The organism is Streptomyces sp. NPDC101160, assembly GCF_044768205.1.
Taxonomy (GTDB): Bacteria; Actinomycetota; Actinomycetes; order Streptomycetales; family Streptomycetaceae; genus Streptomyces.
The window spans coordinates 56,334-110,341 of sequence record NZ_JBIWPJ010000015.1 but is presented as its reverse complement, the minus strand read 5'-3'; the positions used below and the strand labels follow the sequence as shown (position 1 = coordinate 110,341).

Genomic DNA, 54,008 nt, shown 5'->3' with positions numbered 1-54,008 from the left:
GCCCCACACCCCGGCGGGGCCCCCCGCCGTGTGGTGGCCCTCCCCCGCCCCCACCGGGGGGCGGGGGGGGGCGGGGCGGGGGGGGGGGGGGGCCCGGGGGGGGGGGGGCCCCCCGCGCCCCCCCGCCCCCGGTTCCCGGATGCTCGGTCCCTCAGCTCTTGCGGTGCCCTATCAGGCGCGGCTTCTGCTCCAGGCCGTCCAGGCCGTGCCAGGCCAGGTTCACCAGGTGCGCGGCGACCTCCGCCTTCTTCGGCTTGCGGACGTCCAGCCACCACTGCCCGGTCAGCGCCACGCTGCCGACCAGCGCCTGCGCGTAGAGCGGCGCCAGCTTCGGGTCGAAGCCCCGGGCCTTGAACTCCAGGCCCAGGATGTCCTCCACCTGCGTGGCGATGTCGCTGATCAGCGACGCGAACGTGCCCGTCGACTGGGCGACCGGCGAGTCCCGGACCAGGATCCGGAAGCCGTCCGTATAGCGCTCGATGTAGTCGAGGAGCGCGAAGGCCGCCTGCTCCAGGAGCTCGCGCGGATGGCCCGCGGTCAGCGCGCCCGTCACCATGTCGAGCAGCTGGCGCATCTCCCGGTCGACCACGACCGCGTACAGGCCCTCCTTGCCGCCGAAGTGCTCGTACACCACCGGCTTGGACACCCCGGCCTTGGCCGCGATCTCCTCCACGGACGTGCCCTCGAAGCCCTTCTCCGCGAAGAGCGTGCGACCGATGTCGAGGAGCTGTTCGCGGCGCTCGGCGCCCGTCATCCTCACCCGGCGGCCACGCCGGGGCTTCTGCTCGCTGCTGATGGAACTGCCGTCGATCGCCACGCCTTCCATCATGCCGCGTCGGCGGACACGTTCCGGCGCCGGGCGTCGATCCGCTCCTTGGCCGGCCAGCGCACGTCCGTCGCCCAGCCCAGCTGCTCGAACCAGCGGATCAGGCGGGCGCTGGAGTCGACCTGGCCGCGCAGCACACCGTGCCGGGCCGAGGTCGGATCCGCGTGGTGCAGGTTGTGCCAGGACTCGCCACAGGACAGCACCGCCAGCCACCAGACGTTGCCGGAGCGGTCACGCGACTTGAAGGGACGCTTGCCGACCGCGTGACAGATCGAGTTGATCGACCACGTCACGTGGTGCAGCAGCGCCACCCGCACCAGCGAGCCCCAGAAGAAGGCCGTGAACGCGCCCCACCAGGACATCGTCACCAGACCGCCCACCAGCGGCGGAATCGCGAGGGAGACGATCGTCCACACGACGAACTGGCGGGAGATCGCGCGGATCGCCGAGTCCTTGATCAGATCGGGCGCGTACTTGTGCTGCGGCGTCTGCTCCTCGTCGAACATCCAGCCGATGTGCGCCCACCACAGCCCCTTCATCAGGGCCGGCACCGTCTCGCCGAACCGCCACGGAGAGTGCGGATCCCCCTCGGCGTCCGAGAACCTGTGGTGCTTGCGGTGGTCCGCCACCCAGCGCACCAGCGGACCTTCGACCGCCAGCGACCCCATGACGGCGAGCGCGATCCGCAGCGGCCGCTTCGCCTTGAACGAGCCGTGCGTGAAGTAGCGGTGGAAGCCGATCGTGATGCCGTGGCAGCCGATGTAGTACATCGCCGTCATCAGCCCCAGATCCAGCCAGCTCACCCCCCAGCCCCAGGCCAGCGGCACCGCCGCCACCAGGGCCAGGAAGGGCACCGTGATGAACAGCAGCAGCGTGATCTGCTCGATCGAACGCTTGTTGTCCCCGCCGAGGGTGGCGGAGGGCAGGTGCTGAGCGGCGTCGAGCACCTCGGATCGCGAGGACTCCGAGGTCACCTCGGGGCTTGTGGTCATAGGTGTCCCTGGGGGGTGAGGGGGAGGGTACGCAACAGAAATGGAGCCTCTGGCTACGCTTCCGTAACCTACGGCGACGTAAGTATGGCAGCGCCTCGGCTTCCGGCAAGAGCGCCAAAGCCGGGGCGTGGCCCGTGCCGCGAACACGGACACCTATCCTGGGTGCGTCGGACAGCGCGGTCCGCAAGCCTCCAGTACCCCTCCAGACGTGCTCAAACACTGCAAGGAGCCGCACCTGTGAGCAGTGCCGACCAGACCTCCACCGCCAGCGCCGAGCTGCGCTCCGACATCCGCCGACTGGGCGATCTCCTCGGCGAGACGCTCGTCCGCCAGGAGGGCCCCGAGCTCCTCGAGCTCGTCGAGAAGGTCCGCCGCCTCACCCGCGAGGACGGCGAGGCCGCGGCCGAGCTGCTGCGCGGCGTCGAGCTGGACACCGCCGCCCGGCTCGTACGCGCGTTCTCCACGTACTTCCACCTCGCGAACGTCACCGAGCAGGTCCACCGCGGCCGCGAGATGCGCGAGAAGCGCGCCGCCGAGGGCGGCCTGCTCGCCCGCACCGCCGACATGCTCAAGGACGGCGACCCGGACCACGTACGCGCGACGATCAAGAACCTCAACGTACGGCCCGTCTTCACCGCCCACCCGACCGAGGCCGCCCGGCGCTCCGTCCTCAACAAGCTGCGCCGGATCGCCGCGCTGCTGGAGACCCCGGTCGGCGTGGCCGACCGGCGCCGCACCGACCTGCGGCTCGCCGAGAACATCGACCTGATCTGGCAGACCGACGAGCTCCGCGTCGTCCGGCCCGAGCCCGCCGACGAGGCCCGCAACGCCATCTACTACCTCGACGAGCTGCACGCCAACGCCGTCGGCGACGTCCTCGAAGACCTCGCCGCCGAGCTGGAGCGCGTCGGCTACGAGCTGCCCGCCGGCACCCGCCCGCTCACCTTCGGCACCTGGATCGGCGGCGACCGCGACGGCAACCCCAACGTCACCCCGCAGGTCACCTGGGACGTCCTGATCCTCCAGCACGAGCACGGCATCACCGACGCCCTCGAACTCGTCGACTTCCTCCGCGGGCTCCTCTCCAACTCCATCCGCTACGCGGGCGCGACCGAGGAACTCCTCGACTCGCTCAACGCCGACCTGGAGCGGCTGCCCGAGATCAGCCCCCGCTACAAGCGCCTCAACGCCGAGGAGCCCTACCGGCTCAAGGTCACCTGCATCCGCCAGAAGCTCCTCAACACCCGCGAGCGCCTCGCCAACGGCACCCCCCACCAGGAAGGCCGCGACTACCTCGGCACCGCCGAGCTGCTCCGCGACCTCACCCTCGTCCAGACCTCGCTGCGCGCCCACCGCGGCGGCCTCTTCGCCGACGGCCGGATGGACCGCACCATCCGCACCCTGGCCGCCTTCGGCCTCCAGCTCGCCACCATGGACGTCCGCGAACACGCCGACGCCCACCACCACGCCCTCGGCCAGCTCTTCGACCGGCTCGGCGAGGAGTCCTGGCGGTACGCCGACATGCCGCGCGAATACCGGCAGAAGCTGCTCGCCAAGGAACTCCGCTCGCGCCGCCCGCTCGCCCCCACCCCGGCACCGCTCGACGCCGCCGGCCAGAAGACCCTCGGCGTCTTCCACACCATCAAGGAAGCCTTCGAGCGCTTCGGCCCCGAGGTCATCGAGTCCTACATCATCTCGATGTGCCAGGGCGCCGACGACGTCTTCGCCGCCACCGTCCTCGCGCGCGAAGCCGGCCTCATCGACCTGCACGCCGGCTGGGCCAAGATCGGCATCGTGCCGCTCCTGGAGACCACCGACGAGCTCAAGGCCGCCGACGTCATCCTCAACGACATGCTCGCCGACCCCTCCTACCGGCGCCTCGTCTCCCTGCGCGGCGACGTCCAGGAGGTCATGCTCGGCTACTCCGACTCCTCCAAGTTCGGCGGCATCACCACGTCCCAGTGGGAGATCCACCGCGCACAGCGGCGGCTGCGCGACGTCGCCCACCGCCACGGCGTACGCCTGCGCCTCTTCCACGGCCGCGGCGGCACCGTCGGCCGCGGCGGCGGCCCCTCGCACGACGCCATCCTCGCCCAGCCCTGGGGCACCCTGGAGGGCGAGATCAAGGTGACCGAGCAGGGCGAGGTCATCTCCGACAAGTACCTCATCCCGTCGCTCGCCCGGGAGAACCTCGAACTGACGGTCGCCGCCACCCTCCAGGCGTCCGCCCTGCACACCGCGCCCCGCCAGTCCGACGAGGCCCTGGCCCGCTGGGACGCGGCCATGGACACCGTCTCCGACGCCGCCCACTCCGCGTACCGGCGCCTCGTCGAGGACCCCGACCTGCCCGCGTACTTCTTCGCGTCCACCCCGGTCGACCAGCTCGCCGACCTGCACCTCGGCTCCCGGCCGTCGCGCCGCCCCGACTCCGGCGCCGGACTCGACGGACTGCGCGCCATCCCGTGGGTGTTCGGCTGGACCCAGTCCCGCCAGATCGTCCCCGGCTGGTTCGGCGTGGGCTCCGGCCTCAAGGCGCTGCGCGAGGCCGGCCTCGACGCCGTCCTCGGCGAGATGTACGAGCGGTGGGGCTTCTTCCGCAACTTCCTCTCCAACGTCGAGATGACGCTGGCCAAGACGGACCTGCGGATCGCCGGCCACTACGTCGACACCCTCGTGCCCGACGAGCTCAAGCACGTCTTCGACACCATCCAGGCCGAGCACGCGCTCACCGTGGCCGAGGTCCTCAAGGTCACCGGCGGCGAGCGACTGCTCGACTCCAACCCGGTCCTCCAGCAGACCTTCGCCATCCGCGACGCCTACCTGGACCCGATCTCCTACCTCCAGGTCGCCCTGCTCGCCCGCCAGCGCTCCGCCGCCGACCGCGGCGAGGAGCCCGACCCGCTGCTCGCGCGGGCGCTGCTGCTCACGGTCAACGGCGTGGCGGCCGGCCTGCGCAACACCGGCTGACCGCTGCCCGCACACGACGGTGCCCCCACGGGAACTCCCGTGGGGGCACCGTCATGTGCTCAGGCGCCGCGTCAGTGCTGCTGCGCCTTGCGGCGACGCGTCACCAGGAACGCACCGGCGGCCGCGAGGGCCACGGCGACACCGGCGAGGATGCCGACGGGAGCGCTGGAACCGGTCTCGGCCAGGTTGCCGTTCGAACCGCCGGTGTTGCCACCGTTGTCACCGCCGTTGGTGCCGGGGGCCGTGGTGGCGCCCGGGGTGGTGGCGGACGGCGACCCGGGGGTCCCCGGGGTGCCGGTGGTCGGCGTGCCGGACGGGGTGTCCGACGGCGTACCGCTCGGGGTGCCGGAGGGGGTGTCCGACGGCGTGCCGGACGGCGTACCGCTCGGGGTGCCGGACGGGGTCCCGGTGGGCTCGCCCTTGCAGTCGACCCAGAAGACCTTGTGCTTGGCCTTGCCGTTCTCGTTGTCGAAGTTCCAGAACAGCTTGTAGTGGCCCTCGGGCAGCACGATGTCGGCCGTGCGCTCGTGACCCGAACCGTCGAGCTCCAGCGAGCCCTTGGTGCCCTCGAGGTCCTTGGTCGGGGCCCAGCCCTTGATGGTCCAGTCGACCTTCTGGGCGCCGTCGAACTTGAAACCGTCGAGGTAGAAGATGCAGACGTGCGGCTCGTTCTTCATGAGCTCTTCGCCCGTCTTGGCATCGTGGATCTTCACGGTGCCGTTGTCGCCGTTCCGGTTCGGCTTGCCGTTGGCAGAGGCGACCGGGGCGAGCAGAAGGGAGGCCGCGGTGACGGTGCTGACGACCGTGGCGGCGGATATGAGGGTACGACGCATATGGCTGCTGTCCATCTGAGAGATGAGAGGGATGCCGTGGGAGGTGGCGGGGGCAGCCTATCCACCGCTTTAAGTCCCCCTTAACCCAAGGGGTGATAACGATTCGGCGGTATCGGGCCACCGTGTCCGAAAAAAACCAGACTGCGACGTCAGAGCGCGGCCGAGGAGCGCAGCCGAGGAGCGCGGCCGAGGAGCGTGGCTGAGGAGCGCGGCCGAGGAGCGCGACGTCAGAGTGCGAAGAACGCGGCCAGCAGCACCGCCGCCCCCACCCCCGCGAACCACCACGCCGTCCGCACCATCCGCATCCCGCCCCCGACCAGCGGCGCGGCCAGCAACAGCGCCCCGCCCAGCGGCAGCCACGCGTGCAGCCCGCCGCCCCAGCCCGCACGGACCGCCTCGTCCGTACCCGGCTTCACCACCACCGCCAGCGTCTCGCCCTTCTCCGCCGCCACCGAATGCGCGATGGACAGCGCACGGTGCTTCGAAGCGGCCGGATCGTCCGGTACGTAACGCCCGCTGCACGTCTGCTCGTTGCAGCCGGTCACCGTCAGCGTGCCGTGCTCGCGACCCTGGGACAGCAGCACGTGCTGCGCCGTGTTCCACGACGACCACGCCCCCGCGACGACGAGGAACAGGACGACGAGGGCCACGGCGGCGTTACGGACATGCGTCATGACCCGCGATCGTACAGTCGTACGGCAAACGCGCCAGGGCGACGCCTACCGCAGCCGGGCCGGGCCGATCCGGACGTCGTCCCCGCAGATCTGGGCGGGCAGCTGACGGCCCTTCGCGTCTGTCAGCTCCGTCGAGGTGCCGTAGTCACCCCGCGCCGGGCGCGGCGGAATCACGTACAGCGACGGGTCGAGGAAGCCGTCCATGAAGCAGTACCCCTTGCTGGGGTACGGGTCGTAGAAGAGCGCGAAGTCGGCCGTACGACCCGGCTCCAGGACCACGCGGTCCGGGTCGCCCTTCCCCGGCTCCGGCTTCGCCGTCGTGCCCTGCGCCTTTCCGACGTGGGCGTCGAGCTCCGGATAGCCGTCGAGGGCGCAGCGGCGTGCGCCCTTGTTCGTGGCGCTGAGCACGGCCGCCGGCGCGTCCCGCCCGTTGCCGGACGTACGGGTCGCCTTCCAGCGGAGGTCCGCCGTCCCGCAGTTCGCCGCGTCATCCCGGCCGCCGTCGCAGGCGACCGCCCCCGTCAACAGCGCCAGGCCCAGGACCACGACCGCGACCGTTCTCCGTGCCACCGAAACCGACCCCCCATGAGGCTCTCCGCCCTTATGGACAGCAAGATGCGGCATCTCCCGGCGAGGTTCCGGCCGTGCCGGCCGTGCGGGACGGGCCGGTCGTGCTCCGCCCGGGCGGGATCAGGAGTTGTACGCGGACTGCGCCCGCTCCAGCCCCTCCGTCACCAGGCACTCCACCGCGTCCGCCGCCCGGTCCACGAAGTAGTCCAGCTCCTTGCGCTCGGTCGACGAGAAGTCCTTCAGGACGAAGTCCGCCACCTGCATCCGGCCCGGCGGCCGGCCGATCCCGAACCGCAGCCGGTGGTACTCCGCACCCATCGCCTTCGTCATCGACTTCAGCCCGTTGTGGCCGTTGTCGCCGCCGCCGATCTTCAGACGCAGCACCCCGTAGTCGATGTCCAGCTCGTCGTGGATCGCCACGATGTGCGCCGTCGGCACCTTGTAGAAGTCACGCAGCGCCGTCACCGGACCGCCCGAGAGGTTCATGTACGACATCGGCTTGGCCAGCACCACCCGCCGGTTCGCCGGCCCGGGCGGACCCATCCGGCCCTCCACCACCTGCGCCTGCGCCTTCTGCGCCCGCTTGAACTTGCCGCCGATCCGCTCGGCCAGCAGGTCCACCACCATGAAGCCCACGTTGTGCCGGTTGCCCGCGTACTCCGGGCCCGGGTTGCCGAGGCCGACGATCAGCCAGGGCGCGTTCGCGTCGTCCGTCATCCGCGTCTCGTCTCCTCGTGAATGCGTAGTCAATGCGTACGTGTCACGCACGTGTCGCGCACGTGTCGCGTACGGGTGTGAACAGACAGAAACGGGGTGACAGGCCGTGGCCCGTCACCCCGTCTGCGTCAGGCAGAGCCTACGGCTCAGGCCTCGGCGCCCTCGGCGGCCTCGGTCTCGGCAGCCGGCTCCTCGGCCTGCGCGGCCAGGACCTGCAGGACGACGGCGTCGCCCTCGGTCACCAGGGTGACGCCCTTCGGCAGCGTCAGGTCCTGCGCCAGGAGGGAGGCACCGGCCTCCAGGCCCTCGACGGAGACCGTGACGGCCTCGGGCAGGTGGGTGGCCTCGGCCTCGACCGAGACGGTGTTCAGGACGTGCTCGAGCAGGTTGCCACCGGCGGCCAGCTCGCCCTCGGCGACGACCGGAACCTCGACGGTGACCTTCTCGCCACGCTTGACCAGGAGCAGGTCGACGTGCTCGAGGAAGCCCTTGATCGCGTCGCGCTGGACGGCCTTCGGGATGGCGAGCTCGGAGCCCTTGCCCTCGATGTCCAGGGACAGCAGGACGTTCGGCGTACGCAGCGCCATGCCCGTGTCGTGGGCCGGCAGGGCCAGGTGGATCGGGTCCGAGCCGTGGCCGTAAAGGACGGCGGGAACCTGGGCGGCGCGACGGAGCTGGCGGGCGGCGCCCTTGCCGAACTCGGTGCGGACGGACGCGGTGAGCTTCACCTCGGACATGTGCACTCCTCGTGTGTGCGGTGACGGATGCGACTGTCACCCGGCCCGACTGGCGTGGGCCTGCTACGAAGAGCGCGTCGATAACGGACCGCCGGAACCATGCGTACGCCGTACGCGGTCCGGCCTCCCTCGCCGAGCAACCACGACAGTCTAACGGCGCGCGCCCCGGCGCCCAAATGGATCACGTCGAGGGAACGGGAAAAGGAACGGGAGGGGGAACGGGAAGGGCCCGTCTGCTCCGTACGGGTACGGAGCAGACGGGCCCTTCCGCCAGATCTGTCAGATCTGCCGGATCTGCCGGGAGTCTCAGTGCTCCTCGAACAGGCTCGTCACCGAGCCGTCCTCGAACACCTCGCGCACCGCGCGCGCGATCGTCGGCGCGATCGACAGGACCGTGATCTTGTCGAGCTCCAGCGAGCTCGGGTCCGGCAGCGTGTCCGTGAACACGAACTCGCTCACCTTGGAGTTCTTCAGGCGGTCCGCCGCCGGGCCGGACAGGATGCCGTGCGTGGCCGTCACGATGACGTCCTCGGCACCGTGCGCGAACAGCGCGTCCGCGGCCGCGCAGATCGTGCCCGCGGTGTCGACCATGTCGTCCACCAGGACACAGACACGGCCCTTCACGTCACCGACGACCTCGTGGACGGTCACCTGGTTGGCGACGTCCTTGTCACGGCGCTTGTGCACGATCGCCAGCGGCGCGTCCAGACGGTCGCACCAGCGGTCCGCCACGCGCACGCGGCCGGCGTCCGGAGAGACGATCGTCAGCTTCTCGCGGTCGACCTTGGCACCCACGTAGTCCGCGAGGACCGGCAGGGCCGACAGGTGGTCCACCGGGCCGTCGAAGAAGCCCTGGATCTGGTCCGTGTGCAGGTCCACCGTCAGGATGCGGTCCGCACCCGCCGTCTTCAGCAGGTCGGCGACCAGACGGGCCGAGATCGGCTCACGACCGCGGTGCTTCTTGTCCTGACGGGCATAGCCGTAGGACGGGATGATCACGGTGATGCTCCGGGCCGAGGCCCGCTTCAGAGCATCGATCATGATCAGCTGCTCCATGATCCACTTGTTGATCGGAGCCGTGTGGCTCTGGATCAGGAAGCAGTCCGCGCCACGCGCCGACTCCTGGAAGCGGACGTAGATCTCACCATTGGCGAAGTCGAAAGCCTTGGTCGGCACGATGCCGACGCCCAGCTGGTGCGCGACCTCCTCGGCCAGCTCGGGGTGGGCGCGGCCGGAGAAGAGCATCAGCTTCTTCTCGCCGGTCGTCTTGATCCCGGTCACAGCACTGTCTCCTCGACGGTTATCTGGCGGCGATTCCCGCGCTCCCGTGCGCGTGTGCGAGCCAGCCGAATTTGTGTGCACGTATCACGGTACGCCGAGTTCGGCGTACTCGTTTCCGGTCAGCTTTCGCCGGCGGACATCTCGGATGCGGCCTGAGCGGCCTGCGCGGCGGCACTGCCGGGACGCTTGCGGGCCACCCAACCCTCGATATTCCGCTGCTGGCCACGGGCGACGGCCAGCGAACCGGGCGGCACGTCCTTCGTGATCACGGAGCCGGCGGCGGTGTACGCGCCGTCCCCGATCGTGATGGGTGCCACAAACATGTTGTCCGAACCGGTCCGGCAGTGGGACCCGATCGTCGTGTGGTGCTTCGCCTCGCCGTCGTAGTTGACGAAGACGCTCGCCGCACCGATGTTCGAGTACTCGCCGATCGTCGCGTCACCGACGTACGACAGATGGGGGACCTTCGTCCCCTCGCCGATCGTCGCGTTCTTCATCTCGACGTACGTACCCGCCTTGGACTTCGCGCCCAGGTCCGTCCCCGGACGCAGATACGCGTACGGGCCCACGCTCGCGCCCGCGCCGACGCGCGCCGAGTCCGCCACCGTGTTGTCCACCCGGGCGCCCTTGTCGACCGTCGTGTCCTTCAGGCGCGAGTTCGGGCCCACGACCGCGTCCTCCGCGATGTGCGTGGCGCCGAGCAGGATCGTGTTCGGCAGAACGGTCGCGTCCGCCTCGAACGTCACCGTCACGTCGACGAACGTCGACGCCGGGTCCACCACCGTCACACCCGCGAGCATCGCGCGCTCCAGCAGGCGCCGGTTCAGGAGAGTACGGGCCTCGGCCAGCTGCACCCGGTTGTTGATCCCCAGGATCTCCCGGTGATCGGCGGCCACCGACGCACCCACCCGGTGCCCCGCCTCACGAAGAATCGACAGCACGTCCGTCAGGTACTCCTCGCCCTGACTGTTGTCCGTCCGCACCTTCCCGAGCGCGTCCGCGAGCAACTGCCCGTCGAACGCGAACACCCCGGAGTTGATCTCCCTGATCGCCCGCTGCTCGTCGGAGGCGTCCTTGTGCTCCACGATCTCGGTCACGGCACCGGTCGCCGGGTCACGCACGATCCGGCCGTAGCCGGTGGAGTCCGGCACCTCGGCGGTCAGCACGGTGACGGCGTTGCCGTCCGCCGCGTGCGTCGCCGCCAGCGCCTTCAGCGTCTCGCCGGACAGCAGCGGCGTGTCACCGCACACCACGACCACGGTCCCCTCGGGCGCCCGCCCGAGCTCCCCGAGCGCGGTCCGCACCGCGTGCCCGGTCCCGTTCTGCTCCTCCTGCACGGCGGTCCGCGTCCCGGCGTACTGCGCGTCGAGATGAGCGGTCACCTGCTCCCGCGCGTGCCCCACGACCACGACCAGGTCCTCGGGCTCCAGCTCACGCGCGGCGGCCACGACATGCCCGACGAGCGACCGCCCGGCGATCTCGTGCAGCACCTTGGGGGTCTTGGACTTCATGCGGGTGCCCTCACCCGCAGCGAGGACGACGACGGCGGCCGGGCGGTTGGCGCTCACGGGAATGCCCTTCGGCTTCGGGTGGTGGACTTCCGAAGGATACCGGGGGGTACTGGGCGGGGTATGAGGAAGGGCCCCGACCTGGGAGGTCGGGGCCCTGTGTCGACTGGCTCCCCTGCCAGGACTCGAACCCGGACATAGGACTCCAAAGGTCCCAGTGCTGCCGATTACACCACAGGGGATAGCTAAGTCGACCAAATCGGACATCACGCCCTGCTGATCGAGTCGACCGCACCTACTATGCCGCACCACCAGCCTTCGATGCGACGGTACAACTCGGCGCCTTGTGCGACGCGGATGACCAGACACCCCCGATACTCCGGGCCGACGTTCTTCCGGACCGTCTTCGGGTTGTGGTTCTTGATCGTGGTCTTCTGGAACGTGGTCGGGTCGACGCCGACGAGCTCGGCCCAGTAGCGCTTCGCGCCTTCGACGTCAGCCGTTGCGTGGATCATGACTCGGAATGCCAGCCGCTGCGGCTCGATCCCCAGGAGGCACAGCCAGGCCAGATAGACGCGGATGACCCCCGGGTCGCTGTTCACGAACAGGACGTTTTCCCGGCGCGAGTAAGGCTTGTCCTTGGCGCCCTCCGCCCAGTAGAGGGCCGCCCCGGCGAGTAGGAGTTCGCGGTCGGTCATGGTGCCGACCTCTTGGGTCGCGGCCTCCTTGGTCCTCTGGCGTTTCGTGTCGCGCACCGCCAACTCGTGCTCCCAGCGCTTCTGCGCGGCGATCTTCGCCTGCTCCCTCGGATCGCGGCGCGCGGGCTTCGGGAGGTCCCGTACCCACAGCGAGATCGAGCTCTTCGAGCAGCCCAGCTCGACCTGGATCTGGTCGTACGTCCTGCCCTCCAGGCGCAGTTCGCGCGCTCGCTCCCGGAGGTCGTCCTTGGCCCTGGGGCGCTTGGTCCACTCCGGGGGCGGCTCGCCCTTCACCAGCCTGTGGAGGAGGTCGTTGTTGTAGACCTGCAGGCGGTCGCGGATCTGGCGGAGGCTGTGGCCCTCGCGGCGGAGGGCGACTGCCTGGCGGCGTAGGCCTTCGAAGTCGGCGTAGCGACTCGTCTCGGGTGTCATGCGGACACCGTCGTCCGGAATGCGGACGTCCGGGTCGAAAACCCGGTCGATTCATGCGTTCGAGGGACGGGTGTGCGTGCGTGTTGACGGGGGCCACTCCGTGGCCGGTCAGCGGCGGGAAAATCGGTGGCTCGCGCCCGTAGGGTGGGTGGCATGACCGCAACGGGGGCAGACCAGGACGCGGTGGTGTCGCGTACCTGGTGGTGGTGGGGGAAGCGGCGCAGCGTCGTGCTGGACGTCGGGCTGGCCGTGGTGTCCGCGCTGGAGTGCGGGCTCGAAGGGGTCGGGTTCGCGCAGAAGGCGTCGTTGCCGGTGCCCGTGGGGGTGCTGTTCGGGCTGATGGTCGGGTCCGTGCTGCTGGTGCGGCGCCGGTGGCCGATCACCGTCGTGCTCGTCTCGATCGCGACGACGCCCGCCGAGATGGGCTATCTGATGGGCATCGTCGGCCTGTACTCGCTGGCCGCCTCCGACGTGCCCCGTCGCTTCACCGCGGCCCTCGCCGGGATGTCGACCGTCGCCGTCTACATCGTGACGGTGGTGCGGATGCGCGCGGAGGTGGCGCAGGCCGACGCCGGGACGCCGGACCTGGATCCGAGCGGCTGGTACGTGCCGGTCGTGTCGCTGTTCATGACCCTCGGGCTGAACGCCCCGCCGTTGCTGTTCGGCCTCTACATAGGGGCGCGGCGCCGGCTCATGGAGTCGCTGCGCGAACGCGCGGACAGCCTGGAGCAGGAGTTGTCGCTGCTCGCGGACCGGGCGGAGCAGCGGGCGCAGTGGGCGCGGCAGGAGGAGCGGACGCGGATCGCGCGGGAGATGCACGACGTCGTGGCGCACCGGGTGTCGTTGATGGTGGTGCATGCGGCGGCGTTGCAGGCGGTGGCGTTGAAGGATCCGCAGAAGGCGGTGCGGAACGCGGCGCTGGTCGGGGACATGGGCCGGCAGGCGTTGACGGAGCTGCGGGAGATGTTGGGGGTGCTGCGCGAGGAGGCTCCGGTGAGCCCGGCGGCCCCGGCGGCCCCGGCGGCCCCGGCGGTCGCGCCGCTCGCCGCTGTGGGCCGGGCTGCTGCCGCCGCGGCGGAGGCGGCCGCGCAGGACGGCGGGCCGTGTCTGGACGCGCTGCCCGATCTGGTGGAGCAGTCGCGGCAGGCCGGCGCGGTTGTCGACTTCGTGGTGATGGGTGAGGCCCGCCCGTACGGCGTGGACGTCGAGCAGACGGCGTACCGCGTGGTTCAGGAGGCTCTGACGAACGTCCACAAGCACGCGGCCGGCGCCGAGGTCGTCGTACGTCTCGCGCATCGCGAGGCGGAGGTCGCGATGCAGGTCGAGAACGGCCCGTCGGACGCCGCCGCGGCCGACGCCCATCTGCCGAGCGGCGGCAACGGCCTGCTGGGCATGCGGGAGCGGGTGACGGCGCTGGGTGGCGTCTTCGTGTCGGGCCCGACGGAGGCGGGCGGGTTCCGGGTGAGCGCGGTGCTGCCGGTCACCTCGTAGCCGGCCGTGTCTCCGGTCGCCTCGGTCGGCGCCCGGAGCGTCAGGCTCCTACGGTCCCGCCACCAGTCGTGCCGGTTGCGTCCCTGTGATCAGCGTGCCGAGGGCCGTGTCGACGTCGGCGCCGAGGTACCAGTCGCCGGTGTGGTCGATGCTGTAGACGCGTCCCTCGGCGTCCATGGCGAGTACGCCGCGCTGCTCGTCGCCTTCGACCTCCTCGCCCAGGGGTGCCAGTTCGGTGTCGAGCGCGCGGCCGAGGTCGCCGAGGGTGCGGGCCAGGTGGAGTCCGGCGAGGGGGTCGACGCGGACGGTCGCCGGGGCTATCTGGCGGCCGTGGCCGGGGGCGGTGATCCGCAGGCCGCCGAACTCGGCCCAGGCCTCGACGATGGCCGGGAAGACGGCGTGCCGGTGTCCGCCGGGGGAGACGTAGGCGCGCAGGGCGTCGGCCCACTCCTCGGCGAGCTTGATGTCCCAGCGGCCGGGCTGCCAGCCGGCCTCGCGGAGGGCGGCGTCGACGTTGACCGGGAAACGGGTGGTGCTGTGGTCGGTCATGGGCGTGGGTCAGCTGTTCTCGACAGGGGCGGCAGGGACGGTGGGGGCGGTCCGGGCGGTCGGGGCGGTCGGGGCGGTCGGGTCGACCGCGAGGACGCCGAAGTGGTCGAGCATCGCCGTACAGGACCGGCAGGGCGCGGCGTAGCTGCCGTGCAGCGGGTCGCCGTCTTCGCGGATGCGGCGGGCGGTGAGCTTGGCGTGCTTGAGCGAGCGGCGGGCCTCGCCGTGGGTGAGCGGCTTGCGCTGGGCGCGCTTGGAGCGCGCGTTGTCGGTGGCGGTGAGGTGCCGGGAGAGCAGGATCGCCTCGGGACATCGTCCGGTGAAGCGTTCGCGCTGGCTGCTGGTGAGGGTGTCGAGGAAGTCCTGCACGAGCGGGTGGAGCGCGGGCGCGAGGTCGCCTCGGGCCGCGGTGCAGGTGAGGGTCTCGCCGCGGACGGAGAGGGCGGCGCCGACGGTGGGCAGGATGCCGTCGCGGCGGTGTCGCAGTAAGGGAGCGCGGCGGGCGTCGGCGCGGCTGCCCCAGCTGAGGCGTGGGTCACCCTGAGTGGGCATCGGTGCCTGTGTTGCGCTTGCGTGCATGGTGCTGTTCTTCCCCTCCTGCAATCCCCCGAGTTGCGTGAACAGCCTGCCAAACGCCGTGCCCGATGGGGAAGCTGGGGCACGGAAACGTGCAATCGGCGTGTCGGAACCATGGCGGTTCTGTCATGCCGTCGTGACAGTTGGTCACCGTCCGTGCGGTCGCCGCGGTGGCCCGGGTCGTGCCCTTGTGGCACCGCATAGGCTGTGCGGACCAGCCAGCAAAGCCACAGGGCAGCAGCAGCCACTCAGGGGGCAACCGCCATGACGACAGGTCGGCTCGGCCAGGACACCGCGCCGCCGAACGCGGCGTACGCCGGGCAGCTCGTGCACTTCCCGGACCCGGTCCGGGCCTCCCGCCATCCCCGAGGGGTACGGGTGGACGAGCGCGGCTACCCGGACTTCTCTCCGTACGCGCGGGCGGCGGCGGAGATCGCCGATCCGCCGGAGGGTTTCGGCGTCGACGAACTGCGCCTGACGGACTACGTGTCGGCGAACGCGGCCCTTGCCGCGACCGGTCACGAGCTGTGGGACACGATCCCGGCGGTGGCGACGCCGCACGGCTGGACGTGGCACCACGTGGTGGGGTCGCGGCGCCTCGAACTGGTCCCGGTCGAGGTGAAGGCCCTGCTGCGCCATCACGGCGGCATCGCGACGGCGGCGGGCGTCGACCAGGCGAAGCGCGGCACCCGCCCGCTGCAGGAGACCCGCCCCGCGCACTTCGGCCTGCCGAAGCGCGTCGTGTCGGTGTCCGAGCAGCAGGTCCAGGGCGTCGAGGAGGACCTCGGCTACCGGCTGCCCGGCGCGTACCGCTCCTTCCTCAAGGCGGCGGGCGGCTGCGCCCCGGTCGGCACGGCCCTCGACGCCGAGCTGGGTCTCCTTGTCGACCAGCCGTTCTTCACGGTGCGCGAGGAGGCGGGCATCAACGACCTCGTCTACGTCAACAAGTGCCTGCGCGACCACCTCACCAAGGACTACCTGGGCGTGGCCTTCGTCCAGGGCGGCATCCTGGCGGTGAAGGTGCGGGGCGAGGCGGTCGGCTCGGTCTGGTTCTGCCCGTACGACGACGTGCGCGACGCGGGTGCGGTGGCGGCCGGCTGGACGGTGAACGAGCGCGTCGAGCGCCTGCTGCTGCCCTGTGGTGCGGACTTCGACGAGTTCCTGCAGCGTCTTGCGGGAAATCCGCCGGAGTTGGAGACGGTGGCGAACCTGATGGTGGACGGCGGCTTCGCGCGCGCCGTGCCCGTTGTCCCGGTGGGGGAGTGAACTGGCTGTGGTGACCTTCGCGCAGGCGCAGGAGCGCGCCGAGGAATGGATCAACGGCGACGTGCCGGCGTATCTGCACCGCGAGGTGCGGGTACGCGAGTTCGGGCTGGGCTTCGTCGTCTGGGCCGAGGACCGCGAGGAGACGCGGACGCCGGACGGCGACCGGCTCCGTCTCGTCATCGCCCGCGACAGCGGCGAGGCCACGCTGTGGCCGGGCCTGCCGGTGGGTGAGGTCATCCGTCGCTACGAGGAGGAGTACGGCGCCGCCGCCGAGCCCGCCGCCCCGATTCCGGCGCAGGCCGCGCCCCGAATCGACCTGAACCAGACGTCCTTCCTGCTGAGCCCCCCTGAGTGGCTCCAGGAGGCCGCGGACAAGATCGGCCTCCCGCCGGTGGCGTCGAACGCGTCGCAGGCGACGGGGGAGACGACGGGTGCGGATGCGTCGACGGGGTTGAGCGCGGGTGCCGGCGCCTCTGACGGGGCGGGCGCGGGTGCCGGTGCCTCTGGCGGTGCGGGCGCGGGCGCGGGTGCCGGTGCGGCTGAGGTTGCGGGTTCCGGTGCGGGCGCGGGTGCCGCTGGTGCGGCCGGTCTCGCTGTCGGTGCCGGTGCCGCTGGTGCGGCGGGTGTTCCCGTCGGCGCCGGGGGTGGCGCGCAGGACGCGTCGGCGCTTGAGGCCGGGGTTTCCGGTTCGGAAGCCGGTGTGGGCGCCGGTGGGGTGTCCGTACCGCCGTTCGCCGCGCCGACCGCCGACGCGGTGCCGAACGAGGGCGACTCGTCCGCGGCGGAGGCGGGTTCCGGCTCTGCCGGTACGCCGGTCGACGGTGTGCCGTCCGGGCCCGCCGGCGCGGCCGGGTCCGGGGCTGCTGCCCCGTCCGACCCGTTCGCCGCCCCGGCCGGGCCGGCTACGCCTCCCGTACCGGGCGCCGAGTCCGTGAACGGCCCCTCCGGGGCCGGGGTTTCCGGTTCGGAGGCCACCCCGCTCGCCGCCGCGTCGGAAGGGGTTTCCGGCCCCGGCGCCGAGGCGCCTGCCGCGCCTGCCGCGCCGGTCGCCCCGCCGGCGGACGCGGTCCCGCCCGTGCCCGAGCAGTCCGCATCCGAGCCGTCCGTGGCCTCCGCGCCGACCGCCGTGCTCGGCGCTGTGCCTGCGCCTGCGTCCGAGTCCGTGCCCGCGCCCGCGCCTGCACCTGAGCCCGTGCCCGCGCCCGCGTCCTCCACCCCCGCGCCCGTGCCCAGCCCCTGGGCCGATGCCAATGCCAGTTCCGGTGGGGCGGACGGGGCCGTGCCGTTGCCGGCGACGGTGTTCGCGCCGCCGTTGGCGGGGGCTGACGACGAGGACACGCCGCCGCCTGCGGTGGGGCCTGATGCGCCGACCGCGTTGATGAAGGGCGGGAGTGCGCTGCCGGCGACCGCGATCGCGCCGCGGATGAATCCGGACGGGACGTTCGGGCAGGGCGCGCCCTCGAGGCCGTCCGCGCCTTCGACGCCGTCCGCGCCCGCCGCGCCGCCCGTACCCCCCGTGCCCTCCTCCGGGCCGACGCCGCCGCCCGGGGCGGCGGACATCGCGGCTGCGGCGACGAGCAAGGCGGCGCCGCAGCCCGGTGGATACGTGCGGACGCAGTTGGTCTCGCAGCTTCCGGACGGCCCGCCGGCCCCGCCCGGTCCGCCGGCCCCGCCCGGTCCGCCGGCTCCCGCCGCTCCGCCCGGTCCTCCCGGGGCGCCGACGCCGCCGCCCGCCGTGCACCACGCGGCGACGATGCTGGCGCACCCGAGCCAGGGCGGGCCCGGTACGCCGGTGCCTCCGCCTCCGCCGCCGGGCGTGCCCGGTGCGGGCGGGACGCCGCCCGGTGGGGTGGCGCACGCGGCGACGATGCTGGCGCACCCGGGTCCGGGCGGGCCCGGCGCGCCGGTGCCTCCGCCTCCGCCGCCGGGCGTGCCCGGTGCGGGCGTGACGCCGCCCGGTGGGGTCGCGCACGCGGCGACGATGCTGGCGCAGCCCGGTCCGGCCGGGCCGCCTCCGCCGCCGGGGCCGGCCCCCGCACCGGCGAACGCGCCCGCGTACGGCTATCCGCAGCCGCAGCCGACCGGTCAGCCGACCGTCGGCCCGGGCTACCAGGCCGTGTTGCGGTACCGCGCGCCCGACGGTTCGGAGCAGCAGATCATCCGCCGTTCCGCGCCGGGCACGCCGCACCCGGAGTGGCAGATCCTGCACGAGCTGCGCGCGCTGAACGTGCCGCCGCAGCAAGTGCTCGAACTGCACACGGAGCTGGAGTCGTGCGAGCTGCCGGGCGGTTACTGCGCGCGGATGATCCGGGAGACCTGGCCGCAGGCGCGGGTCACCAACATCGCGCCGTACGGCCGTGACCACGCGGGCCGGCAGCAGGGCATGCGCCAACTTCTCACCCACCAGGGCGAGTTGCACCAGGTCGCGGACGGCCCGGCGCGGCCCGCGCCGGTGCGGGCGCCGTTGCCGCAGGTGCAGCCGGCGCCGCCGCTGCCGCCGGACGGGGTGGCGCAGGAGCTGGCCGGGGCGTTCGGGCCGGGGATCCTGCGCTTCGACCAGCGCGCGGTGTCCCGGCAGGGCGTGCCGGAGCTGGTGGCGGTCACGCTCCTGTGGGCGGGTCTGCCCGCCGACTTCGGGCCGTTCTTCTGGGCGCAGCCGGCGATGCCGGTGGTGCCGACGCTCGCGGAGCTGGCGGCGCAGCGGCAGGTCCAGCCGGCGCCGGACGCGAGCTCGTACCTCGTCCTCGGTTCGGACTTCGGCCGGGCGATCTGTGTCCAGTACGGGACCGCGAACATCGTGGCCGTGCCGGTGGAGGCAGGTCCTGGCGGACAGCCGGTGCCGCCGCAGTTCGTGAACTCCGGGCTGCCCGAGTTCGTGCGCTGCCTGGCGCTGCTCGGCCGGATGTGGCGGCTCCGCTTCGGGCTCAACCCGGAGCAGGCGGGCCGCTGGACGGTCGACTTCCAGGCCCAGCTGGCGATGCTGGACCCGGCGGCGCTGTCCTCGCCGGAGAACTGGTGGTCGGTGCTGCTCGAGCAGATGTGGGACGGTCTGCTCTAGTTCGTGCCTTTCGCAATGTGACAGAAGGCGCTCGACGTGTATTCACGTCGGGCGCCTTTTGTCCGTTCTCATGCCGCATTCTTGTCACATGAGCTTCTCCACCGGATCCTTCGGGCGCGGGCGCGGCTACCGCCCGGAGCAGGTCGACCGGTACCTGGCCGCGCTCTCCGCCGAACGCGACGCCGCCTGGGAGCGGGCGGCGCGACTGACCGTGCTCGCCGAGGAGATGGAGGAGGAGGCGGCCCGGCTCCGCGAGGTCGTCGCCGCGCTCGCGCCGCAGCGATACGAGTCCCTGGGCGAGCGCGCCCGCCGGATCCTGGAGCTCGCCGAAGCCGAGGACGAGGCGCTCGTACGGGCCGCGGAGGCCGAGGCGCACTCCCTCGCGGCGGCGGCGGAGGCGGCCGGGCAGGAGGCGGCGGCCGCGGCCGCGGCGTACGCGGAGGGCGTGCGGACCGCGGCCGAGTCGGCGGCCCGCGCCCATCTGGCGGCGGCCGGCGAGCGCGCCGAGTCGATCCGTACCGCCGCGCAGCGCGACGCCGACGAACAGCGCGCCGAGGCCCGTACCGCCTTCGAGGCCACCGAACGCGAGGCCGCCGCACTCCTCGCGCGCCAGCATGAGGAGCAGACCGCCACGCGGGAGGCGGCCGACCGGGAGGAAGCGGCCCGGGTGGCCGAACAGGACGCCGCGCACGCCGAGTCGACCGCCCTGGCCGAGGCGCGGCTCGACGAGGCCCGCCGGGCCCTCGCGGAGACCGAGGAGGCCGCCCGGCACGGCCAGGAGGACGCGGAGGCGAAGGCGGCGGCGCTGCTCGCCGAGGCGCGCCTCGCGCAGGAGCGGACGGAGCGCGAGACGGAGCGGGTGCTGCGCGAGCACGAGGAGGCCCGCGACGAGATCCACTCCCACATGGATCACATCCGCGCCTCGCTGGCGACTCTGACGGGCCGCGTCGCCGCCCCCGAGCCCAGGGCCCCCGAGGCCGCCGGACCTGAGGCCGGGGGTTCCGAGGCAGGAGGTTCCGAGGCCGCCGGACCGGAGTCCGGCGGCGGTACGGAGGCCTAGCCCGCGCCCGCGCCCGCCGGCCCAGCCCACGGCCGTGCCCGTTGGAGGAGGCGGCGGCCCACCACTGACCCCCCACCGCCCCCCACCACGGACCCGAACCGACCCACGCCGACCCCTGGGGCGCACCGCCACCCCGCTCACCAGGTGCGATCAACGACGGCCTCCGCCTAGCCTTGTGCCGTACGAGCCCGGCGAGGTTCCCCGGCAAGGTCGGACGTGGTCGCGAAGCGACTCCTTCCACCGCCCGGCGGCACATGCCGGAGATCCGCCCGCCGGTGTGCGGGCCGCTGTCCGCCCCGCTCGTCCTCCTGGACCCCGCGGTGTCGGGCGCCGGCCCGTCGGGCGGGGGAAGGAGATCGTGATGCTCATCCACCACGCCTTCGAGGACGGCGTCCTGCACGTCTCGCTCCTGGTCGACCTCGACGTCACCAGCCGGGCCGCCGCCTTTCTGGAGACCGAGGCCCTCGTCCACTCCCACCGGCCCCGCCTCGTCCGTGTCCAGCTCCCCACCGCCGATCCCTCACCGGCCAGCCTGAGCGCCCTGTGCCGGACCCGCCGGCTCTGCGAGAACCTGCGGATCCCGCTCACCGTCGTCGGCCCGGTCAGGGTGGCGGAGGCAGCCCCCTAGGAGCCGGCTAGGGGGCGGCCAGGGCCCGGCTAGGACTCGCCGGCGTTCTTGGCGGCGTTCTCCGGCTCCTCGCGCGACTCCGCCTCCTCGTGCGGCTCCGGCTCCTCGTGCGACTCCGCCTCCTCGTGCGGCTCCGGCTTCTCGTGCGATCCCGGCCCCACGTGCGGCCTCGGCCCCTCGTGCGGCTCCGGTTCCTCGTGCTCCTTCAGGACCGGGAAGCGGCGCGGCGCGACCGTCAGCAGGACCAGGACGGCGAGGGCGGCCGCGGCCGCCGCGCCCAGGTAGACGTAGTCGACGGCCGTCGCGACCGCGCGCCGCAGATGGTCGGCGGCCGCGACGGTCAGCGCGCCCGGGGTCTTCAGGTCGCGGACCAGACCGTCCAGGTCCCCGCTCCGGCCTCCGACCCGTGCCGCCAGGACGCCGTTGGCGACGGCCCCGAACAGGGCCGCGCCCACGCTCTGCCCGATCTGCCGCACGAACAGCACCGACGCCGTCGTCGTGCCCCGCTCCTCGTACGGGACGGTCGACTGCACGCCCACGACCAGCGGCAGCTGGAAGAAGCCCAGCGCCGCGCCGAGCAGCAGCATGAGCAGCGCCGGCTGCCAGGGCTCGCCGGGGAAGGGCAGGAGCGGGAAGGCGAGCAGGACGAGGAGGGCCAGGGTCATGCCGAGCAGCGCGGTCTGCCGGAAGCCGATGCGGGTGTAGAGGCGGCTGGAGAGGGCCGCGGTGACGGGCCAGCCGAGCGGCATCGCGGACAGCACGAACCCGGCCGCGATCGGGCCGAGGCCGAGGACGGCCTGGGCGTACGTGGGGAGGAAGACGGTCGGCGCGACCATCACCAGGCCGAGCGCGCCGAGCGCCAGGTTGACGGCGGCGATCGTCCGGCGGCGCCAGACCCAGCCGGGGATGATCGGGTCGGCGGCCCGCCGCTCGACGACGACGGTCAGGGCGGCGAGCGCGGCCGCCCCGCCGAACAGGCCGAGTGACGGCGCCGACAGCCAGGGCCAGGCCACCCCGCCCTGGACGAGGCCGGTGAGGAGCAGCGTCCCGGCCCCGAAGACGGCGAGCGCCCCGGCCCAGTCGACGGCCACCCGCCGCCCCCCAGGCCGCCGCACCCGTTTCCGTACGCCGTCCCGTTTCCGTACGCCGTCCTGGCCCCGTACGCCGTCCCCGTTCCGTACGCCGTCCCGGCCCTGTACGCCGTCCCGGCGCCCGCCAGGCCGCCGCGCCCCGACACGTAGGCCGTCCCCGTCTCGCACGGCCTCCCCGTCCCGCACGCTCTCCCCGCCCCGTACCGCCTGGGCCCCGGGCTCCATCAGATAGCGGCCGATCAGCCACAGCGCCGCCCCGCCGAGCGGCAGGTTGACCAGGAAGATCCAGCGCCAGTCCGCGTACCCGGCGAGCAGTCCGCCCACCGCCGGGCCCGCGACGGCGGAGGTGGCCCAGACGGTGGAGAGCCGGGCCTGGATGCGGGGACGTTCCTTCAGCGGGTAGAGGTCGGCGGCGATCGTCTGGACCGTGCCCTGCAGGGCGCCGCCGCCCAGGCCCTGCACGACACGGAAGGCGATGAGCGAGCCCATGTCCCAGGCGGAGGCGCACAGCACGGAGCCGGCGAGGAAGAGCGCGATGCCGGCGACCAGGACCGGCTTGCGCCCGAAGGTGTCGCTGAGCTTCCCGTACACCGGCAGGGTCACGGTCACGGCGAGCAGATAGCCGGAGAAAAGCCAGGAGAAGACCGACAGGCCGCCGAGGTCGCCGACGACCTGCGGTACGGCGGTGGCGACGACCGTGCTGTCGAGCGAGACCAGCGCCATGCTCAGCATCAGCGCGGCGACGACGGGCCCGCGCCGGGTCGAGCCGCTCGCCCCCGCAGGCTTCGCCCCCGTCGCCTTCGGCCCCGCCGCCTTCGCCCCCGTCGCCTTCGGCCCCGTCGGGCCGGTCGCCTTCGCCCCTGCCGCCTTCGCTCCCGTCGCCCGTCTCGCGGTCGCCCCGGCTTCGGACATCCGGCCCACCTCTCCTCGCGCCCCCGCCGCCCGGCGGGTGCGTCGTACATCCAAGTGCGCCCGGGGCAGCCTCCCACCCCTACCTGGGTCGGAGAAACCCCTAGGGGTCCCTCCCTCATACAGCCCAGGGGCCGCTCGTACCGGTGGAGGACGAGATGCGGGGCCTGCCGTTCTTAGCTTGTTCTTACGAACACGGCGTACGAACACATAGGAGAAATGGCGTGACTTCGGCTGTGAGCATCCTCAGGCCCGGGGGAACCGGAGGGAGTACGGCCGTCGCCGCGCGGGCGCGGCAGGTCGTCAAGGCGTACGGGTCCGGGGAGACCCGGGTCGTCGCGCTCGACCACGTCGACGTGGACATCGCCCGCGGGCGGTTCACCGCGATCATGGGGCCCTCGGGCTCCGGCAAGTCCACGCTCATGCACTGCCTCGCGGGCCTCGACACCGTCAGCGGCGGCCAGATCTTCCTGGGCGAGACCGAGATCACCGGCCTGAAGGACAAGAAGCTCACGCAGCTGAGGCGCGACCGGATCGGGTTCGTCTTCCAGGCGTTCAACCTCCTGCCGACGCTGAACGCCCTGGAGAACATCACGCTCCCGATGGACATCGCCGGCCGCAGGCCGGACGCGGCGTGGCTGGAGCGGGTCGTCGAGACGGTCGGCCTCGCCGGGCGGCTGAAGCACCGGCCGGGCCAGCTCTCCGGCGGGCAGCAGCAGCGCGTCGCCGTGGCCAGGGCGCTCGCCGCCCGGCCCGAGATCATCTTCGGCGACGAGCCGACCGGAAACCTGGACTCGCGGGCCGGGGCCGAGGTGCTCGGCTTCCTGCGGCAGTCCGTCGACGAGTTCGGCCAGACGATCGTCATGGTCACCCACGACCCCGTCGCCGCCTCCTATGCCGACCGCGTCCTGTACCTCGCCGACGGCCGCATCGTCGACGAGATGCACCGGCCCACCGCGGACGCCGTCCTCGACCGGATGCTCCTCTTCTCCGGGGGACGCCCCCAGACCCCCGACTCCGACGCGCGCGGGCGGACGTCATGAGCGCGACCGTCCTCAGGACCTCGATGCGCAACCTCCTCGCGCACAAGGGCCGGATGGCGCTGTCCGCCGTCGCCGTCCTCCTCTCCGTCGCCTTCGTCTGCGGCACCCTGGTGTTCAGCGACACCATGAACACCACCTTCGACAAGCTCTTCGCCACCACCGCCTCCGACGTCACGGTCAGCCCGAAAGGCGCCGCCAAGGACGACGAGATGCCGCGGAACGGCCGGCCGGAGACGCTGCCCGGCGCCCTCGTCGCGTAGGTGAGGGCGGCCCACGGGGCGCGTAACGTCCAGGGCGTCGTCACCTCCATGGCCGTCACCGTCGTCGACTCCCGGAACGAGAACGTCGGCCCCACCTCCGGCGCCCCGACCATCGCCGCCAACTGGACGCCGAACGAGCTGCGTTCGGTCGAGATCACGTCCGGCCACGCGCCGCGCGGCCCCACCGAGGTCGTCGTCGACGCGGGCACGGCCGGGAAGCACCACCTGAAGATCGGCGACGAACTGCGCACGATCGCCGTCACCGGCGACTTCCGGGCGCGGATCTCCGGCATCGCCGAGTTCAAGGTGACCAACCCCGGTGCCACGCTCGTCTGGTACGACACCGCCACCGCGCAGCGCGAACTGCTGGGCCGGGAAGGGGTGTTCACCCAGATCACGGCGGACGCGGCGCCCGGCGTCGGCGATGCCGGGCTGAAGACGGCCGTGGCGGCGAAGATCGGCGCGGGCTACAAACTGCAGACCGCCGCCGAGACCGCCGACGCCGGCCGCAAGGACGTCGCCGGCTTCCTCGACGTCATGAAGTACGCGATGCTCGGCTTCGCCGGGATCGCCTTCCTCGTCGGCATCTTCCTCATCGTCAACACGTTCTCGATGCTGGTCGCGCAGCGCACCCGCGAGATCGGCCTGATGCGGGCCATCGGCTCCTCCCGCCGCCAGATCAACCGTTCCGTCCTCGTCGAGGCCCTGCTGCTCGGCGTCGTCGGCTCGGCCGCCGGTGTCGCGGCGGGCGTCGGGCTCGCCGTCGGACTGATGCAGCTCATGTCGTCCATGGGCATGGAGCTGTCCACGCAGGACCTCACCGTCCGCTGGACCACCCCCGTCGTCGGCGTCGTCCTCGGTGTCGTCGTCACCGTCGTCGCCGCCTTCGTGCCCGCCCGCCGGGCCGCCAGGATCTCCCCGATGGCCGCCCTGCGCGACGCCGGCACGCCCGCCGACGGCCGGGCGGGCGCCGTGCGCGGCGGCATCGGCCTGCTCCTCACCGCCGCCGGCGCCGCCGCGCTGTGGACCGCGACCCGGGCCGCCGAGGCCGGCGCGGGCTCCCTGTGGCTCGGCCTCGGCGTCGTCCTCTCCCTCCTCGGCTTCGTCGTCGTCGGCCCGCTCCTCGCGGGCGGTGTCGTCCGCGTCCTCGGCGCGGTCGTGCTCCGCGTCTTCGGCCCCGTCGGCCGCATGGCCGAACGCAACGCGCTGCGCAACCCGCGCCGTACCGGAGCCACCGGCGCCGCCCTGATGATCGGCCTCGCGCTCGTCGCCTGCCTGTCGGTCGTCGGCTCGTCGATGGTCGCCTCCGCCACGGAGGAGCTCGACCGGTCCGTGGGCGCCGACTTCATCGTCCAGTCGGCCAACGGCCAGCCGATCGTGCCGCAGGCCGAGGCCGCCGCCGCGAAGGCCGCCGGGCTCGACCACGTCACCCGCTACAAGTGGGTCGACGCCACCGTCACCGACGCGCGCGGCCGGCAGGAGAAGACCGGTCTCGTCGCCGCCGACCCCTCGTACGCCCAGGACGTGCGGCGCGAGACGACGGCGGGCAGCCTGGCGGAGGCGTACGGGCCCGGTGCGATGTCCGTCGGCAGCGACTACGCCGCCCAGCACGGCGTCAAGGTCGGCGACCGGCTCACCGTCGCCTTCACCGGCGGCCGGCAGGCCACCCTGCGCGTCGCGGCGGTCACCTCCGACGACGCCCGGATCGACAAGGGCCGGATGTCCGTCGGCATCGCGACCGCCGAGCGGTACGTGCCCGCCGACCGCATGCCCAGGAGCTTCCTCGTCTTCGGCACCGCCAAGGACGGCCAGGAGGACGCGGCGTACGCGTCGATGAAGGCCGCCCTGAAGCCGTACCCGCAGTACAAGGTCGCCGACCAGGCCGACTACAAGCAGGAGCTCAAGGACCAGGTCGGCCGGCTCCTCAACATGGTCTACGGCCTGCTCGCCCTCGCGATCATCGTCGCGGTGCTCGGTGTCGTGAACACCCTCGCGCTGTCGGTCGTGGAGCGGACGCGCGAGATCGGCCTGATGCGCGCCATCGGCCTCTCCCGCCGCCAGCTGCGCCGCATGATCCGCCTGGAGTCCGTCGTCATCGCGCTCTTCGGCGCGCTGCTCGGCCTCGGCCTGGGCATGGGCTGGGGCACGGCCGCCCAGCAGCTCCTCGCCCTGGAGGGCCTGGGCGTCCTGGACATCCCGTGGCCGACGATCGCGGCGGTCTTCGTGGGCTCGGCGTTCGTGGGCCTGTTCGCGGCGCTGGTGCCGGCGTTCAGGGCGGGCCGGATGAACGTGCTGAACGCGATCGCGAGCGAGTAGGCGCCGGGGCGCGCGGGAGCGGGGCGGGGCGGCGGGGGCGGACAATCCATCCGCTCCCGCCGCCCGTATCCATGGACAGGAACCCCTGCATCGCACGCCCGAAAGCGCTCCGTGAAAGGAGGAGCGATCATGAATCCCGTGAAGCGCGCGGCCTTCGCGGTGGCCTCCGCCGTCCTCATGGCCGGCGCGGCGGGCATCGGCGCGGGCACCGCTTTCGCCGGCCAGCCCGGCGCGTCCTGCGAGGAGAACCCCAACCAGCCCGGACACTCCGTGAGTGCCCCCGGTTCCGCCTTCAACCCGGACGGCAAGGCCGGCACCGTCTACGCGGGCGAACAGCCCCAGAACAGCAAGAACGTGCACTCCGTCTCCCAGTACGACGTGGCTTGCGTCCGGCCGACTCATTGACGTCGCACTGACGTGAGGGGCGTGAGGGACGCGAGGGCCGGCCGGAATCCACCGGCCGGCCCTCGTGGCGCGCTGTGGCCCGGCGGCTGTCGGCGCCTCGGCGTACGCTGGAGCCCCCGGCCCGTGAGACGTGTCGGGCGGTTCGCGTTGCCCTCTGCCGGGATGGAAGACCCATGAGCCTGCACGGTCTGCTTGATGTCGTCGTACGAGACGCGGCCCTCGCCGAAGCGGTGAAGGCCGCGCGCGACGGCAACCGCACGCACGTCGACCTGGTCGGCCCGCCCGCGGCCCGTCCCTTCGCGGTGGCCGCGCTGGCGCGCGAGGCCGGGCGTCCGGTGCTCGCCGTCACGGCGACGGGCCGCGAGGCCGAGGACCTGGCGGCGGCCCTGCGCTCGCTCCTCGACCCCGACACGGTCGTGGACTACCCGTCGTGGGAGACGCTGCCGCACGAACGCCTGTCGCCCCGCTCCGACACGGTCGGCCGCCGTCTCGCCGTGCTGCGCCGGCTCGCGCACCCGTCGCCGGACGACCCGGCGGCCGGCCCCGTCAGCGTGGTCGTCGCGCCGGTCCGTTCCGTGCTCCAGCCGCAGGTCAAGGGCCTGGGCGACCTGGAGCCCGTGGCGCTGCGGACGGGCCAGACGGCGGACCTGAACGAGATCGTCGAGGGCCTGGCGGCCGCCGCGTACTCCCGGGTGGAGCTGGTCGAGAAGCGCGGCGAGTTCGCGGTCCGCGGCGGCATCCTGGACGTCTTCCCGCCGACCGAGGAGCACCCGCTCCGGATCGAGTTCTGGGGCGACGACGTCGAGGAGATCCGTTACTTCAAGGTCGCCGACCAGCGTTCCCTGGAAGTCGCCGAGCACGGTCTGTGGGCCCCGCCCTGTCGCGAGCTGCTGCTGACCGATTCCGTACGGGAGCGGGCGGCGGCGCTCGCCGAGCTCCATCCGGAGCTGGGCGAGCTGCTCGGCAAGATCGCCGAGGGCATCGCCGTCGAGGGAATGGAGTCGCTGGCTCCGGTCCTCGTCGACGACATGGAGCTGCTGCTCGACGTCCTGCCCAAGGGTTCGATGGCGGTCGTCTGCGACCCGGAGCGGGTGCGGACGCGGGCCGCCGACCTCGTCGCCACCTCGCAGGAGTTCCTGCAGGCTTCGTGGGCGGCGACGGCGGGTGGCGGCGAGGCCCCGATCGACGTCGGCGCGGCCTCGCTGTGGGGGATCGCGGACGTCCGGGACCGGGCGCGCGAGCTGGACATGATGTGGTGGTCGGTGTCGCCGTTCGCGGCGGACGAGACCGTCGGCGCGGACACGGTGAAGCTGGGCATGCACGCCCCGGAGACGTACCGCGGTGACACCGCCCGCGCCCTGGCCGACACCAAGGGCTGGCTGGCCGACGGCTGGCGCACGGTGTACGTGACGGAGGCGCACGGCCCGGCCTCCCGGACCGTCGAGGTCCTCGGCGGCGAGGGCATCGCGGCCCGTCTCGACGCCGACCTGAAGGAGATCACCCCGTCCGTCGTGCACGTCGCCTGCGGCGCGATCGACTACGGCTTCGTCGACCCGGAGCTGAAGCTCGCGGTCCTGACGGAGACCGACCTGTCGGGCCAGAAGGCCGCCGGCAAGGACGGCCAGCGGATGCCGGCCAAGCGGCGCAAGACGATCGACCCGCTGACGCTGGAGGCCGGCGACTACATCGTGCACGAGCAGCACGGTGTCGGCCGCTACATCGAGATGGTGCAGCGCACCGTGCAGGGCGCGACCCGCGAGTACCTGCTCGTCGAGTACGCCCCCGCCAAGCGCGGCCAGCCCGGCGACCGCCTCTACATCCCGACCGACCAGCTGGAGCAGGTCACCAAGTACGTCGGCGGCGAGGCGCCGACGCTGCACCGGCTCGGCGGCGCCGACTGGACGAAGACGAAGGCGCGCGCGAAGAAGGCGGTCAAGGAGATCGCCGCCGACCTGATCAAGCTCTACAGCGCCCGCATGGCCGCGCCCGGCCACGCCTTCGGTCCCGACACGCCCTGGCAGCGCGAGCTGGAGGACGCCTTCCCGTACGCGGAGACGCCCGACCAGCTGTCGACGATCGCCGAGGTCAAGGAGGACATGGAGAAGACGGTCCCGATGGACCGGCTGATCTGCGGTGACGTCGGCTACGGCAAGACCGAGATCGCCGTACGGGCCGCCTTCAAGGCCGTCCAGGACGGCAAGCAGGTCGCCGTCCTCGTGCCGACCACGCTGCTCGTGCAACAGCACTTCGGCACCTTCTCGGAGCGCTACTCGCAGTTCCCCGTCAACGTCCGCGCGCTGTCCCGCTTCCAGACGGACACCGAGGCGAAGGCGACGATGGAGGGTCTGAAGGAGGGTTCGGTCGACGTCGTCATCGGCACCCACCGCCTGTTCTCGTCCGAGACGAAGTTCAAGGACCTGGGTCTCGTCATCGTCGACGAGGAGCAGCGCTTCGGCGTCGAGCACAAGGAGCAGCTGAAGAAGCTCCGCGCCAACGTCGACGTCCTCACGATGTCCGCGACGCCGATCCCGCGCACCCTGGAGATGGCGGTCACCGGCATCCGCGAGATGTCGACGATCACCACCCCGCCGGAGGAGCGGCACCCGGTCCTCACCTTCGTCGGCCCGTACGAGGAGAAGCAGATCGGCGCGGCGATCCGCCGCGAACTGCTCCGCGAGGGCCAGGTCTTCTACATCCACAACCGTGTCGAGTCCATCGACCGCGCGGCGGCCCGGCTGCGCGAGATCGTCCCCGAGGCGCGGATCGCGACGGCGCACGGGCAGATGTCGGAGCAGGCCCTGGAGCAGGTCGTGGTCGACTTCTGGGAGAAGAAGTTCGACGTGCTCGTGTCGACGACGATCGTCGAGTCCGGCATCGACATCTCCAACGCCAACACCCTCATCGTGGAGCGCGGCGACAACTTCGGCCTGTCGCAGCTGCACCAGCTGCGCGGCCGGGTCGGCCGGGGCCGTGAGCGCGGCTACGCCTACTTCCTGTACCCGCCGGAGAAGCCGCTGACCGAGACCGCCCACGAGCGCCTCGCGACCATCGCCCAGCACACCGAGATGGGCGCGGGCATGTACGTGGCCATGAAGGACCTGGAGATCCGCGGCGCGGGCAACCTGCTCGGCGGCGAGCAGTCCGGCCACATCGCGGGCGTCGGCTTCGACCTCTACGTCCGGATGGTCGGCGAGGCCGTCGCCGACTACCGGGCCTCGCTGGAGGGCGGTGTCGAGGAGGAGCAGCCGCTGGAGGTCAAGATCGAGCTCCCGGTCGACGCGCACGTCCCGCACGACTACGCGCCGGGCGAGCGGCTGCGCCTCCAGGCGTACCGCGCCATCGCCTCCGCCAACTCGGAGGCCGACATCAAGGCCGTGCGCGAGGAGCTCACCGACCGCTACGGCAAGCTGCCCGAGCCCGTGGAGAACCTCCTCCTCGTCGCCGGCCTGCGCATGCTGGCCCGGGCCTGCGGCGTCGGCGAGATCGTCCTCCAGGGCCCCAACATCCGCTTCGCGCCCGTGGAGTTGCGCGAGTCGCAGGAGCTGCGCCTGAAGCGCCTCCACCCGAAGTCCGTCATCAAGCCGGCCGTCCACCAGATTCTGGTGCCGCGCCCGACGACCGGGAAGATCGGCGGCAAGCCGGTGGTGGGCCGCGAACTGCTGGCGTGGACGGGCGAGTTCCTGGCGGAGATCCTCGGGTCGTAGCCGTCCGGGACGGGTGCGCACGGGACGGGTGCGCACGAGGCGGGTGTGTACGAGGCGGTGTGCACGAGGCGGGTGTGTACGGGGCGGGTGGCGCCGCCCGCCCCGGTGGCGGTCGGCCCGAGTACGGGTGCGGGGCGCGGGGCCGGATCGGGCCCGCGCCCCGCACCCGTGGCGGGGCCTACAGCTCGTCGAGGTCGAGCGCGTCGGCCATCGCCCGGTAGCCCGCGTCGCCCGGGTGCAGGTGGTCGCCGGAGTCGTAGGCGGGGAGCATGCGGTCGGTGTCGGCCGGGTCGGCGACGGCGCGGTCGAAGTCGACGACGGCGTCGTACGCGCCGGAGGTGCGGACCCACTCGTTGAACGCCTCGCGCTTCGCCTCGTTCTCCGGGGTGAAGTAGAAGGAGCCCTTGATCGGGGTGAGGGTGGCGCCGACGACCTTGATGCCGTGGGCGTGGGCCTGCCGGATGAGGGTGCGGTGGCCCTCGATGAGCTGGTTGACGGAGACCTCGGGGGTCGGGCCGCCGGGGAAGGCCGGGCCGCTGCCGCCGATGTCGTTGATGCCCTCCAGGAGGATGACCGTGCCGACGCCCTTCTCCGTCAGCACGTCCTTCTTGAAGCGGGCGACGGCCTTCTCGCCGGCCCAGGTGGTGTCGTTGGTGACCTCGTTGCCGCCGATGCCGTGGTCGAGCACGGCGCGGGGGCGGCCGGTGGCGGCGAGGCGCTCGGCCAGCTCGTCGGGGTAGCGGTTGTCGGCGCCGAGGGTGGAGCCGACGCCGTCGGTGATGGAGTCGCCGAAGGCGACGATGCCGTCGCGGCGGTGCCCCTGGGCCGTGGCCGGGCCGCCGGAGACCTCGACGCCGGAGAGGTAGTACCAGGACGTGCTGGTCTCGGTGAAGGCCGCGCCCGACTCGTCGGCGCGGTGGTCGCCGGAGGCGCGGTAGCTGGTCGCGGAGGCGAAGTGGTGGAAGGTGGCCGGTCCGGTCGGGCCCGCGAGGTAGAGCGTGACGGTGACGGATTCGAGCGCGTGGGTCCGGAACGGCACGCCGTCGCTGAGGAGGGTGCCGCCGGCGGGCACGGTGACGGACGTGCGGCCGCCGCCGAAGGTGAGCGCGCGGACCGAACCGGGCTCCACGGAGCCGCCCTTGGCGGTGCGGGCGACGGTGGCGCCCGTGATGTGCAGCGGGGTGGAGCCGTAACGGTTGGTGAGCTCGATCCGGGCCTTCGTGCCGCCCGTGGTGACCCGCACGGTCTGGCGCACGGTCTGGTCGTCGAAGCCCTGCGTGGACCAGTTGGGGCCGAAGGGGGCCGTGGGGGACTGCGGGGAAGCGGCCCAGGCGCCGTGCCAGTTGGGCTGCGAGGCCGGGTGGGAGGCCGGCTGCGCGGCCGCGGTGGCGGACGTGGCGGGCAGGGTGGTGAGGGTGAGCGTGGCGAGCAGGGCGAGCCCGGCGCTGCGGAGGGTGGTGCGGCTGTTCATGTCTGGTCCCCGTTGTCTGCGTGACTGCGTGTGACAGGGACAAGGCGTGATCGACTCGGGCTATTCCCGTGCTGTGTCGGTAAGTTGAGCGGAACCGAGCAGTCCGGTCAGTGCGCGGAACGTCTCGCCCGGGTCGCGGCCGCCCAGCGGGTCGTCCAGGTTGTGGGTGAGCAGCAGGGTCGCGAAGCCGTGTGCGAGGGACCAGGCGGCGATGCCCGTGTCCCGGGCGACGGCCGGGTCGGCGGCGAGGGTCGCGGCGCCGCTGCGGAGTTCGGCGGAGGCGCGCGCCCGGGCGGCGAGCAGCTCGGCGTCGTCGGCCCGCTCCCGGTAGAGGTCGGGCTGGAACATCACCTGGAAGTGGGCGGGGTGCGCGGCCGCGAACCGTACGTACCGCACGCCGCGCTCCCGCAGGTCGGCCGCGCCCGCGAGGGCCTCGGCGAGCAGGTCGTAGCCCTGGGCGGCGATCGCGGTGAGCAGGCCCGTGCGGTCCTTGAAGTGGTGCGCGGGCGCGGCGTGCGAGACGCCCGCGCGGCGCGCGAGGTCGCGCAGGCTGAGCGCGCCGGGGCCCTCGGTCGCGATGACGTCGAGGGCGGCGGTGAGGACGGCCTGCCGCAGGTCGCCGTGGTGATAGGTGCGCCGGTTGGTCATGGCAGCAGGTTACGCGGAATCTAGTCATTGACAAGTTCGAGCGGCGGGAGCAATCTAGTCACTGACAAGATGAGTGAACGGGAGAAGTCGTCATGACCCTGGAGGCAACCGTGGGAACGTCCGTCGCACCGGCCCGTGTCCGCCAGCTGTGGCACCTGCTCGAACCCCTGCACTCGGTGCTCTACTACGCCCCCGAGGCGTTCGAGGAGGCCGCCGCCCTCGGCTACGACGTGTCCGACCGCTGGCCCAGCTACTTCGCCTGGCGCGCCGCCGCCCTCGGCCCGGTCGGCGCCGAGCGGGTCACGTCGGCCTTCTACACGTTCAGCCCCGAGAAGGTCGCCCGGCACGTCCCCGCCGCCTGGGAGGTCGCCACGCCCGCCGACGTGCTCGCGGGCCGGCTGCGCGCCGTCGACCGCGCCTACCGCACGATCCTCGGCGAGGAGCTCCTCGCGAGCCCCGGGATCGCCGAGGCCGCCGCCCTCGCCCGCCGCGCCGCCGAGGCCGCTCCGACGGCCGGGCGCCCCATGGCCGCCGCCCACGCCGAACTCCCCTGGCCCGACGCCCCCCACCTCGTCCTCTGGCAGGCCGCGACGATCCTGCGCGAACACCGCGGCGACGGCCACCTCGCCGCCCTCGTCACCGCCGGTCTCGACCCCGTCGAGTCCCTGGTGTCCTTCGCGGCCGTGGGCGCCGCCGCCGAGGCCACCTTCCAGACCCGCGGCTGGTCCGCCGCCGACTGGTCCGCGGCCCGCGCCCGCCTCGCCGCCCGCGGCCTCGTCCACGCCGACGGCACGGCGACCGACGCCGGCCGCGCCCTGCGCGCCGAGGTCGAACTCCGCACGGACGAGCTCGCGGCCGCGCCGTGGGTCGCGCTCGGCGCCGAGGCGACGGCCCGGCTCGACGAACTGCTCGGCGGCCCGTGGCTGACGATCGTGGGCTCGGGCCTGCTGCCGTCGGAGAACACGCTGGGCATCGGCAAGGTATGAGCGGCCCGCCCCCGCGCCCGCCCCGGGCCGGCACGCCGACCTGCGCGAAAAATCGTTTCACCGGGCGGCCCCGGCGCGCCTAGCCTCGCGCTCATGGACCTGCACATCACGACGCTCGCCGAACGCCCCGCACTCGCCGGGAAGCTGTGGCAGATGAAGGACCTCTGGCCGGAGTTCATGATGTACGACCCGGTCGGCTGGAGCCACATCGGGCGGATCGTGGCCGAGTTCCCGGAGTACGTGCTCGTCGCGACCGACGGCGCCGACGGCGAGGACCTCGTGGCGCGCGGCTTCAGCGTGCCGTTCCGGCTCAGGGCGGAGGACCGCGGCGAGCTGCCCGACACCGGCTGGGACCAGGTCCTCCTCTGGGCGTTCTCGGACCTGCGGCACGGCCACACGCCCGACACCGTCAGCGCCATCGAGATCACCGTGGACACGAGCGCGCTCGGCAACGGCGTCTCGCACCGCATGCTGGCCGCGATGCGCGACAACGCCCGCCGCCTCGGCCACACCGAGCTGGTGGCGCCGCTGCGGCCGAACGGCAAGCAGCTGGAGGCCGATTCCTCCATCCACGAGTACGCCCACCGCACCCGCGAGTCGGACGGCCTGCCGCACGACCCGTGGCTGCGCGTGCACGTGCGGGCCGGCGGCACGGTGGAGAAGGTGGCGCCGGCGTCGATGACGATCGGCGGCTCCCTGGCCCAGTGGCGCTCCTGGACCGGTCTCCCCTTCGACACCGACGGCCCGGTCGAGGTCCCGGGCGCGCTGGTCCCGGTGCACTGCGACACGGCCCGCGGCTACGCGGTGTACGTCGAGCCCAACATCTGGGTCCGCCACCGGCTCTGAGCCGCGGCCCACCGGCGCGTCAAGCGAGCGGCGTGAGGACCACCCCCCTCCGGAGGTCCTCACGCCGCTCGCGTTCTCACCGGCTGCTCAGCCGAGGCTCTTCTCGTCCAGCACGTCCTTCTTCGGCGGCGCCTTCGCCTCCACCGGCTCGTCGTAGTGGGAGAAGGTCATCGTGCCGGGCTCCTTGCCGCCCGTCGTCACGATCCGCAGGACGTACGGGGTGCCCTCGGTGGCCACGTAGATGGCGATCTTCTCGCCGCCGTCGGAGTCGGTGAGCGGCAGGGCCTTCTGACCGTCGACCGTGGTCTCCTTGCCCTTCTTCAGCCCTGTGTAGGGCCCTTCGAAGTCGCTGAGCAGGGACTTCAGGTCGCACAGGTCGAGCATGCCCTTGGCGTCCGGGGACTTGGCGCCGGTCTTGATCCAGCGGCCCATGAGCTTCCTGATGACCTTGCGCCGGACATCGGGCGACTCGCCCTTCGTCTGCTCCTTCAGGAACGCCTTGTCGAGGCGCATGTAGACGGCCTGGCCGGCGGGGTGGACGAACTCGGCGGTGCCGGTGGCGCCGATGGTCATCGTGCCGGCGCAGCGGCCCTGGCGGCCGGTGGAGACGTACGCCTTCATCGGGCCGTCGGAGGTCTTGAGGTCGAGGTCGAGGCTGAGGGACTTCGCGGACTTCGTCGCGGTCATCGCCTTGTCGGCGACCTCGGGCCCGGTCAGCTCCGCGAACGGGCCGGTCGCCTTCGGCTTGTCAGCGCCGGAGCCCGAGGCCGATCCCGAGCCCAGGTCCGGGAAGGGGCCGCAGGCGGTCGCACCCAGGGCGAGGGTGGCGGCGCACAGGACCGTGGCGAGGGCGGCACGGCGCGGGCGGGCGGTGGCAGACATGGTGGTTCTCCGAGAGGGTGGTACGAGGAGAGGGGGCGGGACCGGCGCGGGGGCGGAGTCAGCCGACCTTCAGGTCCCACTGGACGCCGGCGTAGTCGCCGCCCGGGGCGACCTCGACCATGAGGTTCCTGGCGGCGGCCGGGGTGTCGAAGGCGAAGGTGGCCGTGGCCTTCTTACCAGGCAGGACGGAGCCGGTGAAGCCGCCGCCGACCTTGTCGTCGGTGATCTCCTCGGCCGTGGTGCCGTTCGCGCCGGTACGGCCGCTCAGCGAGGTCAGCGTGCTGTCGAAGCTCTTCTTGCCGGCGTTCTCGATGGTGACGGTGACCTGCCACGCCTTGTTGCCCTTGGTGTGGCCGACCGCGAACTCGCCCGGCGTGTACGCCTTCGGCTCGGACACGGTGACCTTCAGGTTGTCGTCGTAGACGGAGGTGTCACCGGCCGCGAGGGGCTTGCCGCCCGGGTTCTGCACGGCCGGGGCGGTGGCGCTGGGCAGGTCCTTGAGCGTCTTGTCGATCTCCTTCACCGCGTCGTTGACCGCGGTGAACGTGATGACCGCGCCGACCACCGAGAGGACCAGGCCCGCGAGGCCCAGGATCGCGCCGGTGAGCGCGACTCCCTTGTTGTCCGCCTCGCCGCGCTTCACGCGGCCCTTGCCGACCAGGCCCAGGATCAGCGCGATCAGGCCGAGGATGCCGGCGAGCCAGAAGAAGAGCGGGATGAGGCCGGAGAGCGTGCCGATGATGCCGAGGATCAGGGCCGCGGTGCCGAGCCCGTTCCGCATGGCCACCGGAGCCTGCGTGTACGACATGTGTCCTCCCGGACAGTGAGTTTGTCTGGCGCGATGGATCAATCACAGCAGAGCCTGTGAACCGAGTCAACACGGTTCACAAAGTTTTGGTCAGCTCACGCTGTGAAGTGGTGTCGCCAGCGTTCGTCAGTAAGATCGGTGTCACACACGAGGGCACGAGGGGAGCGGCACATGCCGGAGAGCGCAGCCGAAGCGACCGCAGCTGAGGTGACCGCCGCGGGCATCGCCCGCCTCGCCGGGGTCGGGCGGGCGGCCGTGAGCAACTGGCGCCGCCGGCACGCCGACTTCCCCAAGCCCGTCGGCGGCACGGAGACAAGCCCGTCCTTCGCCCTCGCCGACGTCGAGGAGTGGCTGCGCGTCCAGGGCAAGCTCGCCGAGGTCCCGCTGCGCGAGCGCGTCTGGCAGCAGATCGCCGGCCACCCCGCGGGCCCCGTCACCGCCCTCGTGCACGCGGGCTGCGTCCTTCTTCTCGTACGGGACCGGGCCGGCGCCTGGCCCGCGCTGGCCGCCGCGCCCGACGAGCGGCTCGCGGAGGTGCTCCCGGTGCCGCTGGAGGAGACGCTGACCGAGCGCCTCGGCCTGCCCCGGTCCGTCCGCACCCCGGCCGCCCACGAACTCGTCCCGTCCGTCCCGCTGTTGCGCGGCGCCGCCGACCTGGCCGCCGAGACCGGCCCCGCCGACGCCTTCGAGTTCCTGCTCGGCCGTCACCTGGACGCCAACCCGCGCCAGTACACGCTCACCCCGCCCGGCCCCGCCGCCCTCATGGCGGCCCTCGCCGGCCCCGCCGCCACCGTCCTCGACCCCGCCTGCGGCACCGGCGCCCTCCTCCGGGCAGCCACCGGCGCCACCGCCCTCCACGGCCAGGACGCCGACCGCGACCTCGCCGCGCTCACCGCCCTCCGCCTTGCCCTCGGCGGCACGGCGGCCAAGGGCCCCACCGTCCACGTGCTGCCCGGCGACACCCTCCGCGCCGACGCCTTCCCGGCCCTCGCCGTCGACGCCGTCGTCTGCCACCCGCCCTTCAACGAGCGCAACTGGGGCCACGACGAGCTCGCCTACGACCCGCGCTGGGAGTACGGCTTCCCGGCCCGCACCGAGTCCGAGCTGGCCTGGGTCCAGCACGCCCTGGCCCGGCTGCGCCCCGGCGGCACCGCCGTCCTGCTCATGCCGCCCGCCGCCGCCTCCCGCCGCTCCGGCCGCCGCATCCGCGCCGACCTGCTGCGCCGCGGCGCGCTGCGGGCCGTCGTCGCGCTCCCGGCCGGCGCGGCGCCCCCGTACGGCATCCCGCTCCACCTCTGGGTGCTGCGCAGGCCCGTCCCCGGCGCCCGCCCGCCCGCCGAGCTGCTCCTCGTCGACACCGCGACCGAGACGAGCGCCGCGGGCCGCGACCGGCTCGACTGGCCCGCCGTCGAGACCGCCGTCCTCGCCGCCTGGCGCCCCTTCGACCAGGACGGCACGCTCGCCGAGACCCCCGGCGAGAGCCGGTCCGTGCCCGTCATCGAACTCCTCGACGACGACGTCGACCTGGCCCCCGCCCGCCATCTCCCGCCGCCCGCCGCCGCCGAGGGCGCGGCCCAGCTCGACGGCGTGCGCGACCGCCTGACCGCCGCCCTGCGCCGTACCCGCGAGCTGACCCCGCCGCCCGCCGCCGACACCGGCGGCCCGGCCGGCCGCTGGCCCGTCACGACCGTCGGCGAGCTGGCCCGGGCCGGCGCCCTCACCCTCCGCGCCGGCGGCACCGGCACGACCGCCGCCGGGACCGCCCCCGTCGCCGTCCTCACCGACACCGACGTGCTCGCCGGCAAGCCGCCGTCCGGCACCCTGCCCGAGGCCCCGCCCGGCGAACCCGCCGAGGAGCCGGCGCTGCTCGCCGCCGGCGACGTCGTCGTCCCGGTCCTCGGCGGCGGCTCGGTCGCCCGGGTCGTCGACGCGGCCGACCGGGCCACCACCGGCGCCGCCCTCGGCCGCAACGTGCACCTCCTGCGCCCCGACCCGGCGGCCCTCGACCCCTGGTTCCTCGCCGGATTCCTGCGCGCGACCGCCAACAACCGCCAGGCCAGCTCGTACGCCTCCACCGCCACCCGGCTCGACGTCCGCCGCCTCCAGCTGCCACGCCTGCCGCTCGCCGAACAGCGGCGGTACGGGGACCGGTTCCGGGCCCTCGCGGAGTTCGAGGAGGCGCTGCGGCTCGCGGGCCGGCTGGGGGAACAGCTGGTGCAGGGCATGTACGACGGCCTGGCGGACGGCACGGTCGCCCCCTGACCGGCCCGGCCGGGCCCTGACCGTCCGTTCCGTACGACCCCTGGGTGACTGTCCGAGTCGGTGTATACGCTCATCCTCGATACTCGGTTCGACCCAGGAGCAGGAATGTACGGCCAGGGCTATCCGCCGTCCGTGCCCCCGCAGCCGCAGCGCGGGGTGCCGGCGTCGGTCATCGTGCTGCGCGTGCTCTTCGCCGTGCTGCCGCTGCTCAGCATCGGCTTCCTCACCTGGGCGACGGCGCTGCGCATCGCCCTGCTGACCCGCAAGGCCTGGGACTGGATCCTGCTCGCGGTCTCGGTCGCCGTCGTCATCGCGGGCCTGGTGCTGATGCCGGAGGACCCCGACGCGTCCCGGGCCGACTGGGTCGTCGGGATGATCCTGCTCAACGCGGTGGCGTTCACGGCGTACTTCCTGGTCGTGGACATACGTCACGACCGCACGCCCGCCGCACCGGCCCCGGTCCTGCCGCCGTCCCCGCCGTACAACCCGTACGCGGCGACGGTCCCGGCGCACCAGCCCCAGCCCGGCTACGGCTACCCGCAGGTCCAGCCGCAGCCGCAGCCCCAGCCCGTCACGCCCCCGAACCCCCGCATCCACCAGGTCCGCGCCGAACTCGACGAGCTCAGCGACCTCCTCCGCAGAGACCCCCGGGAAGGCGGCCGGTGAACGGCCGGATCGTCGGCGGGCGTTACGAGCTGGCCACCCTCATCGGCCAGGGCGGCATGGGTCAGGTCTGGACGGCCTACGACGGCCGGCTCGACCGGCGCGTCGCGGTCAAGCTGCTCCAGCCCGCCGGCCTCAGCGGCCCGGCGACGGCCGCCGACGAGCTGCGGCGCCGCTTCGTGCGCGAGTGCCGGGTGACGGCGCAGGTCGACCACCCGGGCCTGGTCACCGTGCACGACGCGGGCAGCGACGGCGACGACCTGTACCTGGTCATGCAGTACGTGGAGGGCGCGGACCTCGCCGACCACCTGGCCGAGCACGACCCGTACCCGTGGCCGTGGGCGGTGTCGGTGGCCGCGCAGCTGTGCGCGGTGCTCGCCGCCGTGCACGCCGTGCCGATCGTGCACCGCGACCTCAAGCCGCGGAACGTGATGGTCCGCCCCGACGGCGCCGTCACCGTGCTCGACCTCGGCGTGGCCTCCGTCCTCGACACCGACACCACCCGCCTCACGCACACCGGCTCGCCCATCGGCAGCCCCGCCTACATGGCGCCCGAGCAGGCGATGGGCGGCGCCGTCGGCCCGTACACCGACCTGTACGCGCTCGGGGTGACGCTGCACGAACTCCTCAGCGGCAACGTGCCCTTCGCCGGCTCCACGGCCCTCGGCGTGCTGCACCGGCACCTGTACGAGCCGCCCGTGCCCGTGCGCCGGCTGCGGCCCGAGGTGCCGGAGGCCCTGGAGACGCTCGTGCTCCGACTGCTCGCGAAGGACCCGCAGGCCCGGCCGTCGAGCGCCGAGGAGGTGTACGAGACGCTGCTGCCGATCCTCCCGCAGCGCGGCGCTCCCGGCCCCTCCGGCCCGCTGGACCCGACCCGCCCGTTCCGCCGCCCGCACGCGCCCTGGCCCGAGCGCCCCGCCGCCCAGGCAGCACCCCCGACGGCCCCCGCGCCCGCCAGGCCGGACGTGGCGGCGGCCGTGGACGAGGTGAAGCGGCTGCTCGGCGAGGGCTCGATCACACAGGCCGTGGACATCCTCGGCGGCATCCTCCCGGCGGCCGCCGCCGAGCACGGCGAGCAGTCGCCGGTCGTCCGCATCCTGCGCAAGCAGTACGCGAGCACGCTGATGGACGACGGCCAGTACCGCCGCGCCCTGCCCGAGCTGCGCCGGCTCGCCGCCGACCGGGCGGCGGAGGCGGGCCCGGCCGACCCGCAGACGCTGGAGTTCCGCTTCGACGTGGCCCAGTGCCTGGAGCAGCTCGGCGACCCGGCGGCGGCGCTCGCCGAGTACCGCGCCCTGCTGCCCTTCCAGCAGTCCGCCGAACAGGGCTCGCGGGCCTTCGACATCCGGCACCGGATCGGCCTGCTGCTGCTCGCCATGGGCGACCACGCGTCGGGCCAGAGCGAGCTGCGGGCGCTGCTCTTCGACGTCGAGCGCACCCACGGCCCGTACCACCCCCTCGCCGCCGAGCTGCGCCGCGCGCTCGACCACCAGCGCCAGCTGGACCCGAGGAGCTCCCCAGGCGCGTACGGCTGGGGCCCTTAGGCCAGGGCCCAAGGCGCGTACGGCTGGGGCCCTTGGGCCAGGGCCCAAGGGGCGTACGGCTGGGGCCCTTGGGCCAGGACCTACGTGGAGCTCCGTCCCGTGCCGCTCCGGCCTCGGCGTGCGTCAAGGTGCGACTCCTCCCGCCGACATCCGGCCGGAGCGGCCACCGTCGCGCTACACTCCCGAGCACTCTTCACCTGATTGCCCGGTTTTGCCCTGTGTCCGTCTCTGGCACCACCTCGTAGAGGGCATGGCGAATGACCACCCTTACCCTGCACGCGCCGACTGCCCGCACGACCGGTCGACGACCGCTGCGGAACAGCACGTTCCTTCCCGCTGCGGTGGCGGTGGCGTTCGTGCTGGCCCAACTCGTCCTCGTGCGACCGGGGATAGGGCTCGGCTGGGACGAGACGGTGTACGTCAGCCAGGTCAGCGGCCACGCGCCGGCCGCCTTCTTCAGCGCACCGCGCGCCCGTGGCGTCTCGCTGCTGGTGGCGCCGATCGCCACCTGGTCGTCGTCGACCGCCCTGCTGCGGGTCTACCTCGCCGTCCTGTCCGGGCTCGGGCTCCATCTGGCCCTCCGCGTGTGGCGGCCGCTGTTTCCCGTGAAGGTGCTCGCCCTGGGCGGCGCGCTGTTCTCCTCCTTGTGGGTGACGCTCTTCTACGGCCCGCAGGCGATGCCCAACTACTGGGTGGCGATCGGCGCCCTCTGCGGCGTGGGCTGGTTCCTGCGCGCCCAGGCGGACCGGACCCTCCGCACGCCCTTGTGGGGACTCGCCGCAAGCGCGGCACTGGTGGCGCTGATGCGTCCCATGGACGCGGTGTGGGTGAGCCTGCCGCTGATCGTCGCACCCCTCGTCGTGCGCCGGTGGCGGCACACCTGGCTGCTCGTCGCGCTCGCCGCGGGACTCGCCGCCGGGGCCGCCGAGTGGATCGTCGAGGCGTACACCGGTTACGGCGGCCTGAGCCGGCGGCTTCACGACGGCTCGCTCATCCAGGGCGGCCTGCACTGGAACATCGCCGTCGACGACCAGATGCGCAGCCAGAGCGGCCGGATCCTGTGCCGCCCGTGCACGGGCGGGATGCCGAACCCGGTGCTGTTCCTCTGGTGGCTCGCCCTGCCGGCGCTCGCCGCCGCCGGCCTCGCCGTGGCGGTCCGGACCCGGCGGGCCGCGGTCACCGCGCTCCCCCTGGCCTGCGCGGTGACGGTGGCCTTCCCCTATCTGTTCCTGATCGGATACGCCGCTCCCCGCTTCCTGCTGCCGGCCTACGCCCTGATGGCGATCCCGGTCGCAGACGGACTCGTCCACCTCGTGCGACTCCCGCGCGGAACCGGACGTACGGTCGCGGCAGGACTGGCCGCGGTGGCGCTCGTCGGGCACCTGGCGGTGCAGGGTGCCGTACTGCACCAACTCGTCGGGCGGGCCACGGGCAGCCACGACAACTGGGCACGGACCGCCGCCGCGCTGCACCGTGCCGGAGTCCGGCCGCCCTGCCTGCTCACCGGGGAAGGCACCGCCGCACCCCACATCCCCATCGCCTTCTACGCCGCCTGTTCGTCGGCCGACACCGACGGCCACAACGCCAACACGACGCCCGAGGCACTGTCCCGCACGGCGCGGCGGATCCCGGTGGCGGTGCTCACGTCCCGAACGGCCCCGCCTCCGGCGTACGCCCACGGCTGGCCGCTCGCCCACGTGGACGGGCAGGTCTACGCGTACATCGCCCCGGTGGCGACGGCGCGATGAGCAGCACAGCGCAGGTCTTCCCGGCACATCCGCACGTTCAGGGGCCGGTCAGGGCCCGACCGGCCTGCCGGGCCCGGCGGGTGCCGGTCTCGCGGTAGCAGTACGTCGCGACGACCGCGGCGGACATCAGGCCGTAGGGCCACATCTCGGTGCCCTCGGACGTGAAGCGGGACGCGGGCACGAGCAGGAGCACGAGGGTGCCCGCGGTGTCGAGCGCCGCGGCCGCGTACCCCGCGCCACGCGCCGCGCCCCCGGAGCGGGGGGTGAGCGCGGCGGCCAGCGCCAGGGTGACTGTCTGAAGGATGCAGTAGGTCAGCGGACCCAAGGCGGATAGGGGTTGGAACGCCAGGACGACGACCATGAACAGGGCTGCCGGGAGGAGGAAGCGGGCCGGTGCCCGGTCGGGGTCCTTCGACGGCGCCGAGGGGACGGAAGGGGCCGCCGGACGGAGCGGCTTCGTGGCGGGCACGACAGGAGTGCGGGCAGCGGCGACACGCGCTGTGGGGGTGCGGGCGGCGGCGACACGCACCACCGGGGTGCGGGCGGCGGCGGCGTCGTGCACGGCGCGCATCGCGGCGGCGAGCCGGGCGAGGAGCTCGGCGCGGGACTCCGCCGGCTGTGGCGGAACGGGCACGGGGCCGGCGGTACGGGCGTCGGCGCCGAGTTGCCGCAGTGCCCGCGCGAGGGCGGCGGCGTCCGGGTACCGCTGGGCCGGATCCTTCCTGAGCAGGGTCAGCACGAGGTCGTCCCAGGCGGGCGGGATGCCCGGGGCCACCGAGCCGGGCGCGGGCGGGTCCTGCGTGAGGTGCGCCGACAGGTAGCCCAGGGTGTCCGGCGCCTGGAACGGCAGCCGCCCCGTGAGCAGTTCGAAGAGGACGCAGCCGAGCGCGTACAGGTCGCTGCGGGGTTCCGGGAAGCCGCGGGCCTGTTCGGGGGCCATGTAGGGCGGCGTGCCGATGATGAAGCCGGTCTGGGTCAGGCGGTCCGCCGTCGCATAGGGGTCGGCGGCGCGCGCGATGCCGAAGTCGAGGAGCTTCACGGTGCCGGAGGGCGCGACGAAGACGTTGGACGGCTTGATGTCCCGGTGCATGACTCCGGACCGGTGCGCGTCGGCCAGCGCGTCGCAGATCTGCGCGCCCCAGTGGGCCGCGTCGGGCAGGGCGACGGGGCCGCGGCGCAGGATCGCGTCCAGGCCCTCGCCCCTGACCAGTTCCATCACCAGGAACGGCGCCCGGTCGGCGCTGTCGTCCGTCTCCCCGAGGTCGTGGATGGTCACGATGCCGGGGTGCTGCAGCCGGGCGGTGATCCGCGTCTCGCGCAGGAACCGGGCGCGCGCCTCGTCGCCGTGGCTGCCGCCGCCCGCGAGCAGCGAGATCACCTTGACGGCGACGAGCCGGTCCAGCGACTCGTCCCGCGCCTCCCACACCTGCCCCATGCCGCCCGCGCCGAGCTGCCGCACCAACCGGTATCGGCCGCCCAGGAGTTGGTCTCGCACCGGCTGTCGCCCCCTCGATCGACTCCACTGCCGGAATCATGGCGTGAGGGCGGCCCGGACGCACCCCGGTCGGCGCAATCGCGAGGCCCGGCGGCGAGGCCGGGCGGTGCGGCCTGACGGACCGGCAGGATCACGACTCGGCATCTGATTGGACAACGGAACGAAGAGATCCTTTTTGGTCGTTTTGCGGTCTGTAACGTGCGCGTTTGATCGTGTCCACGCCGCTCAAGGATTCCGAGATGACCACGCCTCCGCCGTCCGACCCGTTCGCCGCCGCTCCGGGCACCGCGCCCATGGCGCCCGCGCCCGCCCCGCAGAAGAAGGGTGGCGCGCTGAAGAAGATCGGCGGCTTCGTCGTTCTCCTCGTGGTCGGCCTCGCGGTCAAGCTCGGCATCCCGTACCTCACGGGTGACACCCCGGTCCACGCCCAGGTCGGCGACTGCGTCACCGTCAGCGGCCCGGAGAACGACCCGAAGGTCGACACCCAGGACTGCAACTCGGGCAAGAAGGACCTCTACAAGGTCGCCGAGGTGCACGACAACACCTTCGACCTCAACAAGTGCGACCAGAACAAGTACTCGGCGCTGGCCCAGCAGTGGGACGCCGACAAGTTCGTGCTCTGCCTGACGGACGTCAAGGCGAAGTAAGTCCTCGCGGAGTTTCCGCGCGGTCTTCACGCAGGAGGGGCCGGCCCGTAGGGGCCGGCCCTTTCGCGTGTCAGGTCAGCGCGAGCGTGGCCACGGCCAGGATCAGGAACGTCACCGGGAACGCGATGGTGTGGAAGACCCGCGTCCGGACGTGGGTCGCCACGGCACCGACGTAGAACAGCACCAGACCGACGGCGGCGGCGAGGCCCAGCGGCCGCAGGTCCGGCACCAGCAGGCCGAGCAGCAGCCCGGCCGCGCCCGCGGCCTTCAGGGCGGCGAGCCCCGGGATCCAGGATTCGGGGACCCGTACCTCGGCGGAGTTGGCGAGGACGAAGTCGGCGCGGGCGAAGTCCAGGGCGGCGATTCCGGCGTTCGCGACGATGGTGAGCAGGGTGACGGCAGTGGCGAGGGGCATGCCTCCACCCTCCTCGCGCGCTCCGAACGGCGTCCAATACATGCTTCTATAACCTGGCGGAATGGACGTCGACACCCGGCTGCTGCGCTACGCCGTCGCCGTCGCGCGCGAAGGCAGCCTCACCCGCGCCGCCGAGCGGCTTCATGTCTCCCAGCCCGCGCTCACCAAGCAGATCAGGCGCCTGGAGACGGACCTCGGGGTCGAGCTGTTCACCCGCTCCCGCGAGGGCATGGCCCTGACCGAGGCCGGCCGGATCCTGGTCCACGGGGCCTCGGTGCTGCTCGACGACTGGCAGCGGCTGCTCGCCGAGACGCGCCGCACCGCGACCCGGGCGGAACGGATCCTCCGCGTCGGCTTCGTCGCCAGCGCCGCCAACGAGGCCACGCCCGCCATCGTCGCCGCCTTCGCCCGCGCCCTGCCCGGCTGGCGCGTCGAGATGCGGCAGGCCGCCTGGTCCAACCCGAGCGCCGGGCTCGCGGACGGCGACGTCGACGCCGCCTTCGTACGACTCCCCTTCCCCGGTCAGGAAGACCTGCGTACCCACGTCCTGTTCAGTGAGCCCCGCTGCGTGGCCCTGGCCGCCGGGCACCGCCTCGCGGACCGCCACGAGCTGGACTTCCGCGAGCTGTGGGACGAGCCCTTCGTCGCCGCCCCGGCCCGGACGGGCGCGTGGCGCGACCACTGGCTGGCGGCGGACGAGCGCGACGGGCACCCGGCCCGTATCGGGGCCGTCACCGAGCACCCCGACGACTGGCTCAGCGCCATCGCCAACGGCTACGGGATCGCCCTCGCCCCCGCCTCCGCTGCGCGCTTCTACGCCCGCCCCGGCGTCGTCTACCGCCCCGTCCGTGGGGTCTCCCCGACCCGGCTCGCGATCGCCTGGGCTCCGGCGAACGACGCAGACCCCGCTGTTCGGGCGTTTGTGCGGTGCTGCCGGGGCGCCGGGTCGTGGGAGGGCGCGAGCCGGTCGTCCACGTGAAGGCGAGAGCGAGGTGAAGCCCACGCGGGGAAAAGCGTCGCTCATAGGGTGGCCGGCTCCGTACACTGCCGCGCATGGCATGCCGCATCACCGAACTCGTCCTCGACTGCGCCGACCCCGAGCGGCTCGCCGCCTTCTGGAGCGAGGTCCTCGGTTACGTCGAGCTGAACCGGGAAGACGACGGAAGCATCGAGATCGGGCCGCCCGGCGCGTACGCGGACTCCGAGTCCGGCTCCGGGAGCCCGTTGCCCACGCTCTTCCTCAGCCGCAGCAGCGACCCGCGCGCCGGCAAGCTCCCGCTCCACATCGACGTCAACGCCACCGACCGCGACCAGGACGCCGAACTGGAGCGGCTGCTCGCGCTCGGCGCCAGGCCGGCCGACGTGGGGCAGACGGGCAAGGAGAGCTGGCGCGTACTGGCCGACCCGGAGGGCAACGAGTTCTGCCTGCTGCGCCGCCGGGTCGAGCCGGTTCAGCCCGTCAGCCGTTGACGGGCGCCGTCCCGGCGACGCGCGTGTCACGCAGGACCAGCTTCACGTCGGTGATCCGCGCCTTGGCCGTGGCGTCCTCCGCCACCAGCGGGACGTCACTCTCGGCGCGCAGCTCCGCGCCGTCGGCCTCCAGGCCGGCCAGCCGGCCCGAGAGCGGCACCGCCCCGTCGCCTGGCGGCCTTGGCGCGGGTTTCGCCGACAAGCCCGGGACGGCATCTGAACGAGTGAGCCGAGATCAGGCCACCAGGCCGAGCGCGGCCTCGCCGAACGCCCGCACCCGCGCCGTCGCGCCCTCCGCGAGCCACACCAGGCCCCACTCCACCGGCTCGGCGTCCGCGACGGGGACGTAGACGACGTCGGGGCGGGCGAAGTAGCGCCGCACGTGCGCACCGACGACGAAGACGCCCTCGCCGGCGCCGACGAGGGTCAGCACCTCGTTGTACGTGAGGGCCGCCTCGCCCGGTGTCTCGGGATCCTGCAGCACCGTCACGCGTGCCAGGTCCGCGAGGGCGATGTTCTCGCGGCGGGCGAACGGATGGCCGGTGGGCACGGCGACCATCCGTGCCTCGCGCACCAGGACCGGGCCCGTCGCCAGGTCCTCCCCGGGCACCGGATGCCCGGCCAGCGCGAGGTCCACCTCGCCCGCGCGCAGCCACGGCAGCACGTCCGACGGCCGCGCCTCCCTGATCCGCACCTCGCACTCGGGATGCCGGACCCGGAACGCCTGCGTGGCGCCGATCAGCAACTGCCCCGTCGCCGGCCCCGTGAACGCGACCTTCAGCACCCCGGTCACACCCCGCCCGGCGTAGACGGCCCGCTCGACCGCGTCGGTGATCCGCGACCAGGCCGGGCGCACCTCCTCGTACAACTGGCGTCCGAGCGGCGACAGTTCGACGCGACGGCTGGTGCGGTGGAACAGCGGGACGCCGATGCGGCGCTCCAGCTTCGCGATCGTCTGGCTGATCCGGGCCGTGGAGACGTGCAGCCGTTCGGCGGTGCGCCCGAAGTGCAGCTCCTCGGCGAGCGTCAGGAACGCCTCCAGCTCGTGCCGCTCCAACATCCCCGCCCGCCCCCGTCATTCGTCAACCGACGCTTAACGATCGTTGCGCAGGTGCGCGTTGATGCCCCCTGCCGCCCGCAGCAGGATCAGACGTACCGAAAGCCCCACCCGACACCTGCAACGGGAGAACATCATGACCGACGTCGCCGCCCTCGCCACCGCCGTCGCCGAGCTCAAGGACCGCGCCGAGATCACCGACGCCCTCTACCGCTTCGGCCTCGGCCAGGACCTCAAGGACAAGGACCTCTTCGCCTCCGCCTTCGCCCCCGACGCCGAACTCGACTTCCGCCCCGCCGCCGCCAAATGGGGCGCCGAGCCGCCGGTGATGGCGGGCCGCGACACCATCGTCACGACGATCCTGGCCATGTTCACCGGCCGCGTGGACACCACCCACCAGGTCACCAACGTCCGCATCGCCCTCGACGGCGACACCGCCCACGCCACCGCCCTCGTCGAGGCCCAGCACCTGCTCGCCGCCGACCACGCCACGCACGCGCTGCTCAAGAACCCCTATGAGGTGGAGCTGGTGAGGGACGGCGAGCGCTGGGTCATCCGGCGCCTGCGCATCGAGAACACCTGGTACACCGGCGACCCGACCGCCATCTTCGGCTGACCGGGCGGAACTCGGCCGGCTCGCCGGCCGCTGAGGCCCGCCCGCCCTCAGGCGCCGAGCAGCGTGCCGAGCGGCGACAGCTGGTTGCCGGACAGGGGCAGGCCGTCGAGGGCCGGCACGCCCTGCGCCGCCGACGGCGCCGCGTCCGGGGCCACGTTCGGGCGGGGCGCGGGCGCGTCGCCGTCGCCGGGCCCGTCGGCCGCCGCCACCCCGGCGGACCCGAGGGCCATGGCCCCGGCCAACAGCACACCACTGACGATCTTGGACGTGGACTTCATGGGTCCGCCTTCCGGGAGTCACGACTGGTACGGCGTGACCAACGAGAGCCCGGCCGGTGAGATACGTGGCCGGTCGCGGCCGGCCCGCGCGCTCGACCCCGCCGCCGGGCGGCGCGCCTCGCGTACGACGGGAGCGCGGAGACGGACGCGAACGTGCTCCTCCGCCGTCATCTGGCGGAGGAGCACGTCGGAGGGGAAGGGGGAGGGAGTGAAGGGGTGAGGTGAGGGTCAGACGTGGTTCTTGTACTGGCCGACCTCGTAGTTGCCCGCCGGCGTCTGGAGGATGACGTTCAGGCGGTTGTACGCGTTGATGAGGGCGATCAGCGCGGTGAGGGCGAGGAGCTGGTCCTCGTCGTAGTGCTTGGCCGCGTTCTCCCAGACCTCGTCCGGCACGCCGTAGCCGTCGGCGAGGCGGGTGCCGTGCTCGGTGAGGGCGAGGGCCGCGCGCTCGGCGTCGGTGTAGACGGTGGCCTCGCGCCAGGTGGCGACGAGGGCGAGGCGGACGGCGGTCTCGCCCGCCGCCGCGGCCTCCTTGGTGTGCATGTCGAGGCAGCCGGCGCAGCCGTTGATCTGGCTGGCGCGGATCTTGACGAGCTCCTGGGTGGACATGGGCAGGGTGGTGTCCGCCAGGGCCATGCCCGCGCCGGCGAAGTGCTTGAAGATCTTGCCGGTGATCGGGCTGCCGAAGGGGTTGAGACGGGGTTCCATGGCGGGCTCCTTTGCCGTTGTCTCTCGTGCGCTTCCACCCCTACGACGGAGTGGACGGCCGAGTTGTGACACCTGCAGGAGTGACCTGCGTCACGTGACCGGTCGCGTACGTTGGGCGCATGACAACGACGCGACCTGTGGTCCTTCTGCTGTCCGGCAGCCTGCGCGCCGCCTCCACGAACGAGGCCGTGCTGCGCACCGCGCACGAGGTGGCGCCGACGGTGGGCGTGGAGGCCGTCCGGTTCGACGGTCTCGCCGACCTGCCGCACTTCAACCCCGACGACGACCGCGATCCGCTGCCGCCCGCCGTCGCCGCCCTGCGCTCGGCGATCGGGAAGGCGGACGCCCTGCTGATCTGCACGCCGGAGTACGCGGGGACGCTGCCCGGCTCCTTCAAGAACCTGCTCGACTGGACGGTCGGCGGCGTCGAGATCAGCGACAAGCCCACTGCCTGGGTGAACGCGGCGGCCCCGGGGCGCGGCGAGGGTGCGGGGGCCACGCTGCGGACGGTGCTCGGGTACACGGGCGCGCGGGTGGTGGAGGAGGCGTGCGTACGGGTGCCGGTGGACGGGGACGTGCGGCGGGTGCTCGGCGAGGTGCTGGTGACGCTGGCGAAGGGCGCCGACGGTGAGCAGTGACGTACTGAATCTGTGGCGGCGGCCGCTGGACGCCGTACCGGAGTCGGTGTGGGAGCGTGGCGAGGATCTGCGGGTGCTGATCCTCGCCGACACGGGCATCACGGAGCTGCCGGCGGCGATCGGGCGGCTGCGGGGGCTGTCGACGCTGGACCTCGGGCACAACCGCTTGGCCGCCCTCCCCGACGAACTCGGCGAGCTGGTCGGCCTCGACGCCTTTCTCTACGTGCACGACAACGAGCTGACCGAGCTGCCGCCGTCGCTGGGGCGGCTGACGCGACTGCGGTACCTCAACGTCGGCGACAACATGCTGACGGCGCTGCCGGACGAGATCGGGCAGATGGCCGGGCTCGTCGAACTGCGGGCGCAGAACAACCGGTTGAGCGCGCTCCCCGACTCGATCGGTGGGCCGGCGCGGCTGCGGGAGCTGTGGCTGCGCGGCAACCAGCTCACCGACCTTCCCGCCTCCGTCGCCGGGCTGCGCGAGCTGCGGATCCTCGAACTCCGCGAGAACGCCCTGACCGCCCTGCCCGCCACCCTCGCCGGGCTGCCGCTCCTGAGGCAGCTCGACCTGCGCGGCAACCGCATCACGCGCCTTCCGGAGTGGGTCGTGGACGGGCTGCCGTCGCTGGAGAAGCTCGACCTGCGCTGGAACTGGTGCGAGCCGCAGGACGGGCTGGTGGCCGAGCTGGAGCGCCGGGGCTGCGTCGTGCTGCGTTGATCGCGCTGCCGCCGCGCCCCGGCCGCACGCATCGTCAAGAAGGGCCGCACGCGCTGCAAACTGCCGCACGCCGTTGATCCATAGGCTCCCTCACGAAGATCGAACGGGCCGGGCCACCTGCCCTCGCGTCGAGAGGAGAGACCTGTGATCCCTCGCCTTGCCAGGGAGACGAACACGAGCCTGAAGTCCAGGCTCACCCGGGCCGGCATCGCGGCCGTCGCCGGTACGGCCCTGTGCGTCCTGGGTTCCGGGACGGCCTCCGCCGGATCCAACGGCCAGCAGATCGAGTTCTACGACCAGCGTGGCGACGTCTACTCCGTCTTCCTCTACGGCACCAACCAGAACGGGCAGACCGTCGCCGGCTGCTTCAACACCCCGAACACCGACAACTACCTCTCGGGCTGGTGGTGGAAGGGCGACCTGCGCATCACCTGGTACCCGCAGAGCGGATGCAACGGCACCGCCATCGAGCCCAGCCCGGAGACCTTCACCATCCCCGGCTCGCAGGCATCCGACTGGTACAAGATCTACGACTTCTGACGGAGCCCCCATGACCTCCAAGTCCGCTGTGAAACTCCGCAGGAAGACGGGCGCCGCCGCCGGCGTCCTCGCCACCGCCGCCGCCCTCACCCTGCTCGGCTCGGGCTCCGCGTTCGCCGGGACCAGCGGCCAGCAGCTCGCCTTCCACGACCGGCTCGGCAACACGTACTCGGTGTGGGTGGACGGCCACAACCAGTACGGCCAGCCCGTCGCCCACTGCTTCAACACCCCGAACACCGACAACTACCTCTCGGGCTGGTGGTGGCAGAGCAACGTCGACGTCACCGGCTACAGCGGTGGCTGCGGCAGTGACGGAAAGCCCACCGGCGACGTCACCTTCTCGACGTCCGCCTGGGTCCCCCTCAGCCAGTCCGGCGACTGGACCACCTTCAGCGACTGAACAGGAGAGTTCCCATGAGCATCAGGACCAAGCTCGCCAAGGCCGGTGTGATCACCGCGTTCGGTGCCGCCGCCCTCACCCTCGGCTCCGGCTCCGCCTTCGCGGGTGGCAACGGCCAGCAGATCAACTTCCACGACCGGCTCGGCACCGTGTACTCCGTCGACATCGCCGGGTCCAACCAGAACGGGCAGTACGTCTCGGGCTGCTTCTCCACCCCCAACATCGACAACGGCATCGGCGGCTGGTGGTGGAAGGGGTACGTCGCGGTGGGCGGATACAGCGACGCGAACTGCGGCAGAAGCGGCGGACACCTGATCTTCACCCACCCCGCCGACGGCCCGGTCCCCGAGTACCAGTCCACCTCCGACTGGTTCACCATCAGCGACTGACGCGACCCGCTCCTGAGGCGTGGCCCCGTACTGCCCTGTGGCGGTACGGGGTCACGCCCGCTTCCCGGCCTTCGATCAGCCGGGACCCTGCTCCCGGACGCTCAGCGCGCGGAACTCGGTCGGGCTCATCCCGTACGCCTCACGGAAGGAACGGCTGAACACGGTCGGGCCGCTGAACCCCCACCGGGCGGCGATCACCGCGATCGGATGCCCGAGGGGACCGGGCCTGCCGAGGTCGGCCCGGCACCGCTCCAGACGGCGCCGGCGGATGCGGGCCTGGACGGTCTCGCCGGTCCCCTGGAAGAGCTGGTGGAGCGTCCGCAACGAGATGTTGTGCCGGGCCGCGATCGTGGCGGGGGTCAGGTCCGGATCGCCGAGGTGGTCGTCGACGAAGGTGTGGACGTGCCGGAGGAGCGCCTGCGTGCGCACCTCGGCGGGGAGCTCCTCCTCGGCGTCCAGTCGCTGCGCCAGTCCGGCGGCCAGCAGGTCGACGGCGATCGAGCCGAGCCGCCCCAGCTCCCGCTGCGACGCGCACTGGGCGGCGTGTGCTTCCAGGGACCGCAGGAACGTGGCCAGGACCGCCGCCGTCCCCTGGTCCGCCGGGATACGGCTGGCGAGCAGGCGGTCGGCGTTCCGGTCGGCCAAGGGCAGCGCGTGCCGGGGAAGTTGCAGCATGAGCAGTTCCATCCGGCGGGCCTGGACGGGTATCTCCGCGTCGGAGGGCCGCGAGGTGTCCCAGAACACGAGGTCGCCGGCCGACACGCTGCAGTCGTTGCGGAGCTGGGAGAAGGACGCCCTGCCCGAGTGGATCAGCCCCAGCTGGTACTGCTCGGGGTCGCCCCGCCGGATCAGGGCCGGCGTGCGCCGCGACCGCAGCGGCGAGAACGCGAACCTCGCCATCCGGACGTCCCCCAGCTCCAGCACGGCGGCCTCCGCCTCGAAGTCGGCGGGGCACTCGGTGCTGAGAGCCGTGGGGATCACCTCCCGTGAGATGAGGTCCGAGAACCACTCGAACCGCTCTCCTGGCCGAAGCCCTCCTGACGACACCACGGACCACACGGCGTTCCCCCCGGCCGCTCGTACCACTGATCGAGCCGATCGAATGGATCAGCCTGATCAACGAGCATGCAACGCCGCCGCTTCCGCCGCCGCATGGTTGCGGCCCGGCGTGGCGCGGCCCGGCGTGGCGCGGCCCGGCGTGGCGCCGGATGCGGGGCCCGGGCGCCGGCGGCGCCGGTCGAGCCACACCCACAGCGCGAGCAGCAGTACCGCCGCCCCGCCGCCCGCCAGGCCCGCGCTCAGGCCCGGCGGCCGGAAGGTGCAGCTGATCTCGCGCTGCCCGGCCGTGACCTCGGCCGCGACCAGGCCGCCGTAGGAGGTCGCCGGCCGGCCGTCGCAGGTCCAGCCGGGGATGCGCGGCGCGGAGAGGACGACCGTGCCGGTCGTGCCGGGGCGGAGGGTGGCGCGGATGCCGGTGTCCGTGACGTGGACCGAGGTCGGGGCCTGGGCACGGAGAGCGTCCACCGCCGACCTCAGCCGCTCGTGGTCCAGGCAGGCCGGTTCGCCCTTGGGCGGGAGCTGCGGGCGCAGGCCGGCGACCTTCTGGACGCCCAGCGACGTGAGCGTGGCGCGCCACTTCAGGAGCTGGCCGCGCATCTTGACCGTGCGGTCGCCGAAGCGGACCTTGCCCGTGTAGTCGGGGGACCAGAAGAAGACCTCGGTGCCGACGCGGCAGGCGCCGTCCGCGGCCGGGGGCTCGTAGACGCGGGCGCCGAGGAGGAGTTCCTGGTTGCTGAAGGGCGAGGCGCCGTAGACCGGGGCGGGGCCGGGCGGCCGGACCGTCACCAGCGGGAGCGGCGGCTGGTCCGTGCGGACCACCCTGCCGTCGCGCCAGCGCGCGCCGACGGCGAAGAGGGCGTCGGTGACCGGGTTGTCGAGGCTCTGCAGGTTGCGGCCGCGGGAGGTCCAGCCGACGCCGAGGGCGGCCATGGTGCGGGTGAGGACGTCGGGCGTGAGGCTGCTGTAGTAGGAGCCGCCCTGGCCGCCGAGGTACATCGGCTCGTTGCCGGTGACCTGCGGACGGCCGGAGTCGGTGCGGTACGCGGGCCAGCCGTCGGCCTCGGCGAGCGCGGCGGCCCTGCGGGTGTCGGCGGCGCTCCAGGCCGGATAGTCGTCGAGGCGGGCCAGG

The 54,008-nt window shown here is 73.0% G+C and carries 49 protein-coding genes, 1 tRNA gene and 1 pseudogene (1 of these 51 only partly in view); 25 read left to right on the top strand and 26 right to left on the bottom strand.

The window, feature by feature from the left end; all coding sequences use genetic code 11:
- Window positions 1-151: 151 nt before the first annotated feature.
- Entirely contained in the window at window positions 152-826 is a 675-nt protein-coding gene (locus ACIRSU_RS35785; protein WP_403801613.1) for a TetR/AcrR family transcriptional regulator, read from the bottom strand.
- The gene (locus ACIRSU_RS35780; RefSeq protein WP_403801593.1) at window positions 826-1,818 is read right to left on the bottom strand and encodes an acyl-CoA desaturase; all 993 of its coding nucleotides are present in this window, start codon (window positions 1,816-1,818) and stop codon (window positions 826-828) included. Before ACIRSU_RS35780 ends, ACIRSU_RS35785 begins: the two co-directional genes overlap by 1 nt.
- A gap of 237 nt (window positions 1,819-2,055) precedes the next feature.
- On the opposite strand from ACIRSU_RS35780, the gene ppc reads away from it, so the two are divergent.
- The gene (ppc, locus tag ACIRSU_RS35775; RefSeq protein WP_403801590.1) at window positions 2,056-4,785 is read left to right on the top strand and encodes a phosphoenolpyruvate carboxylase; all 2,730 of its coding nucleotides are present in this window, start codon (window positions 2,056-2,058) and stop codon (window positions 4,783-4,785) included.
- Window positions 4,786-4,856: 71 nt separating this feature from the next.
- Here the strand turns inward: ppc and ACIRSU_RS35770 are convergent, their stop codons facing one another.
- From ACIRSU_RS35770 to ACIRSU_RS35730, 9 genes are all read right to left on the bottom strand, one after another.
- Complete coding sequence (locus ACIRSU_RS35770; protein ID WP_403801588.1) at window positions 4,857-5,633, bottom strand: LPXTG cell wall anchor domain-containing protein; 777 nt, start codon at window positions 5,631-5,633, stop codon at window positions 4,857-4,859.
- Window positions 5,634-5,845: 212 nt separating this feature from the next.
- The gene (locus tag ACIRSU_RS35765; protein ID WP_403801585.1) at window positions 5,846-6,292 is read right to left on the bottom strand and encodes a hypothetical protein; all 447 of its coding nucleotides are present in this window, start codon (window positions 6,290-6,292) and stop codon (window positions 5,846-5,848) included.
- Between the two features lie 45 nt (window positions 6,293-6,337).
- Window positions 6,338-6,862, bottom strand: a complete 525-nt coding sequence (locus tag ACIRSU_RS35760; protein ID WP_403801583.1) for a DUF4232 domain-containing protein — start codon at window positions 6,860-6,862, stop codon at window positions 6,338-6,340.
- 120 nt (window positions 6,863-6,982) lie between these two features.
- Entirely contained in the window at window positions 6,983-7,579 is a 597-nt protein-coding gene (pth, locus tag ACIRSU_RS35755) for an aminoacyl-tRNA hydrolase (RefSeq protein ID WP_403801580.1), read from the bottom strand.
- Window positions 7,580-7,725: 146 nt separating this feature from the next.
- Entirely contained in the window at window positions 7,726-8,316 is a 591-nt protein-coding gene (locus tag ACIRSU_RS35750; RefSeq protein ID WP_403801577.1) for a 50S ribosomal protein L25/general stress protein Ctc, read from the bottom strand.
- A 306-nt stretch (window positions 8,317-8,622) separates the two neighbouring features.
- Complete coding sequence (locus ACIRSU_RS35745) at window positions 8,623-9,597, bottom strand: ribose-phosphate diphosphokinase (RefSeq protein WP_365761115.1); 975 nt, start codon at window positions 9,595-9,597, stop codon at window positions 8,623-8,625.
- 119 nt (window positions 9,598-9,716) lie between these two features.
- Window positions 9,717-11,165: a bifunctional UDP-N-acetylglucosamine diphosphorylase/glucosamine-1-phosphate N-acetyltransferase GlmU gene (gene glmU / locus ACIRSU_RS35740; protein ID WP_403801573.1), complete on the bottom strand. Its 1,449-nt coding sequence runs from the start codon at window positions 11,163-11,165 to the stop codon at window positions 9,717-9,719.
- Between the two features lie 107 nt (window positions 11,166-11,272).
- Window positions 11,273-11,347: transfer RNA gene (locus ACIRSU_RS35735), tRNA-Gln, on the bottom strand.
- Window positions 11,348-11,371: 24 nt separating this feature from the next.
- Window positions 11,372-12,235, bottom strand: a complete 864-nt coding sequence (locus ACIRSU_RS35730; protein WP_403801570.1) for a hypothetical protein — start codon at window positions 12,233-12,235, stop codon at window positions 11,372-11,374.
- Between the two features lie 153 nt (window positions 12,236-12,388).
- Between ACIRSU_RS35730 and ACIRSU_RS35725 the strand changes: the two genes are divergently transcribed.
- Complete coding sequence (locus ACIRSU_RS35725) at window positions 12,389-13,726, top strand: sensor histidine kinase (RefSeq protein ID WP_403801567.1); 1,338 nt, start codon at window positions 12,389-12,391, stop codon at window positions 13,724-13,726.
- A 48-nt stretch (window positions 13,727-13,774) separates the two neighbouring features.
- Here the strand turns inward: ACIRSU_RS35725 and ACIRSU_RS35720 are convergent, their stop codons facing one another.
- Both ACIRSU_RS35720 and ACIRSU_RS35715 read right to left on the bottom strand, forming a co-directional pair.
- Window positions 13,775-14,275: an SUKH-3 domain-containing protein gene (locus ACIRSU_RS35720; RefSeq protein ID WP_403801565.1), complete on the bottom strand. Its 501-nt coding sequence runs from the start codon at window positions 14,273-14,275 to the stop codon at window positions 13,775-13,777.
- A 9-nt stretch (window positions 14,276-14,284) separates the two neighbouring features.
- Entirely contained in the window at window positions 14,285-14,827 is a 543-nt protein-coding gene (locus tag ACIRSU_RS35715) for a YwqJ-related putative deaminase (protein WP_403801562.1), read from the bottom strand.
- A 288-nt stretch (window positions 14,828-15,115) separates the two neighbouring features.
- Here ACIRSU_RS35715 and ACIRSU_RS35710 point away from each other — a divergent pair, with 288 nt between their 5' ends.
- From ACIRSU_RS35710 to ACIRSU_RS35695, 4 genes are all read left to right on the top strand, one after another.
- The gene (locus ACIRSU_RS35710; RefSeq protein WP_403801559.1) at window positions 15,116-16,117 is read left to right on the top strand and encodes an SMI1/KNR4 family protein; all 1,002 of its coding nucleotides are present in this window, start codon (window positions 15,116-15,118) and stop codon (window positions 16,115-16,117) included.
- 7 nt (window positions 16,118-16,124) lie between these two features.
- Window positions 16,125-19,175 carry an SUKH-4 family immunity protein gene (locus ACIRSU_RS35705; RefSeq protein WP_403801556.1) on the top strand — a complete coding sequence of 1,017 codons (3,051 nt, stop codon included), beginning with the start codon at window positions 16,125-16,127 and terminating at the stop codon, window positions 19,173-19,175.
- An 88-nt stretch (window positions 19,176-19,263) separates the two neighbouring features.
- On the top strand, window positions 19,264-20,235 hold the full coding sequence (locus ACIRSU_RS35700; protein ID WP_403801554.1) for a cellulose-binding protein: 972 nt from the start codon (window positions 19,264-19,266) through the stop codon (window positions 20,233-20,235).
- 361 nt (window positions 20,236-20,596) lie between these two features.
- Window positions 20,597-20,863: a hypothetical protein gene (locus tag ACIRSU_RS35695; RefSeq protein WP_403801552.1), complete on the top strand. Its 267-nt coding sequence runs from the start codon at window positions 20,597-20,599 to the stop codon at window positions 20,861-20,863.
- 29 nt (window positions 20,864-20,892) lie between these two features.
- Here ACIRSU_RS35695 and ACIRSU_RS35690 read toward each other — a convergent pair whose 3' ends face one another.
- Window positions 20,893-22,686 carry an MFS transporter gene (locus ACIRSU_RS35690; RefSeq protein ID WP_403801611.1) on the bottom strand — a complete coding sequence of 598 codons (1,794 nt, stop codon included), beginning with the start codon at window positions 22,684-22,686 and terminating at the stop codon, window positions 20,893-20,895.
- Window positions 22,687-23,087: 401 nt separating this feature from the next.
- Here ACIRSU_RS35690 and ACIRSU_RS35685 point away from each other — a divergent pair, with 401 nt between their 5' ends.
- The 4 genes and pseudogenes from ACIRSU_RS35685 (at window position 23,088) to mfd (ending at window position 30,591) form a co-directional block, all read left to right on the top strand.
- Window positions 23,088-23,906, top strand: coding sequence for an ABC transporter ATP-binding protein (locus tag ACIRSU_RS35685; protein ID WP_403801549.1), 819 nt, complete (start codon window positions 23,088-23,090; stop codon window positions 23,904-23,906).
- Window positions 23,903-26,482: pseudogene (locus ACIRSU_RS35680) on the top strand (ABC transporter permease). The gene ACIRSU_RS35685 and the pseudogene ACIRSU_RS35680 overlap by 4 nt, the downstream one beginning before the upstream one ends.
- A 129-nt stretch (window positions 26,483-26,611) precedes the next feature.
- Window positions 26,612-26,887 (top strand): hypothetical protein, encoded by a 276-nt coding sequence (locus ACIRSU_RS35675; protein ID WP_403801547.1) that lies wholly within the window; start codon window positions 26,612-26,614, stop codon window positions 26,885-26,887.
- A gap of 173 nt (window positions 26,888-27,060) precedes the next feature.
- The gene (gene mfd / locus ACIRSU_RS35670; RefSeq protein ID WP_403801544.1) at window positions 27,061-30,591 is read left to right on the top strand and encodes a transcription-repair coupling factor; all 3,531 of its coding nucleotides are present in this window, start codon (window positions 27,061-27,063) and stop codon (window positions 30,589-30,591) included.
- A 178-nt stretch (window positions 30,592-30,769) separates the two neighbouring features.
- Here mfd and ACIRSU_RS35665 read toward each other — a convergent pair whose 3' ends face one another.
- On the bottom strand, window positions 30,770-32,062 hold the full coding sequence (locus tag ACIRSU_RS35665) for an SGNH/GDSL hydrolase family protein (protein ID WP_403801541.1): 1,293 nt from the start codon (window positions 32,060-32,062) through the stop codon (window positions 30,770-30,772).
- A gap of 60 nt (window positions 32,063-32,122) precedes the next feature.
- Window positions 32,123-32,710 (bottom strand): TetR/AcrR family transcriptional regulator, encoded by a 588-nt coding sequence (locus ACIRSU_RS35660; RefSeq protein WP_403801539.1) that lies wholly within the window; start codon window positions 32,708-32,710, stop codon window positions 32,123-32,125.
- Window positions 32,711-32,802: 92 nt separating this feature from the next.
- Here ACIRSU_RS35660 and ACIRSU_RS35655 point away from each other — a divergent pair, with 92 nt between their 5' ends.
- Together ACIRSU_RS35655 and ACIRSU_RS35650 are read left to right on the top strand one after the other, a co-directional pair.
- Window positions 32,803-33,696, top strand: a complete 894-nt coding sequence (locus ACIRSU_RS35655) for a hypothetical protein (protein ID WP_403801536.1) — start codon at window positions 32,803-32,805, stop codon at window positions 33,694-33,696.
- Window positions 33,697-33,789: 93 nt separating this feature from the next.
- Window positions 33,790-34,542 (top strand): N-acetyltransferase, encoded by a 753-nt coding sequence (locus ACIRSU_RS35650; RefSeq protein WP_403801533.1) that lies wholly within the window; start codon window positions 33,790-33,792, stop codon window positions 34,540-34,542.
- A gap of 87 nt (window positions 34,543-34,629) precedes the next feature.
- Here ACIRSU_RS35650 and ACIRSU_RS35645 read toward each other — a convergent pair whose 3' ends face one another.
- On the bottom strand, window positions 34,630-35,424 hold the full coding sequence (locus ACIRSU_RS35645; RefSeq protein WP_403801530.1) for a hypothetical protein: 795 nt from the start codon (window positions 35,422-35,424) through the stop codon (window positions 34,630-34,632).
- Window positions 35,425-35,482: 58 nt separating this feature from the next.
- On the bottom strand, window positions 35,483-36,232 hold the full coding sequence (locus ACIRSU_RS35640) for a DUF4190 domain-containing protein (protein ID WP_403801527.1): 750 nt from the start codon (window positions 36,230-36,232) through the stop codon (window positions 35,483-35,485).
- 171 nt (window positions 36,233-36,403) lie between these two features.
- On the opposite strand from ACIRSU_RS35640, the gene ACIRSU_RS35635 reads away from it, so the two are divergent.
- The 4 genes from ACIRSU_RS35635 (at window position 36,404) to ACIRSU_RS35620 (ending at window position 42,449) form a co-directional block, all read left to right on the top strand.
- Window positions 36,404-38,494, top strand: a complete 2,091-nt coding sequence (locus ACIRSU_RS35635) for an N-6 DNA methylase (RefSeq protein ID WP_403801524.1) — start codon at window positions 36,404-36,406, stop codon at window positions 38,492-38,494.
- A gap of 105 nt (window positions 38,495-38,599) precedes the next feature.
- Window positions 38,600-39,160, top strand: a complete 561-nt coding sequence (locus ACIRSU_RS35630; protein ID WP_403801522.1) for a hypothetical protein — start codon at window positions 38,600-38,602, stop codon at window positions 39,158-39,160.
- The gene (locus tag ACIRSU_RS35625; protein ID WP_403801519.1) at window positions 39,157-40,701 is read left to right on the top strand and encodes a protein kinase; all 1,545 of its coding nucleotides are present in this window, start codon (window positions 39,157-39,159) and stop codon (window positions 40,699-40,701) included. Before ACIRSU_RS35630 ends, ACIRSU_RS35625 begins: the two co-directional genes overlap by 4 nt.
- 341 nt (window positions 40,702-41,042) lie before the next feature.
- The gene (locus ACIRSU_RS35620; protein WP_403801609.1) at window positions 41,043-42,449 is read left to right on the top strand and encodes a hypothetical protein; all 1,407 of its coding nucleotides are present in this window, start codon (window positions 41,043-41,045) and stop codon (window positions 42,447-42,449) included.
- Window positions 42,450-42,486: 37 nt separating this feature from the next.
- Here the strand turns inward: ACIRSU_RS35620 and ACIRSU_RS35615 are convergent, their stop codons facing one another.
- Window positions 42,487-43,944 (bottom strand): protein kinase, encoded by a 1,458-nt coding sequence (locus ACIRSU_RS35615; protein WP_403801516.1) that lies wholly within the window; start codon window positions 43,942-43,944, stop codon window positions 42,487-42,489.
- A gap of 239 nt (window positions 43,945-44,183) precedes the next feature.
- Here ACIRSU_RS35615 and ACIRSU_RS35610 point away from each other — a divergent pair, with 239 nt between their 5' ends.
- Window positions 44,184-44,591, top strand: coding sequence for a hypothetical protein (locus ACIRSU_RS35610; RefSeq protein ID WP_403801513.1), 408 nt, complete (start codon window positions 44,184-44,186; stop codon window positions 44,589-44,591).
- 70 nt (window positions 44,592-44,661) lie between these two features.
- Here the strand turns inward: ACIRSU_RS35610 and ACIRSU_RS35605 are convergent, their stop codons facing one another.
- Window positions 44,662-45,006: a DoxX family protein gene (locus ACIRSU_RS35605; protein WP_403801511.1), complete on the bottom strand. Its 345-nt coding sequence runs from the start codon at window positions 45,004-45,006 to the stop codon at window positions 44,662-44,664.
- 61 nt (window positions 45,007-45,067) lie between these two features.
- On the opposite strand from ACIRSU_RS35605, the gene ACIRSU_RS35600 reads away from it, so the two are divergent.
- Window positions 45,068-45,985, top strand: coding sequence for a LysR family transcriptional regulator (locus tag ACIRSU_RS35600; RefSeq protein WP_403801508.1), 918 nt, complete (start codon window positions 45,068-45,070; stop codon window positions 45,983-45,985).
- Between the two features lie 74 nt (window positions 45,986-46,059).
- Window positions 46,060-46,476 (top strand): VOC family protein, encoded by a 417-nt coding sequence (locus ACIRSU_RS35595; protein ID WP_403801505.1) that lies wholly within the window; start codon window positions 46,060-46,062, stop codon window positions 46,474-46,476.
- Here the strand turns inward: ACIRSU_RS35595 and ACIRSU_RS35590 are convergent.
- Window positions 46,466-46,636: a DUF6004 family protein gene (locus ACIRSU_RS35590; protein ID WP_403801503.1), complete on the bottom strand. Its 171-nt coding sequence runs from the start codon at window positions 46,634-46,636 to the stop codon at window positions 46,466-46,468. The two genes, ACIRSU_RS35595 and ACIRSU_RS35590, sit on opposite strands and share 11 nt — an antisense overlap.
- Before the next feature lie 75 nt (window positions 46,637-46,711).
- Entirely contained in the window at window positions 46,712-47,536 is an 825-nt protein-coding gene (locus ACIRSU_RS35585) for a LysR family transcriptional regulator (protein ID WP_403801499.1), read from the bottom strand.
- A gap of 133 nt (window positions 47,537-47,669) precedes the next feature.
- Here ACIRSU_RS35585 and ACIRSU_RS35580 point away from each other — a divergent pair, with 133 nt between their 5' ends.
- The gene (locus tag ACIRSU_RS35580) at window positions 47,670-48,149 is read left to right on the top strand and encodes a nuclear transport factor 2 family protein (RefSeq protein WP_403801497.1); all 480 of its coding nucleotides are present in this window, start codon (window positions 47,670-47,672) and stop codon (window positions 48,147-48,149) included.
- 47 nt (window positions 48,150-48,196) lie between these two features.
- Here ACIRSU_RS35580 and ACIRSU_RS35575 read toward each other — a convergent pair whose 3' ends face one another.
- A complete protein-coding gene (locus tag ACIRSU_RS35575) occupies window positions 48,197-48,427 on the bottom strand; it encodes a hypothetical protein (RefSeq protein ID WP_403801494.1) in 231 nt (76 codons plus the stop codon).
- A 228-nt stretch (window positions 48,428-48,655) separates the two neighbouring features.
- Window positions 48,656-49,135, bottom strand: coding sequence for a carboxymuconolactone decarboxylase family protein (locus tag ACIRSU_RS35570; RefSeq protein WP_403801491.1), 480 nt, complete (start codon window positions 49,133-49,135; stop codon window positions 48,656-48,658).
- Between the two features lie 119 nt (window positions 49,136-49,254).
- On the opposite strand from ACIRSU_RS35570, the gene ACIRSU_RS35565 reads away from it, so the two are divergent.
- The 5 genes from ACIRSU_RS35565 (at window position 49,255) to ACIRSU_RS35545 (ending at window position 51,820) form a co-directional block, all read left to right on the top strand.
- Window positions 49,255-49,773, top strand: a complete 519-nt coding sequence (locus ACIRSU_RS35565) for an NADPH-dependent FMN reductase (protein WP_403801490.1) — start codon at window positions 49,255-49,257, stop codon at window positions 49,771-49,773.
- Window positions 49,763-50,491: a leucine-rich repeat domain-containing protein gene (locus ACIRSU_RS35560; RefSeq protein ID WP_403801488.1), complete on the top strand. Its 729-nt coding sequence runs from the start codon at window positions 49,763-49,765 to the stop codon at window positions 50,489-50,491. The genes ACIRSU_RS35565 and ACIRSU_RS35560 overlap by 11 nt, the downstream gene beginning before the upstream one ends.
- Before the next feature lie 144 nt (window positions 50,492-50,635).
- A complete protein-coding gene (locus ACIRSU_RS35555) occupies window positions 50,636-51,031 on the top strand; it encodes a hypothetical protein (protein WP_403801486.1) in 396 nt (131 codons plus the stop codon).
- A gap of 10 nt (window positions 51,032-51,041) precedes the next feature.
- Window positions 51,042-51,431 carry a hypothetical protein gene (locus ACIRSU_RS35550; protein WP_403801483.1) on the top strand — a complete coding sequence of 130 codons (390 nt, stop codon included), beginning with the start codon at window positions 51,042-51,044 and terminating at the stop codon, window positions 51,429-51,431.
- A 14-nt stretch (window positions 51,432-51,445) separates the two neighbouring features.
- On the top strand, window positions 51,446-51,820 hold the full coding sequence (locus ACIRSU_RS35545) for a hypothetical protein (RefSeq protein ID WP_403801480.1): 375 nt from the start codon (window positions 51,446-51,448) through the stop codon (window positions 51,818-51,820).
- Between the two features lie 75 nt (window positions 51,821-51,895).
- Here ACIRSU_RS35545 and ACIRSU_RS35540 read toward each other — a convergent pair whose 3' ends face one another.
- Window positions 51,896-52,867: a helix-turn-helix domain-containing protein gene (locus ACIRSU_RS35540; RefSeq protein WP_403801606.1), complete on the bottom strand. Its 972-nt coding sequence runs from the start codon at window positions 52,865-52,867 to the stop codon at window positions 51,896-51,898.
- A gap of 69 nt (window positions 52,868-52,936) precedes the next feature.
- On the bottom strand, window positions 52,937-54,008 hold the final stretch of the coding sequence (locus ACIRSU_RS35535; protein WP_403801477.1) for a YfhO family protein. 1,307 nt of this gene lie beyond the right edge of the window; the window shows 1,072 of its 2,379 coding nt (coding positions 1,308-2,379); its start codon lies off the right edge, out of view — the gene reads right to left on this strand; its stop codon occupies window positions 52,937-52,939.

What these genes read in the sequence shown, in the direction of transcription:
- ACIRSU_RS35750 (WP_403801577.1), bottom strand. Translation starts at nt 8,316, where the DNA reads ATGTCCGAGGTGAAGCTCACCGCGTCCGTCCGCACCGAGTTCGGCAAG.
- ACIRSU_RS35605 (WP_403801511.1), bottom strand. Translation starts at nt 45,006, where the DNA reads ATGCCCCTCGCCACTGCCGTCACCCTGCTCACCATCGTCGCGAACGCC.
- pth (WP_403801580.1), bottom strand. Translation starts at nt 7,579, where the DNA reads ATGACGGACGACGCGAACGCGCCCTGGCTGATCGTCGGCCTCGGCAAC.
- ACIRSU_RS35765 (WP_403801585.1), bottom strand. Translation starts at nt 6,292, where the DNA reads ATGACGCATGTCCGTAACGCCGCCGTGGCCCTCGTCGTCCTGTTCCTC.
- ACIRSU_RS35580 (WP_403801497.1), top strand. Translation starts at nt 47,670, where the DNA reads ATGACCGACGTCGCCGCCCTCGCCACCGCCGTCGCCGAGCTCAAGGAC.
- ACIRSU_RS35640 (WP_403801527.1), bottom strand. Translation starts at nt 36,232, where the DNA reads ATGTCGTACACGCAGGCTCCGGTGGCCATGCGGAACGGGCTCGGCACC.
- ACIRSU_RS35690 (WP_403801611.1), bottom strand. Translation starts at nt 22,686, where the DNA reads ATGCTGAGCATGGCGCTGGTCTCGCTCGACAGCACGGTCGTCGCCACC.
- ACIRSU_RS35660 (WP_403801539.1), bottom strand. Translation starts at nt 32,710, where the DNA reads ATGACCAACCGGCGCACCTATCACCACGGCGACCTGCGGCAGGCCGTC.
- ACIRSU_RS35565 (WP_403801490.1), top strand. Translation starts at nt 49,255, where the DNA reads ATGACAACGACGCGACCTGTGGTCCTTCTGCTGTCCGGCAGCCTGCGC.
- ACIRSU_RS35710 (WP_403801559.1), top strand. Translation starts at nt 15,116, where the DNA reads ATGACGACAGGTCGGCTCGGCCAGGACACCGCGCCGCCGAACGCGGCG.
- ACIRSU_RS35600 (WP_403801508.1), top strand. Translation starts at nt 45,068, where the DNA reads ATGGACGTCGACACCCGGCTGCTGCGCTACGCCGTCGCCGTCGCGCGC.
- ACIRSU_RS35730 (WP_403801570.1), bottom strand. Translation starts at nt 12,235, where the DNA reads ATGACACCCGAGACGAGTCGCTACGCCGACTTCGAAGGCCTACGCCGC.
- ACIRSU_RS35650 (WP_403801533.1), top strand. Translation starts at nt 33,790, where the DNA reads ATGGACCTGCACATCACGACGCTCGCCGAACGCCCCGCACTCGCCGGG.
- ACIRSU_RS35770 (WP_403801588.1), bottom strand. Translation starts at nt 5,633, where the DNA reads ATGGACAGCAGCCATATGCGTCGTACCCTCATATCCGCCGCCACGGTC.
- ACIRSU_RS35545 (WP_403801480.1), top strand. Translation starts at nt 51,446, where the DNA reads ATGAGCATCAGGACCAAGCTCGCCAAGGCCGGTGTGATCACCGCGTTC.
- ACIRSU_RS35700 (WP_403801554.1), top strand. Translation starts at nt 19,264, where the DNA reads ATGAGCTTCTCCACCGGATCCTTCGGGCGCGGGCGCGGCTACCGCCCG.
- ACIRSU_RS35630 (WP_403801522.1), top strand. Translation starts at nt 38,600, where the DNA reads ATGTACGGCCAGGGCTATCCGCCGTCCGTGCCCCCGCAGCCGCAGCGC.
- ACIRSU_RS35785 (WP_403801613.1), bottom strand. Translation starts at nt 826, where the DNA reads ATGGAAGGCGTGGCGATCGACGGCAGTTCCATCAGCAGCGAGCAGAAG.
- ACIRSU_RS35635 (WP_403801524.1), top strand. Translation starts at nt 36,404, where the DNA reads ATGCCGGAGAGCGCAGCCGAAGCGACCGCAGCTGAGGTGACCGCCGCG.
- ACIRSU_RS35655 (WP_403801536.1), top strand. Translation starts at nt 32,803, where the DNA reads ATGACCCTGGAGGCAACCGTGGGAACGTCCGTCGCACCGGCCCGTGTC.
- ACIRSU_RS35675 (WP_403801547.1), top strand. Translation starts at nt 26,612, where the DNA reads ATGAATCCCGTGAAGCGCGCGGCCTTCGCGGTGGCCTCCGCCGTCCTC.
- ACIRSU_RS35595 (WP_403801505.1), top strand. Translation starts at nt 46,060, where the DNA reads ATGGCATGCCGCATCACCGAACTCGTCCTCGACTGCGCCGACCCCGAG.
- ACIRSU_RS35575 (WP_403801494.1), bottom strand. Translation starts at nt 48,427, where the DNA reads ATGAAGTCCACGTCCAAGATCGTCAGTGGTGTGCTGTTGGCCGGGGCC.
- ACIRSU_RS35720 (WP_403801565.1), bottom strand. Translation starts at nt 14,275, where the DNA reads ATGACCGACCACAGCACCACCCGTTTCCCGGTCAACGTCGACGCCGCC.
- mfd (WP_403801544.1), top strand. Translation starts at nt 27,061, where the DNA reads ATGAGCCTGCACGGTCTGCTTGATGTCGTCGTACGAGACGCGGCCCTC.
- ACIRSU_RS35780 (WP_403801593.1), bottom strand. Translation starts at nt 1,818, where the DNA reads ATGACCACAAGCCCCGAGGTGACCTCGGAGTCCTCGCGATCCGAGGTG.
- ACIRSU_RS35610 (WP_403801513.1), top strand. Translation starts at nt 44,184, where the DNA reads ATGACCACGCCTCCGCCGTCCGACCCGTTCGCCGCCGCTCCGGGCACC.
- ACIRSU_RS35695 (WP_403801552.1), top strand. Translation starts at nt 20,597, where the DNA reads ATGCTCATCCACCACGCCTTCGAGGACGGCGTCCTGCACGTCTCGCTC.
- ACIRSU_RS35725 (WP_403801567.1), top strand. Translation starts at nt 12,389, where the DNA reads ATGACCGCAACGGGGGCAGACCAGGACGCGGTGGTGTCGCGTACCTGG.
- ACIRSU_RS35645 (WP_403801530.1), bottom strand. Translation starts at nt 35,424, where the DNA reads ATGTCTGCCACCGCCCGCCCGCGCCGTGCCGCCCTCGCCACGGTCCTG.
- ACIRSU_RS35585 (WP_403801499.1), bottom strand. Translation starts at nt 47,536, where the DNA reads ATGTTGGAGCGGCACGAGCTGGAGGCGTTCCTGACGCTCGCCGAGGAG.
- ACIRSU_RS35570 (WP_403801491.1), bottom strand. Translation starts at nt 49,135, where the DNA reads ATGGAACCCCGTCTCAACCCCTTCGGCAGCCCGATCACCGGCAAGATC.
- ACIRSU_RS35665 (WP_403801541.1), bottom strand. Translation starts at nt 32,062, where the DNA reads ATGAACAGCCGCACCACCCTCCGCAGCGCCGGGCTCGCCCTGCTCGCC.
- ACIRSU_RS35550 (WP_403801483.1), top strand. Translation starts at nt 51,042, where the DNA reads ATGACCTCCAAGTCCGCTGTGAAACTCCGCAGGAAGACGGGCGCCGCC.
- ACIRSU_RS35715 (WP_403801562.1), bottom strand. Translation starts at nt 14,827, where the DNA reads ATGCCCACTCAGGGTGACCCACGCCTCAGCTGGGGCAGCCGCGCCGAC.